The sequence below is a fragment of the Pararhodospirillum oryzae genome, assembly GCF_007992075.1.
GTDB lineage: Bacteria > Pseudomonadota > Alphaproteobacteria > Rhodospirillales > Rhodospirillaceae > Pararhodospirillum > Pararhodospirillum oryzae.
In genome coordinates this window covers 1-42,024 of sequence record NZ_BJZO01000034.1, presented here as the reverse complement: position 1 = coordinate 42,024, position 42,024 = coordinate 1, and the positions used below count along the sequence as shown (strand labels likewise).

At 67.9% G+C, this 42,024-nt stretch carries 33 protein-coding genes; 18 read left to right on the top strand and 15 right to left on the bottom strand.

Features of this window, described 5'->3' with window-relative positions; translation table 11 throughout:
• Window positions 1–191: 191 nt before the first annotated feature.
• The 3 genes from ROR02_RS07555 to ROR02_RS07545 form a co-directional block, all read right to left on the bottom strand.
• The gene (locus ROR02_RS07555; RefSeq protein ID WP_246135453.1) at window positions 192–929 is read right to left on the bottom strand and encodes a class I SAM-dependent methyltransferase; all 738 of its coding nucleotides are present in this window, start codon (window positions 927–929) and stop codon (window positions 192–194) included.
• A gap of 83 nt (window positions 930–1,012) precedes the next feature.
• Window positions 1,013–1,480, bottom strand: a complete 468-nt coding sequence (locus ROR02_RS07550) for a cupin domain-containing protein (RefSeq protein WP_147163409.1) — start codon at window positions 1,478–1,480, stop codon at window positions 1,013–1,015.
• Window positions 1,477–2,604, bottom strand: coding sequence for a RuBisCO large subunit C-terminal-like domain-containing protein (locus ROR02_RS07545; RefSeq protein ID WP_170245014.1), 1,128 nt, complete (start codon window positions 2,602–2,604; stop codon window positions 1,477–1,479). Before ROR02_RS07545 ends, ROR02_RS07550 begins: the two co-directional genes overlap by 4 nt.
• Window positions 2,605–2,746: 142 nt before the next feature.
• On the opposite strand from ROR02_RS07545, the gene glk reads away from it, so the two are divergent.
• Window positions 2,747–3,703, top strand: a complete 957-nt coding sequence (gene glk / locus ROR02_RS07540) for a glucokinase (protein WP_147163407.1) — start codon at window positions 2,747–2,749, stop codon at window positions 3,701–3,703.
• Window positions 3,704–3,745: 42 nt separating this feature from the next.
• Here glk and ROR02_RS07535 read toward each other — a convergent pair whose 3' ends face one another.
• Window positions 3,746–7,129, bottom strand: coding sequence for an AsmA family protein (locus tag ROR02_RS07535; protein ID WP_147163406.1), 3,384 nt, complete (start codon window positions 7,127–7,129; stop codon window positions 3,746–3,748).
• A 101-nt stretch (window positions 7,130–7,230) separates the two neighbouring features.
• The gene (locus ROR02_RS07530; RefSeq protein WP_147163405.1) at window positions 7,231–8,157 is read right to left on the bottom strand and encodes an AEC family transporter; all 927 of its coding nucleotides are present in this window, start codon (window positions 8,155–8,157) and stop codon (window positions 7,231–7,233) included.
• Window positions 8,158–8,326: 169 nt separating this feature from the next.
• Here ROR02_RS07530 and dnaE point away from each other — a divergent pair, with 169 nt between their 5' ends.
• The 3 genes from dnaE to ROR02_RS07515 all read left to right on the top strand — a co-directional run bounded on the left by dnaE (window position 8,327) and on the right by ROR02_RS07515 (window position 13,074).
• On the top strand, window positions 8,327–11,839 hold the full coding sequence (dnaE, locus tag ROR02_RS07525; RefSeq protein WP_147163404.1) for a DNA polymerase III subunit alpha: 3,513 nt from the start codon (window positions 8,327–8,329) through the stop codon (window positions 11,837–11,839).
• A 261-nt stretch (window positions 11,840–12,100) separates the two neighbouring features.
• The gene (locus ROR02_RS07520) at window positions 12,101–12,610 is read left to right on the top strand and encodes a GNAT family N-acetyltransferase (protein ID WP_246135452.1); all 510 of its coding nucleotides are present in this window, start codon (window positions 12,101–12,103) and stop codon (window positions 12,608–12,610) included.
• On the top strand, window positions 12,607–13,074 hold the full coding sequence (locus tag ROR02_RS07515; protein WP_147163403.1) for an Rrf2 family transcriptional regulator: 468 nt from the start codon (window positions 12,607–12,609) through the stop codon (window positions 13,072–13,074). The genes ROR02_RS07520 and ROR02_RS07515 overlap by 4 nt, the downstream gene beginning before the upstream one ends.
• Here ROR02_RS07515 and ROR02_RS07510 read toward each other — a convergent pair.
• The 3 genes from ROR02_RS07510 to ROR02_RS07500 form a co-directional block, all read right to left on the bottom strand.
• Window positions 13,044–13,922 carry a DUF1848 domain-containing protein gene (locus tag ROR02_RS07510; RefSeq protein ID WP_246135451.1) on the bottom strand — a complete coding sequence of 293 codons (879 nt, stop codon included), beginning with the start codon at window positions 13,920–13,922 and terminating at the stop codon, window positions 13,044–13,046. The genes ROR02_RS07515 and ROR02_RS07510 overlap by 31 nt on opposite strands.
• Window positions 13,923–14,026: 104 nt before the next feature.
• A complete protein-coding gene (locus ROR02_RS07505; RefSeq protein ID WP_147163402.1) occupies window positions 14,027–15,001 on the bottom strand; it encodes a glycosyltransferase family 2 protein in 975 nt (324 codons plus the stop codon).
• The gene (locus ROR02_RS07500; protein ID WP_246135450.1) at window positions 14,998–16,470 is read right to left on the bottom strand and encodes a mannose-1-phosphate guanylyltransferase/mannose-6-phosphate isomerase; all 1,473 of its coding nucleotides are present in this window, start codon (window positions 16,468–16,470) and stop codon (window positions 14,998–15,000) included. Before ROR02_RS07500 ends, ROR02_RS07505 begins: the two co-directional genes overlap by 4 nt.
• Window positions 16,471–16,765: 295 nt before the next feature.
• Here ROR02_RS07500 and ROR02_RS07495 point away from each other — a divergent pair, with 295 nt between their 5' ends.
• The 12 genes from ROR02_RS07495 to ROR02_RS07440 all read left to right on the top strand — a co-directional run bounded on the left by ROR02_RS07495 (window position 16,766) and on the right by ROR02_RS07440 (window position 31,424).
• Window positions 16,766–17,791 carry an amino acid ABC transporter substrate-binding protein gene (locus tag ROR02_RS07495; protein ID WP_147163401.1) on the top strand — a complete coding sequence of 342 codons (1,026 nt, stop codon included), beginning with the start codon at window positions 16,766–16,768 and terminating at the stop codon, window positions 17,789–17,791.
• A gap of 158 nt (window positions 17,792–17,949) precedes the next feature.
• Window positions 17,950–19,134 (top strand): amino acid ABC transporter permease, encoded by a 1,185-nt coding sequence (locus tag ROR02_RS07490; protein ID WP_147163400.1) that lies wholly within the window; start codon window positions 17,950–17,952, stop codon window positions 19,132–19,134.
• A gap of 2 nt (window positions 19,135–19,136) precedes the next feature.
• The gene (locus tag ROR02_RS07485) at window positions 19,137–20,234 is read left to right on the top strand and encodes an amino acid ABC transporter permease (protein WP_147163399.1); all 1,098 of its coding nucleotides are present in this window, start codon (window positions 19,137–19,139) and stop codon (window positions 20,232–20,234) included.
• Between the two features lie 113 nt (window positions 20,235–20,347).
• Window positions 20,348–21,058, top strand: a complete 711-nt coding sequence (locus tag ROR02_RS07480; RefSeq protein WP_246135454.1) for an amino acid ABC transporter ATP-binding protein — start codon at window positions 20,348–20,350, stop codon at window positions 21,056–21,058.
• A 216-nt stretch (window positions 21,059–21,274) separates the two neighbouring features.
• Entirely contained in the window at window positions 21,275–22,084 is an 810-nt protein-coding gene (locus tag ROR02_RS07475) for an alpha/beta fold hydrolase (RefSeq protein ID WP_147163397.1), read from the top strand.
• Between the two features lie 59 nt (window positions 22,085–22,143).
• A complete protein-coding gene (rnr, locus tag ROR02_RS07470; RefSeq protein WP_147163396.1) occupies window positions 22,144–24,384 on the top strand; it encodes a ribonuclease R in 2,241 nt (746 codons plus the stop codon).
• Window positions 24,385–24,619: 235 nt separating this feature from the next.
• On the top strand, window positions 24,620–26,353 hold the full coding sequence (locus ROR02_RS07465) for a S41 family peptidase (protein ID WP_246135449.1): 1,734 nt from the start codon (window positions 24,620–24,622) through the stop codon (window positions 26,351–26,353).
• A 110-nt stretch (window positions 26,354–26,463) separates the two neighbouring features.
• Window positions 26,464–26,631 carry a 50S ribosomal protein L33 gene (gene rpmG / locus ROR02_RS07460; protein ID WP_014413271.1) on the top strand — a complete coding sequence of 56 codons (168 nt, stop codon included), beginning with the start codon at window positions 26,464–26,466 and terminating at the stop codon, window positions 26,629–26,631.
• A 484-nt stretch (window positions 26,632–27,115) separates the two neighbouring features.
• Window positions 27,116–28,849: an alkaline phosphatase gene (locus ROR02_RS07455; RefSeq protein ID WP_147163395.1), complete on the top strand. Its 1,734-nt coding sequence runs from the start codon at window positions 27,116–27,118 to the stop codon at window positions 28,847–28,849.
• 136 nt (window positions 28,850–28,985) lie between these two features.
• On the top strand, window positions 28,986–29,435 hold the full coding sequence (locus ROR02_RS07450; RefSeq protein ID WP_147163394.1) for a hypothetical protein: 450 nt from the start codon (window positions 28,986–28,988) through the stop codon (window positions 29,433–29,435).
• 2 nt (window positions 29,436–29,437) lie between these two features.
• Window positions 29,438–30,106 (top strand): ABC transporter ATP-binding protein, encoded by a 669-nt coding sequence (locus ROR02_RS07445; protein ID WP_147163393.1) that lies wholly within the window; start codon window positions 29,438–29,440, stop codon window positions 30,104–30,106.
• A 67-nt stretch (window positions 30,107–30,173) separates the two neighbouring features.
• On the top strand, window positions 30,174–31,424 hold the full coding sequence (locus ROR02_RS07440) for an FtsX-like permease family protein (RefSeq protein WP_147163392.1): 1,251 nt from the start codon (window positions 30,174–30,176) through the stop codon (window positions 31,422–31,424).
• A 173-nt stretch (window positions 31,425–31,597) separates the two neighbouring features.
• Here ROR02_RS07440 and ROR02_RS07435 read toward each other — a convergent pair whose 3' ends face one another.
• Both ROR02_RS07435 and ROR02_RS07430 read right to left on the bottom strand, forming a co-directional pair.
• Window positions 31,598–31,981: a response regulator gene (locus ROR02_RS07435; protein WP_147163391.1), complete on the bottom strand. Its 384-nt coding sequence runs from the start codon at window positions 31,979–31,981 to the stop codon at window positions 31,598–31,600.
• A 276-nt stretch (window positions 31,982–32,257) separates the two neighbouring features.
• The gene (locus ROR02_RS07430) at window positions 32,258–32,911 is read right to left on the bottom strand and encodes a LysE family translocator (protein ID WP_246135448.1); all 654 of its coding nucleotides are present in this window, start codon (window positions 32,909–32,911) and stop codon (window positions 32,258–32,260) included.
• A gap of 292 nt (window positions 32,912–33,203) precedes the next feature.
• On the opposite strand from ROR02_RS07430, the gene ROR02_RS07425 reads away from it, so the two are divergent.
• A complete protein-coding gene (locus ROR02_RS07425) occupies window positions 33,204–34,733 on the top strand; it encodes an acetyl-CoA hydrolase/transferase family protein (RefSeq protein WP_218032777.1) in 1,530 nt (509 codons plus the stop codon).
• 364 nt (window positions 34,734–35,097) lie between these two features.
• Here the strand turns inward: ROR02_RS07425 and proX are convergent, their stop codons facing one another.
• From proX to proV, 3 genes are all read right to left on the bottom strand, one after another.
• Window positions 35,098–36,126, bottom strand: coding sequence for a glycine betaine/L-proline ABC transporter substrate-binding protein ProX (gene proX, locus ROR02_RS07420; RefSeq protein ID WP_147163390.1), 1,029 nt, complete (start codon window positions 36,124–36,126; stop codon window positions 35,098–35,100).
• Between the two features lie 103 nt (window positions 36,127–36,229).
• On the bottom strand, window positions 36,230–37,321 hold the full coding sequence (proW, locus tag ROR02_RS07415) for a glycine betaine/L-proline ABC transporter permease ProW (protein ID WP_147163389.1): 1,092 nt from the start codon (window positions 37,319–37,321) through the stop codon (window positions 36,230–36,232).
• Window positions 37,314–38,522, bottom strand: coding sequence for a glycine betaine/L-proline ABC transporter ATP-binding protein ProV (gene proV, locus ROR02_RS07410; RefSeq protein ID WP_147163388.1), 1,209 nt, complete (start codon window positions 38,520–38,522; stop codon window positions 37,314–37,316). Before proV ends, proW begins: the two co-directional genes overlap by 8 nt.
• Window positions 38,523–38,744: 222 nt before the next feature.
• On the opposite strand from proV, the gene ROR02_RS07405 reads away from it, so the two are divergent.
• On the top strand, window positions 38,745–39,068 hold the full coding sequence (locus tag ROR02_RS07405; RefSeq protein ID WP_147163387.1) for a hypothetical protein: 324 nt from the start codon (window positions 38,745–38,747) through the stop codon (window positions 39,066–39,068).
• Between the two features lie 125 nt (window positions 39,069–39,193).
• Here ROR02_RS07405 and cueR read toward each other — a convergent pair whose 3' ends face one another.
• Entirely contained in the window at window positions 39,194–39,580 is a 387-nt protein-coding gene (gene cueR / locus ROR02_RS07400) for a Cu(I)-responsive transcriptional regulator (RefSeq protein ID WP_147163386.1), read from the bottom strand.
• A gap of 41 nt (window positions 39,581–39,621) precedes the next feature.
• Entirely contained in the window at window positions 39,622–41,901 is a 2,280-nt protein-coding gene (locus ROR02_RS07395; protein ID WP_147163385.1) for a heavy metal translocating P-type ATPase, read from the bottom strand.
• Window positions 41,902–42,024: the final 123 nt, after the last annotated feature.

Below are 42,024 nucleotides of genomic sequence, written 5' to 3'. Positions count from 1 at the left end.
TTGAGGAACCCTCTTCCAAGGGCATTCAGGGCTTCACCCGATCGCCCTGCCATACCCTCTTGGATCGATGGAATGGAAGACGGAAAACGCCGTCCCCCGATCCCCGCCCGACGGAGCCGGACGGGAAACAAGGGGGCCTCCTCGCGCACGGGCAGGATGGTCGGCCCCCTGGCAGGGCACCGGCCCGGGTCCTACGACGCCGTGGGCCGCTGGCCGGCGTGCAAGGCGGCGATCCCGAAGAACAGGTTTTCCCAGGTCACGCCGGTGAAACCGGCCGCTTCCATCAGGCCGGCGAGCCCCTGCTGATCGGGAAAGGCGCGGATGGATTCAACCAGGTAGGAATAGGCCTGGGGCCGGCCCGAGACCAGCGCGCCCAGGCGCGGAATCACATGGGTCGAATAGAAATCGTACAACGGCGCCATCGGCCAGAAGGCCTTGGAAAACTCCAGGCACAAGAAGCGCCCGCCCGGCACCAGCACGCGGCGCACCTCGGAAAGCGCCGCCGCGCGGTCGGTCATGTTGCGCAGGCCAAAGGACACGGTCACGAGGTCGAACGAGGCATCGGGGAACGGCAGCGCCTCGCCGGCGCCCGCCACCCAGCGCACGGGCACCGAGGCCAGCCGCTCGCGGCCCACCGTCATCATGCGTTCCGAGGGGTCGCACACGACCACCGACCAGCCTTGACGGGTGAGCGCCAGGGCGATGTCGCCGGTGCCGCCGGCCAGATCCAGGGCCTGCCCTCCGGCCGGAGCCGGGCCGGCCACCTTGCGGAAATGCGCTTTCCACAAGCGATGCGTGCCGCCGCTCATCAGATCGTTCATCAGGTCGTAGCGGTCGGCCACCAGGTCGAACATGGAGCGCATGCGCGAAAAATGCGCGCGCGGATCGGAACGATCGGATTCCGGCAGGGAAGGAGTAAATTCGGTCACGGCAAGCCCTCGGGGCACAAGGGGGGGGAAAGGGATACCCGACCCGGCCCCCGGCAGCCCGGGAGCCGGGACCGGACGAGCGCTCAGACGGGCCCGCCGTCCAGGAAGGCGGCAACGGCGGGATCGGCGCGCAAGGCGGCCCAGTCCTCGGGACCGGGCAGCGTGGGCCGGTCGCGATCAACATTGACCAGGCACAGGAATCCCAGCGGTTCCGCCCCGGCCCGGAACTGGTGCCAGGTCCAGGGCGGAATGAAGATCAGATCGTGCGGCCCCACCGTCTGGACAATAGGGTGGACGAGGGCCCGGCCCGCCCCGCGCAGAATCATCACCCCGTGGGCGTGCTCGTGACGCTCCAAGGTGGTGTGGCCGCCGGCCTCGACCTCGAAATAGCGCAGCTCGCCCGCCAGCGCGGGATGGTGAAACAACACCTGACGCGACACGGCCTTGAACGGCGCCGAGCCTTCCTCCTTGTAAGGCAGGAACGGGACCCCTTCCCAGCGGAAGGGGTCGGTGGGGGCCCGCCGGGGGGGAAGGTCGGGCGCCTCGCTCATGCCCGTGCCTCCGCGCCGGGCCCCGGAGGCGCCGGCAGGGCGGCCACGGCCTCGACGAAGGCCCGGGTTTCCTCGGTCAGACGCTCGCGGGCCAGCAGCAGGCCGCCCCCGATCAGCAAGACAACGTCGGCGCCATAGCACTCGACCATCTCGGGCACCCGGTCCTGGGTCATGCCCCCGGCCGGCACCGGCAAGGCGCCCTTGATGCCCCCCCAGGGCATGGTCGCGTACCGCGCGATCTCCCGGCAGGTTTCCCGGGTAAATCCAAAGCGTCCGCCGTGGTTGGTGTAGATCACCGCGTCGGCGCCCAGCAGGCGGAACAGCTTGCCATGCAACAGCGCGGGCGCGATGCGCGAGGCGCCGGTCATGGTCGGGTGGGTGAAAAAGGCCGTGGTCGGGTTTTCGCGCACCACCGTGTGGAAATTGGAAAAACCCGCGATCATGGGCGCGATCATGAAGGTGTTGAGGCCTTCCTCGTGGCCCAGGCGGATCTGGGCGCGGATCTGATCAAGATTGCCGTTCAGGCTGGGCAGGTAGCGCGTGGAGGTGCCGGCGCGCGCGTTGGCCTCGCGCACCGCGCGGGCGATGGCGGGCACGCGCTCGGCATAGGGGCTGAAGGCCTGGTCGGCGTGGCCGTGGTCGTCCTTGATGAAGTCGGGACCGGCCTCGGCGAAGCGCCGGGCCAGATCGGCGAGGCGGGGCACCGGCAGCCCCTGGGGCTTGATCGCGGCGCAGGTCAGGGCGCGGCCCGGGGCCTTGCCTTCGCGCAGCCCTTCAATGCCCACGTTAGGGCCCTTGAAGGCGGCAAAGACCTCGTCGGGGAACGTGGCGTCCCACAGGACGGTATCGTCCTGGATCGAGGTATTGCCGTACAACATGTTGATCAGCTGGCCGGCTTCCAGGCCGGTGGTCTCGACCGCGAGGCCGATGTTGACCTCGAAGACCCCATTCCCCAGATCAGTAATGGACTGGACTTGGCCCACGATGTCGCGCAACACGCGCTCGTCATCGATGGCGGCCAGGGGCATTTCAACGCTTTGCTCGACCGCGATGCCCTGGGCCCGGGCCTCGATGGTCGCCGCGCTCGCGGTCACATGATAGGTTGCCGTAATTCTGGATGTCATCCCACGGTCCAATCCCGGAACAAGACTCGAAGGGGGCCAAACTATCCCGGTTTGCGCGGCCCCGGCAACGGATCAGTACGCTTTCCGGCCCCTGGCCCGTTCCCCCTTGCCTCTTATCCCCTGCCCGAAGGAGACCTTGCCCATGACCGGCCTGATCGCCGACATCGGAGGAACCAACGCCCGCTTCGCCCTGACCACCCCCGAGGGGCACTGGCGCGATGAGCGCGTCTTCCGCTGCGCCGACCATGCCGGCCTGGCCGCCGCCGCCCAAGCCTACCTGGACGGCGTGCTGGCCCCGGACGAGGCGCCGCCGACCCGCGCCGCCGCGTGCGTGGCCGCGCCCGTCACCGGCGACGCGGTCACTTTGACGAATTGGCGCGAGTGGTCTTTTTCGATCGAGCAAACCAGGAAAACCCTGGGCCTGGAGGCGTTCACGGTGGTGAATGACTTCGTGGCCAACGCCCTGGCCGTGCCTCGCCTCGGGCCCGGGCATGTGATGGACCTGGGCGGCGGCCCGGGCGATCCGACGGCTCCGATCGGGGTGGTGGGGCCGGGAACCGGGCTGGGGGTGGCCGTGCTGCTGCCCGGCACCGGCCAGGCGATCGCGACCGAGGGGGGCCACGTCACCCTGGCCGCGACCACGCCCCGCGAGGCCGAGGTGGTGGCGGCCTTGCAGGCGCGCTTTGGCCACGCCTCGGCCGAGCGCGCCGCCTCGGGCCCCGGCCTCCTTGCCCTGGCCGAAACCCTGCGCGCCCTGGGGGGACACGATCCCGTGCCCGGCGATACCCCGGCCCGGATCATGGAACGTTCCTTGAACGGCACCTGTCCGGTCTGCGCCGAGGCCAGCGCCTTGTTTTACGCCTTCCTGGGCACGATGTGCGGAAACCTGGTCTTGAGCGCCGGCGCGTGGGGAGGCTTGTGGTTGATGGGGGGCATCCTGCCGCGCAATCCCGAGGCCCTGAAAGCCTCGGTTTTCACCGAACGCTACGCCGCCAAGGGCCGGTTCCGGGCCCAGTTGGAAGCGGTGCCGCGCCGCCTGGTCTTGCACCCCTACCCCGCCTTCGTGGGCCTGACCGGGCTGGTCGCCGCCAGCGCCTGAAGGGTCCGGCCGCCCGCCCCGTCACCTGTCACCCGTCACCTGTCACCCGGGGGGCGGCAGGGTTTCCACCTCGGGGCGCGGACCGGTGGGCGCGGCCCGGGGGGGCTCGGGCTCCCCGGACCACGCTTCGTTTCCTCTGGAGGCCGCCGCCGGCGGGGTCACGGTGGTGGTGCCCACCCGCAAGACCGGGGCGTCGAGGGAGCCGACCAGGGCCACGGGCAGCGGATCGGGCAGGCGCAGGCCCTTGGGGCGGTGGGCGCGGTCCACGCTGACCTGTCCGGCCGCCGCCAGGCGCCAGGTGGCCAGATCGGCGTTCCCCTTCAGGCTGCCCTTGTAGGCGGGGGCGGCCAGGGAAAGGGGATCGAAGGCCAGCACGCCTTGCTTGAGAGTAAACCGGGCGGAAAGATCGGTCCCCCCGTCCGCCCTGCCCCCCAGCGACTGATCGAGCCCCCCCAGCAGCTCGGCCACCCCGGCGAGGGGGGAGCGGGCCAGGGCGCCGGGGGCCAGCACCAGGCCTTTGAGATCAATGGACCCCTTGCCGGTCAACGCCGCGACCAGGGCGCGGGGCGACGCCCCCTCGGCCACCAGATCCACCTGCGCCTCGGCCGTGCCCGCCGCACCGGCAGTGCTTCCGGCACCGGCAGTGCTCCCAGCACCGGCCGTGCCCCCGGCACCGGGGAGAGTGGCAAGGTCAAGGCGCTGGCCGGCCAGGGTCAGGGACCAGGCCGGAATGCCCCGGCTGTCGAGCCGCGCCGAGCCTTCCAGGCGTCCGCCCAGCACACCGGCTTCCAGGCGTGAAACGCCCAGCACCCCGTCTTCCAAGGTGGCGTCCAGGCGGGCGTCTTGCAGGCGCACGGTCTTCCAGGTCAACGAGGCGGCGTTAACCGTCACGCTCGCGTTGAACAGCCCCAGCAGGCGCAGATCGAACGGCGTGGCCGACCACGGGCCTGTGGCCAGGTCCCGGCCGCCGTCCTGCTCCGCCGCGACCGGAAGCACGCTCCCCGGACGCGGCGCGGGTCCCAGGCTCCCCGCCCACCGGACCCCGCCCCCGGGCGCCAGCCCGGCGGCCCGCGTGACGGGCAGGAAGGGATCCAGAACCAGATCGCCCAGATTCAGCGTGGCATTCAAGCGCGGATGCAAGGCAAGCACGCTCAGGCCCATGGTTCCGGTCACGTGCGCCCCCCCCACCGCGACGTCGATATCGTCGAGGGTCAACCCCTTGAGGAAGCCGCCGCGCAGCTGGGCCTGCACCCGCGCCGGGCCCGGGGCGCCGCGCGGACGGTAATCGGGCCGGGCCAGACGCACCAGGGCGATCCAGTCGGGATGCGCGAGATCCAGCCCCAGGTCGAGGTCGGGCCAGCCCCCCGCCAGATTGCCCAGGGCGCCGCTTGCCCCCACATCGACATCGGCCAGCCGCGCCCGCCCCTCCACGCCCAGGTCGTTGAAGGGACCGTCCAGGGTCACGTCCAGGTCCAGCGGCCCCGGCGGCAGGGCAAAGGGCAGGCTGACCCCCAGCACATGAAAGGCCAGGGCCGGATCGGGCACCGCGAGCCGGGTGTTGAAGGCATGGAAAACCGGCCGGGGGCCGAAATCCGACACCCCCCCCTTCAGGCTCACCCGACTGCCGCCCACGCCCCGGGTGAACCCGCCGTCCTCGATGGTCAGGAGCCCTTGCACCAGCGAACCGCGCAGGCCGACCCCTTCCAGTCCCTCGCCGTGGGTGGTCAGGGCATCCACCCTCAAGTCCACGTTGGCGTCCACGCCCTTCAACCCGGCCAGCGCCGCCATCACGTCGCCCAGGGTGGGACCGGCACCGGCCGGACGGTAGGCATCCAGGTTCAGGCTGTCGGCCACGGCGGTCAGCCCCAGGCCCAGACGCGGCCCCGGACGCACCACCAGCGCACCCTTCACCCGGGTGGCGTCGAGGGTGGCGTCCAGGCCGGTCACGCGCATCTGCTGGGGGGATCCGGTCAGGTTGGCGTGGACCACCAGGGCGCGCAGCCGGTCGCCGGGCACGTCGCCGGGCGACACCCGCAGCCATTCCATCAGCGCCCGCACGTTGCTGGCCGACAGCGAACCGGAGATATCGATCCAGGGCATTCCCTCGCGGGCCTGGACAAAGCCGTGCGCCGACAGGTCGGAGGCTCCGGGCAGGCGCACGGAAAGCTGGGAAAGGGTCAGCTCGCCGGCACTGAGAAGAGCATTCAAGCGCAGGTCGCGCAACAGCCCTCCGTCCAGGTTCAAGGCGTCGGCGGTGAGGTCCAAGGTTACATCAAGGCCGCTTGGCAAGGTGAAGGGCGACGAGGGAGGGGGGGCGGAAGAAAAAAGAGAAGAAACAGGGGACTCCGGGGAGGAAACCGGGCGGGGCACCGGCCGCCATGCCTCCAGATCCAGGCGCGGCGCGGCCAGCACGGCCCCGAGCCGGGGCGTGGCGTCCTCCCAGTCCAGATCCAGGCGCCCGGTGATCTCGGACCCGCCCACGCGCACGGTCATGTCCTCAAGGGCCGCCGACCCGTCGCTCAGGGTCAGGCGTCCTTGCGCCGACAAGGCCCCGTCCAGCGCCGGGGGCAACGGCGCCAGCGGCGTGCCCAGCAAGGCCGCCCCGTGGGAGAGAACGGCAGCGGTGTTATCCAGGTCCAAGGACACCCCGCCACGCAGGGACTGGGCCCCGGCGGGCCCGGTCAGCAAGGCGTTGAGCGCCAGCTTCCCGTTGGTGCCCAGCAACCCCAGGTCCACGTTGACCGGAGTCGCGACATCCGGCCCCAGCGCTCCCACCGTGGCTCCGATCGACCACGGCAGCCCCTGGGTGGTGAACGCGCCACGCAGCGCGAACGGCCCGTTCAGGCTGGCGGCGGTCAGGGCGAGATCGATATCCTCCAGGGTTCGGGGCGCGGTCGCGTCGCCGTCCTTGAGGCGCACGCGCCCCCCGATGATGTGCACGTTTTCGAGCGCCACGGCCAGGGCGCCAGCCCCGCTTGCGTATCCCGCCCCGTTGGGCGGAGGCAAGGGTCCCCCGGCCGAGCCCGATCCGCTCCGCCCGGCCTGCACATCCCAGTTGGACCGCCCGTCCGCCAGGCGTTCCACCAGGATGTCGGGATGGATGATCTCGACCGCGCTCGCCACCAGCCGCCCGGACAGCAAGGGCGGCAAGGCGACCCGGATGCGCACCGCCTCCATGGTCATCATGACCGGCTCGGAGCCCAGGGGGTCGTTGGCCAGCCGCACGCGCTGCGCCGCCAGCGCCGGCGAGGGCAGAAGGCGCAGCGACAGGTCGCCGTCGATGGTCAAGGCACGCCCGGTGATGTCCTGGACCTCGGCCGCCAGCCGGTCGCGGTACTGGTTCCAGTCGATGAACGAGGGGAGAATCAGAATCCCCAGAACCAGAAGGACGAGTCCCAGCAGCGTTCCAACCAGCAGTGTGCGCATGCGCCACGTCTCCGGGCTTCTGGACAGGGGCGCTCAGTGTAGACCAGCGCGGTTGCGGTGCAAGACCCGCGCCGGCCCGGGGGCATTGGGGACGGTTGGAATCAGGGCGCGACCAGGGCCACGATCACGGGCAAGGTCAGGGCCGAGGCCAGGGTCTGGGCGGTGATCAGGGCGGCCATGGCCGGGGCGTCGCCGCCCATGCGCCGCGCCAGCACGTAGGACGACGCCGAGCAGGGCAAGGCGGCATACAGCACGGCCACGGCGCGCACCACCGGGTCCAGGCCGGCCACGGCCGCCCCCGCGAACACCAGCGCGGGCGTGATCACCAGCTTGGCCAGGGTGGACGCGGCCACGGCCGGCCCGGCGCCGGCCAGGCCCGCCGCCGACAGGCCGGCTCCGACCGCGAGCAGGCCCAGGGGCAAGGCCGCGCTGCCCAGGATCTGCAAGAAGGGCCCCAGAACCGGAGGCGCGCCCAGGCCGCTCGCGTTCATCAGGCCCCCCACCAGGCAGCCCAGAATCAAGGGGTTGGTGAGGATGCCCCGCAGCAGGGCGCGGCCCCCCCCCTGCCCCGTTCCCCAGCGCACCAGGGCCGCGACCGACAAAAGGTTGACCAAGGGCACGACCACGGCCAGGCACAACGCGGTCAAGGTAATGCCCGGGGCGCCGAACAAAGCCCCGGCACAGGCCAGCCCGATGTAGGTGTTGGGCCGGATGGCGCCCTGGAAGGCGCTGGTGAAGGTGGCATCCGAAACCCCGGCCGCGCGCGCCCCCCCGAAACGCCAGAGCACGAGGCCGGCCGCGACAACGACGACGGCTCCGGCCTCGATGGTCATCAACGCCCCCCACGGCAGGCCCGCGAGGTCGGCTTGGGCCAGGTTGAGGACCAGCAAGGCGGGAAACGTCACCCAATAGGTGAGGTTCTCGGCCGGAATCCAGAAGCTGTCCGGCACCCAGCGCCCCCGGCGCAGCACGAAGCCCAGCACGATGACCAGAAAAACGGGAAGAATGGCGCCCAGGGTGTCGCTCATGCCGGGAATCCGTATGGCAGGGAGGGAGGGAGGGAGGAAGGGAAGGAGGGAGGAAGGGAAGGAGGGAGGCAGGGAGGCAGGGAGGCAGGGAGGCAGGGAAGGAACGGCGGGGACCGCAAGGGTCCCTATTCCGGCTGACGCTGCAAGCGGGCTGTGGCAGGATCAAGGCATGAGCGACCCAGCCCCCTCCCCTTCTTCTTCCGTTGCCGACGCCCCCCCCTTTGGCGGGTTCGTGCACCTGCGCGTGCACACGGCCTTGTCGATGTCCGAAGGCGCGATCCAGGTCAAGGCACTGGTCAAGCTGTGCGCCAAGCACGCCATGCCGGCGGTGGCGATCGCCGATACCGGCAACCTGTTTGGCGGCCTGGAGTTCTCGGTCAGCGCCGCCGACGCGGGCGTGCAGCCGATCATTGGCTGCCAGATCGCGGTGCGCAACGAGGACCCGCGCGAGGGCGGCTTCGGCGCGGCGCGCGAGACCAGGGCTCCCGATCCCGACCAGGTGGTGTTGCTGGCCAAGGACGCCACCGGCCTTGCCCACCTGTACAAGATCGTCTCCAAGGCCTTCCTGGAAACCGATGGCGGCGAGCTTCCGCAAGTCCGCCTGGGCGATATCGAGGCCCTGAACGAAGGCCTGATCTTGCTTACCGGTGGCACCGGCGGGCCCTTGGGCCGCTTGCTGCGCACCGGACGCACGGACGCGGCACGGGCCATGCTGGAACGCCACAAGGCCCATTTCGGCGACCGGGTGTACGTGGAAATCCAGCGCCACGGCGTGCCCGACGAAGACCGTATCGAGCCCCTTCTGATCGACCTCGCCCATGCCCTGGACGTGCCCCTGGTCGCGACCAACGAACCTTATTTCGCCACCCGCGACGAGTTCGAGGCCCACGACGTTCTGATCTGCATGGCGCAAAAAACGGTCCTGGAAGACCCCAAGCGCCGCCACCTGACGCCCGAGCACTATTTCAAGAGCGCCGCCGAGATGCGCGCCCTGTTCGCCGATCTGCCCGAGGCGGTGGACAATACCCTGGTCATCGCCCGGCGCTGCGCGGTGATGATCGAAAAGCGCAAGCCAATCCTGCCCCACTCGCCGGCGGTCAAGGGGCGCAGCGAGGCCGATGCCTTGCGCGCCATGGCCACCGAGGGGCTGGAGCGGCGCTTGTGGAAGGGCGTGTTCACCGAGGGCATGAGCGAGGCCGACCGCGAGGCCCGCGCCAAGCCCTATCGCGAGCGGCTGGCTTACGAGCTGGACATCATCGTTAAAATGGGGTTCCCCGGCTACTTCCTGATCGTGGCCGACTTCATCCAGTGGGGCAAGGAGCACGACATCCCGGTGGGGCCCGGGCGTGGATCGGGCGCGGGCTCGGTGGTCGCGTGGGCGCTGACCATCACCGACCTGGACCCCTTGCGCTTCAGCTTGCTGTTCGAGCGGTTCTTGAACCCCGAACGCGTTTCCATGCCCGACTTCGACGTGGACTTCTGCCAGGACCGCCGCGAAGAGGTCATCCGCTACGTTCAGCGCGAATACGGCGCCGACCGGGTGGCCCAGATCATCACCTTCGGGAAACTGCAAGCACGCGCCGTGCTGCGCTCGGTCGGGCGGGTCTTGCAAATGCCGCTGGGCTACGTGGACCGGATTTGCAAGCTGGTCCCCAACAACCCGGCCAACCCCGTCACGCTTCCCCAGGCGATCGAGGCCGAACCCCAGTTGCAGGCCCTGCGCGACGAGGACCCGGCGGTCGCGCGCCTGCTGTCCATCGGGCTGGCGCTGGAAGGCCTGTACTCCCACGCTTCCACCCACGCCGCCGGCGTGGTCATCGCCGACCGGCCCCTGGACGAGCTGGTGCCGGTTTACCGCGATCCCCATTCCGACATGCCGGTGACCCAGTTCAACATGAAGTGGGTGGAACAGGCCGGGCTGGTGAAGTTCGACTTCCTGGGCCTGAAAACCCTCACCGTGCTGGCCATGGCGGTGCGCCTTCTGGAAAAAGGCGGCGTGCCCATGGATCTGTCGGCCATCCCGCTCGATGACCGGCCCACCTACGCCATGCTCGGCCGGGGCGAAACCAGCGGGGTGTTCCAGCTTGAAAGCACGGGCATGCGCGACGTGCTGCGCGGCCTGAAGCCCGATACCCTGGAAGACATCATCGCCGTGGTGGCCCTATACCGCCCGGGGCCGATGGACAACATTCCCAGCTACATCCGGCGCAAGAACGGCGAGGAGGAGGTGGCCTACCTCCACCCCGACCTGGCGCCGATCCTGAAGGAAACCTATGGCATCCTGATTTATCAGGAACAGGTGATGCAGGCCGCCCAGATCATGGCCGGCTATTCCCTGGGCGGCGCCGACCTGCTGCGCCGGGCCATGGGCAAGAAGATCCAAGCCGAGATGGACCAGCAGCGCGCCATCTTCGTGCAAGGGGCCAGCGCCCGGGGCACGCCCGAGGCCAAGGCCAGCGAGGTCTTCGACCAGATCGCCAAGTTCGCGGGCTATGGCTTCAACAAGTCGCACGCCGCCGCCTATGCCCTGGTCGCCTACCAGACCGCCTACCTGAAGGCCAACTACCCGGTCGAGTTCATGGCCGCGACCATGACCTACGACATGCACAACACCGACAAGCTGGCGGCGTTCAAGGTGGAGCTGCGCCGGCTGGGGATTGCCTTGCTGCCCCCCGACGTCAACGCCTCGGAAGCCCGCTTCGGGGTGGAAAACGGGGCGGTGCGCTATGCCCTGGGGGCCGTGCGCAACGTGGGCGAGGCCGCGATGCAGGCCCTGGTCGACGAGCGGGTGGCGAACGGCCCGTTTCGCGACCTGGCCGACTTCGTGCGCCGGATCGACCCCCGGCTGGTCAACCGCCGGCTCTTGGAAAACCTGATCAAGGCCGGGGCGCTTGATGGCCTGCACCCCGAGCGCGCCACCTTGATGGGCAACGTTGAACGCCTGCTGCGCCACGCCCAGGCGGCGGCCGAGGAACGGGCCTCGTCCCAGTCCAGCCTGTTCGGCGCCGGCCCCGCCCAGGCGCCCCCCCTGGCCCTGGCCGACGTGACCCCGTGGTCGGTCACCGAAACCCTGGCCTTCGAACGCGAAGCCATCGGCTTTTACCTGTCGGCCCATCCGCTCGACGTGTACGGCGACGCCCTGGAGCGCCTGGACGTGGTCCCCCTGGCCCTGCTGGCCGGGCATCTGCGCAACACGGGCTCGGGCGTGGTGCGCCTGGCCGTGACCCCGGGCGCGCGCAAGGAACGCATCGGCAAGTCGGGCAACCGCTATGCCTTCGTGGAACTCTCGGACGCCACCGGCACCTGCGAGGGCATGATGTTCTCGGAAGTGCTGGCCATCTCGCGCGAGGCGCTGGACGCCGGGCGGCCGCTTCTGGTGCGCGCCGACGCCCGCCTGGAAGGCGAGGACGTGCGCTTGCTCCTGCAAGGGGTCGAATCCCTCGACGAGGCGGTGTCGCGCGCGTCGCGGCGCATCAAGGTGTCGCTGGGTTCGGCCGACCCCCTGCCCGCCCTGCGCGAGATCCTGGCCAAGGATGGCCCCGGCAACCGCTCCGTCTTGCTGGTTGCCGACCTGGGGGACAAGGAGGTGGAAATCCGGCTGGCCAACGGGTTTGCCCTGCGCGCCCCCACCCTGGCCGCGCTTCGGGACCTGCGGGGGTTGACCAGCGTGCGCGAAGTATGAGTTCAACGCGAGGCGGCCGGGTCTTTCCGGCATTTTCGCGCCGATTCCCCCATCCCCAAGGCGCGAGGGTGGTTGACCCAGGGGCCCGGAAGCGTGTACCTCACGTCGTCCCGACCCAATCACCCCCCCGCGCACGCGCGCCGGCTGGGGGCGATCGCGCATAGGTCCGGTTCGCGCATCGCGGCCGGGGGCCATTCCCGGGTTGGCCGGTGTCGCGTTCCCTTCCGGAGGACGCATGCGTGACCGTGGAGCAAGGCATTCGTGGAGACATTTGGACATAAGCGGGTTCCGCCCGCCGCTGGCGGCATGGCCGCCATGGGATCCCAACCCCTGGTGATCCGCCCGGCCACCCCGGCCGATATCGAGGCGGTCACCCGCCTGGACGCGGAAATCACCACCGTTTTCAAATCGGACTACTGGCGCGACCTGTTCGACCGCTACGGCGAGGGACAGGTCGGCCGGCACTTCCTGGTGGCCACCACGGGCGAAACGCTGGCGGGGTTCATCATCGGCGAGGTGCGCGCCTGGGAGTTCGGCTCGCCGCCGTGCGGATGGGTTTTCGCCCTGACCGTCGACCCCACCTTGCGCCTGCACGGGGTTGGCACCGCCTTGTTCGAGGCCATTTGCGACCGCTTCCGTGGAGAAGGCGTGACCAAGGTCCGCACCATGGTCTCGAAGGAAGGCGACGCCCGCACCTTGATGCTGTTCTTCCGCAGCCACGGGATGATGGCCGGGCCGTTCATCGAGTTGGAAAAGGACTTGGTGCCATGAAGTTGCAAATGTCCACCCGCTACGCCCTGTACGCGGTGATGGAACTGTCGGCTTGCCCCGATCACCAGGTCTCGGCGGCGGAAATCGCCGAAAAGTACTCGATTTCGTCCAACCACCTGGCCAAGGTCATGCGCACCCTGGGCCGGGCCGGCCTGGTCGAGGCGGTGCGTGGCATGGGCGGCGGCTACCGGCTGGCGGTCGATGCCAAGCGTATTACCCTGCTTGACGTGATCGCCCTGTTCGAACCCATCGGCTCGAAGACCGCCGGCACCCGCGACGCGGGCGACACCACCGCCGAGGGTCAGGCGCTGCGCCGCGTGCTGTGGGAGATCGAGGATCTGGAGCGGGCCACCTTGGAGTCGATCACGCTCAGCACCATGCTGAAGCTGGTGCGCCCCGTGGAAGCGATCCAGGACCCCCCGGCGGATGCCCCCTACCGCCCCTCGCGCGCGGTGGTCGCGTAACAGTACGAACAGCCGTGGGCGCAGGTGTCGTAGCGCCCGATATCGCGGGATTCGGCACAGCCGCATGTTTGCCGATGCGGGCGGGCCCGCGCCACCACGGCGCGCCCCGCCACCTCGGACAGACGGACCACGTCCACGCACGCCGCGGGCGTGGTCCCCGGCACCACCAGATCGGGCTGGGCGCACACCCGCAGCCGCAAGCCGCGTTCCGCCGCCAGGGCGGCCAGCTCGGCAAGCAGGGCCCGCTTTTCGTCGTCGGACGGATCCCACCACGTCAGCCCCTCCACGGCCCCCAGACGCCGGATCGCCTTGCGATAGGGCTGGAACACCGACACCACCACCTCGTCGGTCAGGCCGGCGGCCGCGCGGGCCAGGGCCGCGAAATGGCGCCGGTGCACGGCCGGGGGTGTCAGCGACGAAAACAAGATCGGATCATAGCGCCACACCACCACCTTGGGCCCGAAGCGCGCGCGTAACGCCGCCATCACCGCCAGCGCCTCGCGCGGGCGCGGCACCCTGGGCTCCAGGGGCTTGGGATAGGCGGTCAGGCTGTACTGGACGATGAACGGAATCCCCAGCGCCCTGACCTCGTCCAGGGCGGGCAGGAACGGTTGGGCGTTGCGGGTCCAGAACACGAACCCGCTGACATCCGAAGGGCGCAGCGACACCCGCGCCGGCGCCCCGCCATAGGGGTTGGGCACCTCCACGCTGCCCTCGGCCAGACGCTCCAAAAACCAGCGCCCTTGAGTCGCGGGAATGTCGGTGCGGTAGCTGGCCGACACGATCAGGGGGCGGGACGCCCGGGCCCTGGCGTCGGTCGTGGGAAGATCGGCAAACAGGTCGTCCATCGCATCCCCCTGGGCCTTGCCCCCGATCGTTAACGATCCCGGCAACAAGGCCAAAGGTCAAGGGCCGGACGCCTCGCCTCCGGCCCGTGGGGATGCGTCCGGGCCTACTTGGACGGGCCGCCCCGGATCACCTCCTTGATGGTGTAGTTCGTCTTGCCCTGGCTTTCGAAATAGATGCGCACCAGAAGCTCGGCGACGAGGCCCAGCAGCATGCACATCATGCCGGTGATCACGCACATGGCCGACAGCAGCATCAAGGGCGTGTGGTCCAGATCAATGCCGTGGAACAGCTTGAGCCACAGCCCCAACCCCAGCGACAGGAACGCCGAGATGAACAGCACGAAGCCCAGGCCGCCAAACACGTAGATGGGCTTGGTCTCGAACTGGGTCAGGAACTTGACCACCATCAGGTCCAGCAGCACCTTGAAAATGCGGTTCAAGCCATACTTGGACTTGCCGGCCACCCGGGGATGGTGGCGCACCGGAATCTCGGTGATGCGCGCGCCCTGCCAGCGGGCATAGATGGGCACGAAGCGGTGCATCTCGCCGTACAGGCGATAGCCCGAGAGCACCTCGCGGCGATACGCCTTCAAGGTACAGCCGTAATCGCGCAGGTGAACGCCCGAGACGGTGGAAATCAGCCAGTTGGCCACCGCGCTGGGCAGGTTGCGGGTCAGGGCGTCGTCCTGGCGGTCCTTGCGCCAGCCCGAGACCACGTCGAAGCCCTCGTCCATCTTGGCCAGCAGCACCGGAATGTCGCGCGGATCGTTTTGCAGGTCGCCATCCATGGGGATGATGATCTCGCCGTGCGACTGGTCGATGCCGGCCATCATGGCGGCGGTCTGGCCCACGTTGCGCCGGAAGGTGACCACGGTCAGGGCCGGGTGGCGGGTGGTCGCCTCGGCCAGGCGCCGGGCCGTGGCGTCGGAGCTGCCGTCATCGACCATGATCACCTCGAACGGACGATCAAGATCGGCCAGGGCGTCGAACAGGGCCGTGCACAGCGGCTCGACGTTATCTTCCTCGTTGTAGAGGGGAATAACGATCGACAGCAGGCCAGCCGGAGGGGTGGCGGTCATGAGGTGGCTTCCTTGCGGCCATAGTTGTCCTCGAAACGCACGATGTCGTCCTCGCCCAGGTACGAGCCCGACTGAACCTCGATCAGGCTCAAGGGAAGGATGCCCGGGTTTTCCAGGCGGTGCACCGTGCCTTCGGGAATATAGGTGGACTGGTTTTCGTGCAGCAAAAACACCCGCTCGCCCTGGGTGACCCGCGCCGTGCCCCGCACCACGATCCAGTGCTCGGCGCGGTGGTGGTGCATCTGCAACGAAAGGCACCCCCCCGGCTTGACCACGATGTGTTTCACCTGATGGCGTTCGCCGTGATCAATGCCGCGATAGGTGCCCCAAGGGCGGTAGACGGTGGTGTGCTGGGCGTGCTCGCGCCGGCCCTGGGCCTTCAATTCCTCGGCCAGGGCCTTCACGTCCTGGGCGCGCTCGCGCGGGACCACCATGACCGCGTCGTCGGTGGCCACGACCATGAGATCGTCAACCCCGGTCACGGCAACCAGGGGGCCTTCCGAGCGAATGTAGGAGTTGGTGGTGTTGCGCACCAGCACGTCGCCGCGCACCACATTGCCGGCTTCATCGTGGGGCGCGATGTCCCACAGCGCCGACCAGGCGCCCAGATCGCTCCATCCCACGTCGGTGGCGATGACGGCGGCGCGGTCGGTGTGTTCCATCACCGCGTAGTCGATGGAGTCGCCCGGGATGGCCTCGAAGGCCTCGCGGTCCAGACGGGTGAAATCGTGATCGCGGTCGGCCTTGGCCAGGGCCTCCTGGGCGCCTTCCAGCAAGCGCGGCGCGAAGCGCTTCAACTCGGCCAGGAAGATCTCGGGATCGAACAGGAACAGGCCGCCGTTCCACAGGTGGCCGCCCTGGTCAAGCATCGCCTGGGCCTTGTCGCGGTCGGGCTTTTCGATGAAGCGTTCCACGGCGCAGGCCGGGGGCGCCTCGGACAGTTCACGGCCGACCCGGATGTAGCCATACCCGGTTTCCGGCTTGTCGGGGACCACGCCGAAGGTGACCACCCGCCCGGCACGCGCCGCCGGCACGGCCGCGGCCACGATGTCGCGAAAGCGGCCGGGATAGGTAATGACGTGATCCGAGGGCGCCAGCAGGGCCAGGGCGCCCGGAAAACGCTCGCGGATCAGAAGGGCGGCGATGGCGGCGGCCGGCGCGGTGTTGCGCCCCACGGGCTCCAGCACGATGGCGGCGGGCGGCAGGCCGATGGCACGCGACTGCTCGGCCACGACGAAACGGTGCTCTTCGTTGCACACCACCATGGGCGGATGGAACAAGGGCCCCGACAGGCGCTCCAGCGTTTCTTGCAGCAGGCTGTTTTCACCGGCAAGCGGCAGGAACTGCTTGGGGTAGGCGCCCCGCGACATCGGCCACAGCCGGGTCCCCGCGCCCCCGGACAACACCACAGGGACAACCATGGGACCGGCGAAGGCGCCGGCGGAAACGGGGACAAGGGGATCGGCCATGGTGGACTCCGTTCAGGCGCGGCCGGCCCTCCTTGCCGCACCCGACCGGCACGGCCCCGTGAACCAGGGCCCGTTCGCCGCGCGTAAGACTGCATCGCTTCTAGCGGATTGGCCGCGCCCTCGCAAGCATCCCCGCCCCGCGAGGGGGTTGCCCCGCCGCCTTGGTTTCGAGCAGCGGTTTGCGTCGGAGACATTTTTTTGGCACCCTTGCGGGCGAGTGCGTCCTTTGCAGGCGGAAAGGTCCCTGATAGGGACCCGACACGCCCCTTGCCCCTCACCATTGGGAGACCGTTTGATGCGTAATCTGAAAACCGCCCTGGCCGCCCTGGGCGTGGCTGGTGCCCTCGGCCTGGGGACCGCCCACGCCGGCGATACCTTGAACGCGGTCAAGACCCGCGGGGAACTGGTATGCGGCGTGAACACCGGCCTGCCCGGGTTCTCGATGCCCGATGAAAAAGGACACTGGACCGGCATCGACGTGAGCATCTGCCGGGCGGTCGCGGCCGCCGTGCTGGGCGACGCCACCAAGATCAAGTTCGTGCCCCTGACCGCCAAGGAACGCTTCACCGCGCTTCAGTCCGGCGAAATCGACATGCTGTCGCGCAACGCCACCTGGACCATGAGCCGCGACACCTCGATGGGCATCACCTTCGCCGGCACCACCTATTACGACGGCCAGGGCTTCATGGTGAAGAAAAGCCTGGGCGTGACCAGCGCCAAGCAGCTGGAAGGCGCCTCGGTCTGCGTGCTGGCCGGCACCACCACCGAGCTGAACGTGGCCGATTACTTCCGCGCCCAGGGCATGACCTTCAGCCCCGTGGTCTTCGACAACCCCGACCAGACCTCGCAGGGCTTCGAATCCGGCCGCTGCGACGTGCTGACCTCGGACCAGTCGCAGCTTTACGCCCTGCGCCTCAAGCTGTCCGATCCGGCCTCGGCCGTCGTGCTGCCCGAGATCATCTCGAAGGAGCCCCTGGGGCCGTCGGTGCGCCAGGGTGACGACCAGTGGTTCGCCATCGTGCGCTGGTCCTTGTTCGCCATGCTCAACGCCGAGGAACTGGGCCTGTCCCAGGCCAACGTCGATGACAAGAAAACCACCTCCTCCGACCCCAACGTGCGCCGCCTGATCGGCCTGGATGGCGATTTCGGCAAGCAACTGGGCCTGGATAACGACTGGGCCTATCGCATCGTCAAGCAGGTCGGCAACTACGGCGAGGTCTTCGACAGCACGGTGGGCGCCGGTTCGCCCCTGGGCATCGCGCGCGGCCTGAACGCCCTGTGGAGCCAGGGTGGCCTTCAGTACGCCCCGCCGGTGCGCTAGGCCTGCCCGCGCGCCTTACGTTCCCCGGGGAGACGAGCGCCCGGCCCCTCAAGCGCCGGCCCTCCTCCCCGGGGGCTTTCCCAAGCCCCTGGCTTCCAGGACAGAAGGTGGATGCGCCCGTGACCCCTGTCCCCCCTGGCATTCCAGAGTCCAGTACCGTGTCCTTGAAACCCGCGGCACCCGCCCCCCGGCCCCTGCCCTGGAACGATCCCCGGACACGCTCGATCACCTTCCAGGTTCTCACCGCCGCCTTCCTGGTGTGGTTCTTCTGGACCTTGTTCGACAACACGCTCACCAACATGGCCCATCGCGGCATCGCGACCGGATTTGATTTCCTCGATCGCACCGCCGGCTTTGGCATCTTGATGAGCCTCATCCCCTACGACGACACCATGACCTATGGCCGGACCTTCGTCGTCGGCCTGCTCAATACCTTGCTGGTGTCGGTCCTGGGGATCGTGTTTTCAACCTTGATCGGCTTCGCCGTGGGCATTGCCCGCCTGTCGCGAAACTGGCTGGTTTCCCGCATCGCGCTTGTTTACATCGAAACCATACGCAACATCCCCCTTTTGTTGCAGATTTTCTTCTGGTATTTCGCGGTACTGCGCACCCTGCCCGGCCCCCGGCAAAGCCTGTCGCTTGGTGAAGCGGCCTTTTTGAACAATCGCGGCCTGTACGTGCCCGCCCCCCTGGCCGAACCCGGCTTCGATTGGGTGGGGCTGGCCTTTGTCGGTGCCCTGATCGGCGCGATCGGACTGGCGCGCTGGGCCCGGCGCCGCCAGCAGGCCACCGGGCAACCGTTCCCGACCCTGGCCACCGGGCTGGGCCTGGTGATTGGCCTGCCCCTGCTCGTTTTCCTGGCCTTGGGCGCGCCGCTGGGCTTCGAGACCCCGGCCCTGAGGGGCTTCAACTTCCAAGGCGGACTGCGCCTGATCCCGGAACTGGTGGCGCTGACCCTGGCCTTGTCCCTCTACACCGCCACCTTCATCGCCGAGGTGGTGAGAGGCGGCATTCTGGCGGTCAGCCATGGCCAGACCGAGGCCGCCTCTGCCCTGGGCCTGCGTCCGGGCCTGACCTTGCGCCTGATCGTGCTGCCCCAGGCCATGCGGGTGATCATCCCGCCCCTGACCAGCCAGTACCTGAACCTGATCAAGAATTCCTCGCTGGCCACCGCCATCGGCTATCCCGATCTGGTTGCCGTCTTCATGGGCACCAGCTTGAACCAGACCGGTCAGGCGGTCGAAATCGTCGGCATGACCATGGCCGTCTACCTGTTCATCAGCCTTGCCATCAGCCTGGGCATGAACTGGTACAATTCCGCCATGGCCCTGAAGGAGCGCTAACGATGGCTGTCTTCGAGGCCAAACCGGCCCTGCCCCCCCCGGTGCTGACCCGTGGCCCCGTGGGCTGGGCGCGCCAGAACCTGCTGTCGTCGCCGCTCAACGTGGGGCTCACCCTCGTCGGGGTGGTGCTGATCGTGGCCCTGGTGGTGCCCGCCGTGGACTGGGCGCTGCTCAACGCCACCTTCCGGGGGACCACGGCCGACGCGTGCACCGGCACCGGGGCATGCTGGCCGTTTGTCACCACCCGGCTGGACTTCTTCGTCTACGGGTTCTATCCGCCCCCCGAGCGCTGGCGGGTGAACGTGCTGTTCGCCCTTCTGGCCCTGGTCATCGTGCCGCAACTGCTGCCCCGCTTTCCGGGGCGTCGCGCGCTGGCCGTGTTCGGCTTCCTGGGCCTGCCGGTCCTGGCCGCCGTGTTGCTGCTGGGCGGGATCGCCGGCCTGCCGTTCGTCGAGACCGGCAAGTGGGGCGGCCTGATGCTGACCTTGGTTCTGGCCATGGTTGGCATCCTGGCCGCGTTGCCGGTGGGCGTGGTGCTGGCCCTGGGGCGGCGCTCCAAGATGGTGGTCGTGCGGGTCAGCTGCACCACCTTCATTGAATTCTGGCGCGGCGTGCCTTTGATCTCGGTCTTGTTCATGGCCTCGGTCATGCTGCCCTTGTTCCTGCCCGAGGGCGTGAACTTCGACAAGCTGCTGCGCGCCCTGATCGGCATCATCATGTTCCAGTCGGCCTACATGGCCGAGGTGGTGCGCGGCGGGCTTCAGGCCATTCCGCGCGGCCAGTTCGAGGCCGCCCATGCCCTGGGCCTGGGCTACTGGCGCACCATGGGCCTGATCATCCTGCCCCAAGCCCTGAAGCTGGTCATTCCGGGCATCGTCAACACCTTCATCGCCTTGTTCAAGGACACCACCTTGGTGCTGATCATCGGCCTTCTGGATGTCCTGGGCTCGGTGCAGGCGGCCATCGTGGATCCGGCCTGGAACCGGGTGGCGGTGGAGGGCTACGTTTTCGCGGGCCTGTGTTACTGGGTCTTCTGTTTTGGCATGTCGCGTTACAGCCACGCCCTGGAGCGCAAGCTGCAAACCGGACACAAAAGGTAATCGCCATGGTGAGCGCTCCCGCGACCCCAACCCCGACCCCGTCCGAAGACACCGACGCCTCCCCACGCCTGGGGTCGCGCCGCCTGCAAGACGTGGTCATCGCCATCGAGGCCATGAACAAGTGGTACGGCGCCTTCCATGTGCTGCGCGACATCTCGCTGCAGGTGCACCGGGGCGAACGCATCGTGCTGTGCGGGCCGTCCGGATCGGGGAAATCCACCTTGATCCGCTGCATCAACCGCCTGGAGGAACACCAGAGCGGGCGCATCGTCGTTGATGGCGTGGAGCTGACCAACGACGTGCGCCATGTCGAGCAGATCCGCCGCGAGGTCGGCATGGTCTTCCAGCACTTCAACTTGTTCCCCCACCTGACGGTGCTGGAAAACTGCGTGCTGGCCCCCATCTGGGTGCGCAAGGAACCGCGCCGCGTCGCCGAGGAACGGGCCATGCGCCTGCTGGAGCGGGTCAAGATCCCCGAACAGGCCAGCAAGTATCCGGGCCAGCTCTCGGGTGGCCAGCAGCAGCGGGTGGCCATCGCCCGGTCCTTGTGCATGCAGCCCAAGATCATGTTGTTCGACGAACCGACCAGCGCCCTTGACCCGGAAATGATCAAGGAAGTGCTCGACACCATGATCTCGCTGGCCGAGGAGGGCATGACCATGGTCTGCGTCACCCACGAAATGGGCTTCGCCAAGACCGTGGCCGACCGGGTGATTTTCATGGACCAGGGCCAGATCGTCGAGGAGAACGATCCCCACACCTTCTTCACCAACCCGGTGAACGACCGCACCCGCCTGTTCCTGAGCCAGATCCTGCATCATTAGACCTTGTCCGTTTCACCGGGCGCGGTACACTTTCTCGTTTCGATCCCCCCATGCCGGAGCCGCTGCCGGCCGTCCTAGGGGGGGGGATCGCTCCGGCCCGGCGGGGGCAGCACTGCCGGGCCCGTTTTTCCCTTTCTTTTCGCGCCGGGTTCCTGGCGGCACGCCGTGCCCCGCCCTTGGATTGCACGCCCCCTCCGGCCCAGGGAAGGATCCCCGATGCCAGCCTCGAACACCCCGGCCCCGACCCAGGGTTTCCTTGACGTGGCCGGGCAGCGGCTGGCCTGGACGCGCTGGGGGCCGCCGCCCGAAGCCGGGCCCACCTTGGTGCTGCTGCACGAAGGGCTGGGCTCCGTTTCCCTGTGGCGCGACCTGCCCGAACGCCTGGTCGCCGCCACCGGGCTTGGGGTGTTCGCCTGGTCGCGGGCCGGCTATGGCCAATCCTCGCCCCGGCCGGCGCCCCCCTGGCCGCTCACCTATCTGCACGACGAAGCCCTGCGCTGCCTGCCCCAGGTCCTGGACAAGGCGGTGCCGGGGCCGCATTATCTGATCGGCCACAGCGACGGCGCGTCCATCGCCTTGTTGTATGCCGGCACCGTGCCCGACCCGCGGGTCAGGGGGCTGGTGCTGGTGGCCCCCCACGTGGTGGTCGAGCCGATGTGCGTCGCCGCCATCGCCCACACCGGAACCCTTTATGAAACCACCGACCTGCGCGCGCGCCTGGCCCGCCACCACGGCGCCAAGACCGATGATACCTTCTGGGGCTGGAACGGCGCCTGGCGCGATCCCCTGTTCGCGACCTGGGACCTGCGCATTGCCCTGCGCGGCCTGACCCGGCCGGTTCTGGTGGTCCAGGGCGACGACGACGCCTATGGCACCGCCCTTCAGCCGGCCCTGGTCCGGCGTCACTGCGCGGGGCCGGTGAGCGTTGCCTTCCTGCCGGCGTGCGGCCACGGCCCGCACCGCGACCAACCCGACGCGCTGGTTGCCCTGATCGCGGCCCACGTCGCCCACGGCGAAGCCCGTTAATCCGGGCCCCGCCCCTTTTTCTCCTCCCCCCCTTGCCTGACCGAACGAAGGACTTCCCGTTGACCCACAAGCCCGCCAAGAGTGTTCCCTTTCCCACCCGCGAGCAGGTGCTGGCCTTTATCCGCGAGGCGGGAGGCGCGGTTGGCCGGCGCGAGATCGCGCGCGCCTTTCAGATCACCGGCGCCCAGCGCACCGAGCTGCGCGCCTTGCTCAAGGACCTGGAAAGCGAAGGCGATGTCCAGCGCGGCCGGGGCCGGCGGCTGCGTCCGCCCGGCACCTTGCCCGAGGTCACCGTGCTGACCGTCACCCACCAGGATGCCGACGGCGATTTGTATTGCAAGCCGGTGGTCTGGCCGCACGAAGAACCGCCGCCCCGAATCCTGCTGTGGCCGGCCCGGCGCGACGGGCGGGCGGCGGCCGGGATCGCGCCGGCGGTGGGCGACCGGGTGCTGGCGCGCCTGAGCCAGGCCGGCGAAAACCGCTACGACGCCCGCCCCATCCGGGTGCTGGAACACGGCCCCTCGCGGGTGCTGGGCGTGCTGGCGGAAGGACGCGACGGCCTGCGCTTGCGTCCGACCAGCCGCAAGGAACGCGATGACTACCGCGTGGCCCCGACCGACACCCAGGGCGCCGGACCGGGCGATCTGGTCGAGGTCGAGGTGCTGCCCGGCCGCGCGCTGGGCCTGCGCCGGGCCCGGGTGGTGGATCGGCTGGGCGAGCAGGACGGCCCGCGCTCGATCAGCCTGATCGTGGTGCACACCCACGACATCCCCGTTGATTTCCCGCCCGAGGCCCTGGAGCAGGCCGAGGCCGCGACCGGCGTGGGCCTGGAGGGGCGCGCCGATCTGCGCGACATTCCCTTTGTCACCATCGACGGCGAGGACGCCCGCGATTTCGACGACGCGGTGTTCGCCGACTCCGACCTTGATCCCGACAACCCGGGCGGCTGGACCGTGTGGGTGGCGATCGCCGACGTGGCCCACTACGTGCGCCCGGGCGATCCTTTGGACAAGGCCGCCTTCGAGCGCGGCAATTCGGTGTACTTCCCCGACCGGGTGGTGCCGATGCTGCCCGAGGCCCTTTCGAATGGCTGGTGCTCGCTGCGCCCCAACGAGGACCGGGGATGCTTGGCCGTGCGCCTGACCTTCGCCGCCGACGGCACCTTGCTGGGGCATGCCTTCACGCGCGGGCTGATGCGCTCGGCGGCGCGGCTCACCTACACCCAGGCGCAAGCGGCCCGCGACGGCACCCCCGACGACACCACCGCCCCCCTGATGGACCGGGTGATCACCCCCCTGTTCGAGGCCTACGCCGCCTTGAAGGAAGCCCGCAAGCGGCGTGGCTGCCTGGAACTGGACCTGCCCGAGCGCCAGGTGCTGCTCAACGAGGCCGGACAGGTGCGCTGCGTCGTGCCCCGGCCGCGCTACGATTCGCACCGCCTGATCGAGGAGTTCATGATCGCGGCCAACGTGGCGGCGGCGGAAACCCTGGAGGCGCGACGCCAGCCCTGTTTGTACCGGGTCCACGACCAGCCGGCTCCCGAGAAGCTGCACGCCCTGGCCGAGTTCCTCGATACCTTGTCCTTGCCCTTCCACAAGGGCACGGTGCAGCGCGCGAGCCAGTTCAACGGCCTTCTGGAGCGCGCCCACGGCACGCCCCATGAAATCATGGTCAACGAAATCATCCTGCGCAGCCAGGCCCAGGCGGAATACACCCCCGACAACATCGGCCACTTTGGCCTCGCCCTCAGCCGCTACGCGCACTTTACCTCGCCGATTCGCCGCTACGCCGACCTGATGGTTCACCGGGGCCTGATCGCGGGGCTCGGCCTGGGCCCGGACGGGCGGGCGGCCGGCGGGCCGGATCCCGACCTGGCCGAGATCGGCCGCCACATCACCGCGACCGAGCGGCGCGCGGCCACGGCGGAACGCGACGCGCTCGCCCGCTACACCGCCTCGTTCCTGCAAGGATCGGTGGGCGCGGCGTTCCCGGGCCGGGTCAGCGGCCTCAACCGCGCCGGCCTGTTCGTGACCCTCGACGACAGCGGCGCCGACGGGCTGGTGCCCATGTCCACCCTGCCCGACGACTACTACAGGCACGATGAAGCCGCCCATACCTTGCGCGGCGAGCATTCCGGCCTGACATTTCATCTGGGCATGGCCGTGGTGGTCCGCCTGCGCGACGCCAACCCGATCAGCGGCGGCCTGCTGTTCGAGTTGCTGGAAGGGGGGAGTCGCACCGCCGAACGCCGGAGAGCGCCCCGGGGCGGGCGGCGTGTTCTCCGACGGCCGCGCCGCTAGAGCCCGTCGGTTTCGCATTAAAGGGGGCGGACTTTCCATCCCTTTGATCGGGTTTGTTTTTCGGGAAGGAGGGCCTCCTTTCTTCCCGAACGGACTCTTAACGGACGGCCCTTATCCTGGGGGTCGCGACGCTTGAAACAGGAATTTTGAACCAGGGATGGACAAAGCAGGAAACGCTACCTAAAACACGACCAAGGTCGGTGTGGACAGGGGTCCCCTGACCGGAGATCTTCACATGAATCCGACACGTACCCGGGGCCAGACGGCCCGGCGCGACCCCTCGCGGGGTGGAACGGCACGGCTGTGGATGCTGCTGGGCACCGCCTTGGTGTCGGGCTGCACGGTCATGGCCACGCATTCCCCGGAAACAGCGCCTGTCGCCCCGGCGGAACGGTCCTTGGTCTCCCCGGCGCCCGCTTCGTTCCGACCGGCCCCGGCACCGGCGATGACCCGCGACGCCCCCTCCTCTCCTTTGGAAAACGCGGGGGCTCCCTTTTCCCGCCCGGACGCCACGACCTTGTTTTCCGTCGCGTTCGACGCCATCGCCCAGCGCTACCTGGAGCCCGTCAACCTGGAAAGCCTGGCCGTGGCCGGTCTCAAGGGATTGCGGACCCTGGACGACCACCTGAGCATCCGGCGCACGGGCGCGGTGCTGGAGGTGGGACGCCGCGACACGGTGCTGGGGGTGTTCCGCCTGCCCGCCGCCCAGGACACGGCCAGTTGGGGCCGCCTGGTTGCGAGCGCCCTTGGCCTTCTGCACGATGCCTCGCCCCCTTTGCGCGACCTTGACGGGGAAACCCTGTACAAGGCGGTGTTCGACGCCGCGCTGGCCCATCTGGACCCGTTTTCCCATTACGCCAGCGCCGAGGCGGCAACCTTGAACCGGGGGGCGCGCAACGGATTCGGCGGCCTTGGCCTGCTCTACGACCTGACCGACGGCCAGGCGATTGTCACCCGTGTGTTCGCGGAAACCCCGGCCGCCGAGGCGGGCCTTGCCGCCGGCGACAGAATCCTGGCCATCGACGGACAGACCCTGCGCGGACTCTCCAACGACACCGTGCGCGATCAGCTGCGCGGTCCCAGTGGCAGCCTGGTGACCTTGCTGGTGGCCAGCCCCGGGGTTGCCGCGCCGCGCGCCGTGACCTTGACCCGAACCCTGATCGTGCTGCCCACCGTCGAATGGCGGCTGGAAGGCGACAGCGCCCTGATCACCGTGTCGAGTTTCAACCAGCGCACCACGACCGCCGTGGCCGAGGCGATCAGCGCCGCCCAGGCGAAAAGCCGGGGCGCCCTCAAGGGCGTCATCCTGGACCTTCGGGGCAACCCCGGCGGCTTGCTGGACCAGGCGGTGGCGCTCAGCGATCTGTTCATGGAGCGCGGGCCCATCGTCTCCACCCGGGGCCGTCATCCCGACGCGCGGCAGTTCTATAGCGCGACCCCGGGCGACCTGACCGGGGGCCTGCCGCTGGTGGTCCTGATCGACGGGGAAAGCGCCTCGGCGGCTGAAATCGTCGCCGCCGCCTTGCAAGACAGCGGCCGGGCGGTGGTGGTGGGCACCACCTCCTACGGCAAGGGCACGGTGCAAACGGTGCTGCCGCTGCCCAACGGCGGCGAAATCACGCTGACGTGGTCGCGTTTTCACAGTCCCTCGGGCTATGTCCTGCACGGGCTGGGGGTCATGCCCGTGGCCTGCACGGGGGGCCACGCCGCGCCCCTGACCCCCGAGGCGGTGGTGGCGGGCGTGCGCGCCCATCTGGCGGACACGGCATCGCTGGCCACCGTGTGGCGGGCAACCGACCCGCGCAACGTGACACGGCGCGCGACACTGCGTCAGGCCTGCCCTCCCGCCCCGCATGCCGGGGGCACGCTGGACGACGGGGTGGCCCACGATCTGCTGGCCGATCCGGCGCTGTTTGACCAGGCCTTGCGCGTGACGCCCACGCCCCAGGCCACGGCCGGACGGCCCTGATCGGAAAAAAAGGCGACCGCACTGGCGGCGCTTGACATCTCGCGATGGGCGCGTATCCTCCGCGCTCATTTTTGGTTCAATCCGAGTGACAAGAAACGGGGTTCGGGGCCATGGCCAAACCTGCCACCATCCTGGTGAAGCTGGAAAGCACGGCGGATACCGGCTACTTTTACGTGGTCAAGAAGAATCCGCGCAAGACGACCAACAAGCTGGAGTTCCGCAAGTACGATCCCAAGGTGCGCAAGCACGTTGTGTTCCGCGAAACCAAGCTGAAGTAAGCGCGACAACGAGAGCCGTTTCTTCGCCTCGTTTCGAAGTATCGCTGCTCCGCAAAAAGGCCCCTTGTTCAAGGGGCCTTTTTTATTGCTTCACCGGGCCCCGGGAGCCGGTGTCGCGGCCGGGGCCTTCAAGAAAAAGGCAGTGCGCGCCTGAACGCCCCCGGCCCATGGCTAGACTTCTTCAGGGAAAAGTGAGCACCGTTTTCCCGAAAAGACAAACTCAAACAAAGGGATCCAGAGATTGTCCGCTTCATCGTGAAACGGACGGACTCCAGCCAGAAAACCACGCCCCCATAACAACCCGTACCTTCCAAGATTCATCATTAAAATATTTCATTTTTAAGACAATCCCGGAGCGGTAATTAAATCCGACCCGTCGTTCATTCTTTATATATTTAAGACAGTCCCGGGGTCTTGTTGACCCGTGCCAAGGGATGGTTATAGATCGCCGGTGCTCTTTTCTGCTCTTGGATGGAGACTCCCCATGAAGAGCCTGTGCGCCAGCGTGTTTCTTATTCCCTGCCTTGTCGCGCCAGCCAGCGCGGCCACGATTTTCCCCCTTGACCGGGCCACGATTCTGGCCGGGTCGCCGTTTGACGTGAAAGTGGAGTTCGACGGTCTGGTCAAGGCCGGCGACGCGAAGGTGACCATCGACGGCAAGCCCGCCGATTCGGTGCTGGGCAAGCCCCTGGCGTTCATCGAAAAAGAGGACGGCACCGAAGCCTCGGCCCTCCTTGCGCGCGCCGTCACCCTGGGCGCCCCCGGCCGGCACACCATCACCGCGACCGCCGGCTCCGACACCAAGACCGTGACCTGGGAGGTCTACGCCACCCCGGCCAAGGCCGAAGCCAGGAACGTGATCTTCTTCCTGGGCGATGGCCTGTCGGTCGCGCATCGCACCGCCGCGCGGCTGATGTCGCGGGGCATGACCGAGGGCAAGGCCGACGGCCGCCTGGCCATGGACGACCTGGATCACATGGCGTTCATCGGCACCTCGTCGACCGGTTCCATCGCCACCGACAGCGCCAACACCATGTCGGCCTACATGACCGGCCACAAGACGGCGGTCAACGCGCTGGGCGTTTATGTCGACCGCACCAAGGACAGCATGGACGACCCCCGGGTTGAAACCATGGCCGAGGCCGTGCGCCGGACCACCAAAAAGGCGGTGGGCGTCGTCGTGACCTCGGAACTGGAAGACGCCACCCCGGCCGCCGTCTTCGCCCATACCCGCAAACGCGCCGAGAAGGCCGCGATCGCCGACATGATCATGGCCCTGAAGCCCGACGTTCTGCTGGGCGGCGGGTCGGCCTATTTCCTGCCGCAAGCCGTGCCGGGCTCGAAGCGCAAGGACGACAAGGACCTGATCCAGGATGCCCGCGCCGCCGGCTACACCGTGGCGACCACCAGCACCGAACTGAAGGCCGCCGGGCCGGGCCCGCTGCTGGGCCTGTTCCACACCGGCAACATGGATGTCGCCCTGGACCGCATGCAGTTGAAAAAGGGCACCGTTGCCAAGTTCCCCGATCAGCCGGGCCTGGTTGACATGACCCAGGCCGCGCTGGACCGGCTGTCTCAGAACAAGGACGGCTTCTTCCTGATGGTCGAGGCGTCGTCGATCGACAAAATGTCGCACCCGCTTGACTGGGAACGCGCTGTCTTCGACACCATCGAGTTCGACCAGGCCATTGGCCTTGCCCGCAAGTTCCAGGCGGAACACCCCGACACCCTGATCGTCGTCACCGGCGACCACACCCACGGGGTTTCCATCGTCGGCACCATCGACGACGACAAGCCGGGCCCCGACATGCGCGAAAAGGTTGGCACCTACGCCGCCGCCGGGTTCCCGAACTACACCCACACCAATGGCAGCCCCTATCCCGACCGGGTGGACGTTTCGCGACGCCTTGCCCTCTTCGCCACCAACTACCCGGATTACTACGAAACCTTCCGGCCCAAGATGGATGGCCCGTTCGTGCCGGCGATCCAAAACGAGAACAAGCAGTACGTGGCCAACGAAGCCTACAAGACGGTGCCGGGTGCCGTGTTCCGCGAAGGCAACATCCCGCGCGACGAGGACACGGCGGTCCACGCCGTCGACGACGTGGTCTTGCAGGCCGCCGGTCCGGGTGCCGGTGAGTTCAAGGGCTACATGGAGGAAAGCGACGTCTTCCGCGTCCTTGCCGATGCCATGGCCCTGGCCCCGGCCGCGAAGTAACGCCACGCCTTTCCCGGGGGGCCGGATCCACCGCCCCCCCGGCCTCCGGGCCTTCCGGCCCTCCGGGCTTTCCGCCCCTCCGGGCCCTCCGGCCCCCCGGGCCCTCCGGCCCCCTTCCAGGAAGGATGCCCCCCTCATGACCCTGGTGCGACGCCGGTTTCTGGAAGCCCTGGCCCTGATGCCCGCCGTGCTCCTGGCCGCCCCGGCACGGGCGGGCGCCCTGCCCCTGTCCTTCGACGAGTTGTACAGCGGGGTCAGCCCCCTGGGCCTGATCTTCTCGGACAAGCTCAAGGAAGCCCGGGGCAAGAGCGTGGTCATGCAGGGCTTCATGGCCCCGCCCCTGAAGGCCGAGGCCAAGTTCTTCGTTCTGACCCAGCAACCGATGGCCCTGTGCCCGTTCTGCTCGTCGGATGCCGACTGGCCGGACAATATCGTCGTGGTCTACCTGAACTATCCCCAGACCTTCGTCCAGTCAAACGCTCCCATCCGGGTCACCGGACTCCTGGAAGTCGGATCATGGCGCGACCCGGAAACCGGCTTCCTCAGCCTGGTTCGCCTGGTTGGCGCCTCTTTTCGAACGGTGTGACCATGCCCGCCTTGTCGATTCACAACCTGGAAGTCCGCTACCCCGGCCTGGACCAGCCCGCCCTTGCCCTGGAGGCCTTCGACGTGGCCGCCGGCCAGGCCCTGGTCGTCACCGGGCCGTCGGGCGCGGGAAAAACCACGTTCCTGAACGCCGTGACAGGCCTTGATGGCCGGGGCAAGGGCGTGGTCGCCTGGGACGGGGTGAACCTGATCGGCCTGTCGGAGACCGCCCGCGACGCCTGGCGCGCCCGCCACGTGGGCCTGGTGATGCAGAATTTTCATCTGTTTCCGGGCCTTTCCGTGCTGGAAAACGTGCTGCTGCCCCAGCGCCTCGCCCACCGCCGCCTGCCGGCCGGCCTCAGGGCCGATGCCCTGGCCCTGCTCGATCGGGTGGGCCTTGAACGCCCCCATCAGCGGGCCGGCACCTTGTCGCGCGGCCAGATGCAGCGCACCGCCGTGGCCCGGGCGCTCCTGCGCCGCCCGGGAATCGTGGTTGCCGACGAGCCCACCGCCAGCCTGGACCCCGACGCCGGCAAGGCCGTGGCCGACCTGCTGATCGACCTGTCCACCCCCCTGGGGGCGACCTTGATCGTGGCCAGCCACGATCCCGTTTTCCTGGCCCGCCTTCCCCGGGTGGTCACGATCCGCGCCGGGCGCGTCGGGTCCGCCTGACGCGAGCCCCGAAAAGGCGAAACCGCTTTTCGGATGAAACGCACGATGCTCCGGGAGAGCGCCTTCCATGATCCGCTTCATTCTGGCCGACTTGAACACGCGACGGGTTGGCGCCTTGCTCTTGGTGTTGATCATCGCGCTTGCCACCGCGCTTGGCGTGGTCGTTACCGTGCAGGAACGGGCCTTGCGCCTGGGCAGCGCCCGCGCCGCGTCCGCCTTCGATCTGGTGGTCGGGGCGCCGGGTAGCGAAACCCAGCTGGTCCTCAGTTCGGTTTTTCTGCAACCGGCCGCCCTGCCCCTGCTGCCCGGCTCGGTCCTGGCCGATCTGTCGCGCGACCCACGCGTGACCTTCGCCGCCCCCATCGGTTTTGGCGACTTTTTCGGATCGTCCCCCATCGTGGGCACGACCAGCGCCCTGGTCCACGCCCTGGGCGGGCTGTCCGACGGCGCCGGCCTCGCCCATCTTGACGAAGCCATCGTCGGCGCCCGGGTCGCCCTGGCGCCGGGGGATACCCTTCACCCCATGCATGGCCACGTCGAGGAAGGCGGGCACGAACACGCCCATGTCGCCTACCGGGTCGTGGGACGGCTGGTTGAAACCGGCACGCCCTGGGATCGCGCCATTCTGGTGCCGATTCAGGCGGTCTGGCACATCCATGGCCATCACGCCGGCCACGAGGAACCGGAAACCGGGAACGAACACGCCGACGAACACACCGACGGGGACCCGGACGAGGCGCTGGCGGGACCGGTCGATGAAAACGCGGTGCGCCAGCCCGACGCGCCAGGCGTCCCCGCCATCCTGATCAAGCCGGCCAGCATCGCCGCTGCCTATGCCCTGCGTCAGGACTACCGGACCAGCCACACCCTCGCCGTTTTCCCGGGCGAGGTCCTGACCCGGCTGTACGGAACCCTGGGCGATGCCCGGCGGGTCCTGGCCACGGTGGCCGCCGGGGCGCAGGCCCTGGTGGGCGCGGCCATCTTGCTGGTGGTCATGGCCGAGGTCGTGCAACGCCGCCGCCAGATCGGCGCGCTACGCGCCTTCGGGGCGCCGCGCGCCGTCCTTTTCACCCTGGTCTGGCTGGAATCGTTCGTGCTGCTGGGGCTGGGGGTTCTGACCGGCCTGGGCGTGGGCCTGGGCGCAAGCGTGGTGCTGTCATCGGTGCTGGCCGGCGAAACCGGCGTGTCCTTGCCCGTGACCCTGACGGGCACCGACGCCGCCCAGGGGGCCTTGCTGCTCGGGCTGGGGGCCCTGGCGGCCCTCGTGCCTGCCTTCTCGGCCTATCGCCAGTCCCCGGCCGAGGCCCTGCGCGACTGATTCTCCGTTCGGAGGGCGCCGCCCGCCCCCATCCAAAGGCGGAGCCCTCCGGACGGCACGGGGAAAGAAAAACCCGGAATGCATCAGAAAAAAGCGGGCGCCGTTTTCGCCGAAAAGACGGCCTCGACCGGAGGCAGCCACGGTGCGCCCGCGTCCATCCGGAACGCCGGCCCCTACGGGGCCACCGGACCGGCGTTCAGGAAACGGGCCACGGTTTGCAGGAAGCTGGCCACGGAAATCGGTTTGGCGATATAGCCCTCGCACCCCCCTTCGCGGATTTTCTCCTCGTCGCCCTTCATCGCGAAGGCCGTGACCGCGATCACGGGAATGGCTTTCAGGTCCTCGTCGTCCTTGAGCATGCGCGTGATTTCCAGGCCGGAAACCTCGGGCAACTGGATGTCCATCAAGATCAGATCGGGTCTGCGCTCGCGAACAAGGCCCACGACCTCGCGGCCATCCTTGGTCTGGATGGTCTCGTACCCATTTGCCTCCAGGAGGTCATTGAACAACTTCATGTTCAAATCATTGTCTTCGACAATCAGAATTTTCTTTGCCATGTCCGAGCATCTGCTCCCAAAGACTATTCATGCGCAAGGGGACCGGGGTCGAGTCGCGTGGCGGACCGGCTTTCCTGCCCGGCCTGCGGATAGTCCCCCGCCTGACAGGGCCCGGCCGTCGCATGCCGCGGCCGGATCGCCCCCCGATTACAAACCCGACGTGCGTCCCGGGGATGGTGCTGCATCGGGCAACCGTCTGTCAAACATGGTGTTGGCGAAACCCGGGTCGAGAGGATTTTGCAAAAAAAGCAGTCTGTTTCCCTTTCCCGCCGGTCCTCAAGCCCCCGCGATCAAGGGCTCGATCAACAAGCGCCCGCCCACGCCCAGGAAGGTCACCCCCGCCAGCCGGTCCAACCATACCCCCAGCCCCGGGGCACGCGCCAGTCGTGCCCCGACCTGCCCCGAGAAATATCCCAGCGCGCAAAACAGCACCGCCGCCTGTGCCGCGAAAATCAGGCCCAACGCCAGGGTCTGCCCGGCCACCATGCCGCGCTCGATCACCACGAACTGGGGCAGGAAGGCCAGGAAGAACAAAATGACCTTGGGGTTGATCGCATTGGCCAGGACTCCGCGCCCGAAAAGGCGGGCCAGCGATTCCCCGGCCGGCCGGACCGGCCCGTCCGCCGCCTGAATCCCCCGGGCGCCCTTCAGCACCTGAATCCCAAGCCAGATCAGATACAGGCCCCCCAGCATCCGCAGGGCCGAAAAGGCAACGGGCGAGGCGGCAATCAGGGCACTGATGCCAAGCGCCGCCAGAACGGCATGACTGATCGACCCCAGGGCGCAGCCCAGCCCAAAGATCATGCCCCGGATGCGCCCCTGGGCCAGCCCCAGGGTGAGAACCATCAGATTGTCGGGCCCCGGCGCCACGGTAACCAGTATCGCGGCTCCCAAAAAGGCGCTGGTTTGAGGTAAATCGAGAAGCATCATTATCGCACCTTTTTTCCTTTATTAAGCCGGAAAGATGACCCCGGGAGCTCGGTCGCCACGCGCCCCGCGAGGAAGGTTCTTCCATTACCGCGCGTCGTGCGCAAGGGGTGCGGTGCACAAATCATTTCTGCCTTGACGTCCTTGTTTCCGCAGCGTCATTGAGGGGTTGCTTCCCAGGTCCGGGACGTTCAAAACCCGCAAGATCGCGCACCCCGTCTGCGCGCGCGTCTTGCGGCGGGGGGCGGTTTGCATCGGACACGGCGGTCATGACGAGTCATCGGAGGAGACAGACTTGATTAACCATAAGCGAATCGGCTGCGAGAAGCTGCGGGCCAAGGTGATGAGCGCCGAGGAGGCGGTTTCGACCTTCATCGCGTCGGGCAACACCATCGGCATGAGTGGCTTCACGGGCTCGGGCTACCCCAAGGCCGTTCCGCTCGCCCTGGCCGCCAAGATTGAAGCCGAACATGCCGCCGGCAATCCGTTTCGCGTGAGCGTGTGGACCGGCGCGTCCACCGGCCCCGAACTGGACGGCGCCCTGGCCCGCGCCAATGGCGTTGAATTCCGCCTGCCTTACAACTCGGATCCCATCGCCCGCGACAAGATCAATCGCGGCGAAATGAATTACTTCGACATGCACCTGAGCCAGGTGGCGCCGGTGGCGTGGCAGGGCTTCCTGGGGCCGCTCGATGTCGCCGTGATCGAAATCGTGGGCATCCACGAAGATGGCAGCCTGATCCCGTCGTCGTCGGTGGGCAACAACAAGACGTGGCTCGACCGCGCGAGCCGGATCATTCTGGAAGTCAACAGCTGGCAGAACCCGGCCCTTGAGGGCATGCACGACATTTACTACGGCACCGCGCTTCCCCCCAACCGGGTGCCGATTCCCCTGATTCGCGCCGACGACCGCATCGGCCAGACCACCTTCCGCTGCGATCCCGAGAAGGTGGTGGCGGTGATCGAAACCGACTCGCCCGATCGCAACCTGCCCTTCACGCCCCCCGACGAGGTCGCCAAGCGCATCGCCAACCACCTGCTGGATTTCTTTGCCCATGAGGTGAAGAGGGGCCGCCTGCCCGAAAACCTGCTGCCCTTGCAGTCGGGCGTGGGCAACATCGCCAACGCGGTGCTGTCGGGCCTGCTCGACGGGCCGTTCGAGAACATGACCGCCTACACCGAGGTCATCCAGGACGGCATGCTCGACCTGCTTGATTGCGGCAAGCTGCGCATGGCCTCGGCCACCGCGTTCTCGCTCAGCCCCGACGCGGCGGTGGCCTTGAATGCCAACATGGAGCGCTACCGCGACAAGATGATCCTGCGCCCGCAGGAAATCAGCAACCACCCCGAGGTGATCCGCCGCCTGGGCTGCCTTGCGATGAACGGCCTCATCGAAGCCGACATCTACGGCAACGTGAACTCGACCCACGTCATGGGCTCGCGCATTCAAAACGGCATCGGTGGCTCGGGCGACTTCGCGCGCAACGCCTACGTGTCGATCTTCGTCACCCCGTCCACGGCCAAGGGTGGCAAGATCTCGGCCATCGTGCCCCAGGTCAGCCACGTCGACCACATCAACCAGGATGTCCAGGTGATCGTGACCGAACACGGCCTTGCCGACCTGCGCGGTCTGTCGCCCAAGCAGAAGGCGGCCGTGATCATCGAAAACTGCGCCCACCCGGACTTCCGCCCGGCCCTGGCCGACTACTTCCGTCGCGCCAAGGAACACTCCTACGGCCTGCACTCCCCCTCGCTGCTTGACGAAGCCCTCTCCTGGCACCAGCGCTTCGTCAAGACCGGCACCATGCACGACACCGGCGCCTGAGGCACCCCCCAGGCACCCCAGGGCAGGCGGGGGCATCCCCCCTGCCCGAACGGGCCAGGCCGGTGGTGTGAGGAAGGGCTTCGCCAGTGGCGTTGATTGAAAGGGGGCTCCCTTTGGAGCCCCGGTGATTGAAAGGGGGCACCCTTTGGGGGCCCCGGTGATTGAAAGGGGGCACCCTTTGGGGCCCCGGTGGGGGCCCCGGCCCCCAATCCCGGCCGGGGAGGCCTGGCCTCCCCGGACCTCTGTTCAAGGAAAGCGCCCGCCCCTCTTCCGGGGCGAGGCTTACGGGCGAGCCGGACCCTGAGGGCGCCCAGGCGGGAGGAGCGAACCGCCCCCCTGCGGGATTATTACGCGGCGTGCGGGATTATTGCGCGGCGGCGGCGCGGGCCTTGGCCAGCCAGCCGTTCCAGGTGTCGCGGTGGGCGGCGATCCAGGCATCCGCGTGGCGGGCGATGTCCTTTTCGCTGTTCTCGCCATCGCGCATGCGCAGGTTTTCGGCGCTGATGTCGTTGGCCGACACTTGCATGATCGAAAACAAGGTGGCGGCGTCGGGGTGAGCCTCGGCGAAGGCGCGGTTGGCTATGATGCGCTGATCGTTGGCCTGGAACCCGTAGTTGGAACCATCGGGAAGCGCCGTGTTCACGTCCTTGCGCGCGCCGGGCAAGGACGAAAACGGCACGTTCAGCCAGGTCACGTCCTTGCCCGGCACCAGCACGCCCGACACCCAGTAGGGCGTCCAGGTGTAATAGAAAATCGGCTCGCCTTGCTTGTAGCGGGTGATGGTGTCGGCGATCAGGGCCGAGTAGGAGCCCTGGTTATGGGTGATGGTGTCGCGCAGGCCGTAAACACCCAGGTGATGTTCGATCACCTTTTCGCAGCCCCAGCCCGGGGTGCAGCCGGCCAGGTCGGCCTTGCCGTCGCCGTCGTGGTCGAACAGGGCGGCGATCTTGGGATCCTTGAACTGACCCAGGTTGGTGATGTTGTATTTTTCGGCCGTCTTCTTGTCGATCAGATACCCTTGCAAGGCGCCCGGAGAATACACACCCTGACGGAAGATCTTGGCATCGCCGCCCGCCGCGTTGAAGAAATCGATGTGCAGCGGGTCCCAATGGTCGGCAAGGAAGGTGCCGTCCCCGTTGGCGATGGCGACGTGGGCAGCCGCGTATTCCAGTTCCTTGATCGGCTCGACGGTGTAGCCCAGTTCCTCCAGGGCCTTGCTGACCAGCAGGGTCTGGAAGGTTTCCTCGGCGATCGACGACTTCAGGGGGATGACCGTCACCCCGGCTCCTGGCTTGGTGGCGTCGGCCAGGGCGGGCCCGGCGCCCAAGGCGGCGCACAGGCCCAGAACAGCGGCCAGACGTCCCCGCAGGCGGGGGAAAACAGCTTGCGTCATTGTGGATTGGCTCCCTTGGTTCATGCGCCGGGGCCTCCTCGGGAGGGAGCCACCGGCGCCTGGCGTGCCCCGGGGCCGGGGCACGGGCGTGAGCAAAGCAGGATTAGCGCGGGGTCCCGGAGGCGCCCGAGGTCGGGGCGGCCGGGGTCTTGCGGGTCAGGCGCGCGATCAGGGCTGCGGGCCCCCGGGTGCGCCAGCCGGCGCCCCGGCGTCGGGGGCCGGCATCGCCCATGGCCTGGGTCAGGCGGTCGAGCACGATGGCGAGCAGCACAATGCCCACGCCCCCCACGGTGGCGAGCCCCATGTCCAGGCGGCCAATGCCGCGCAACACCATCTGGCCCAGGCCGCCCACCGCGATCATGGAGGCGATGACCACCATGGACAGGGCCAGCATCAAGGTCTGGTTGACCCCGGCCATGAGGGTGGGCAGGGCCAGGGGGAGCTGGACCTTGAACAGCACCTGGCTTTCCGAGGCGCCGAAGCTGCGCGCGGCTTCAACCAGATCGCCCGGCACCTGCCGGATGCCCAGGGCGGTCAGGCGCACCAGGGGCGGCAGGGCAAAGATCGTGGTCACCACCACGCCCGGCACGTTGCCGATGCCAAACAGCATGACGATCGGCACCAGATACACGAAGGCCGGGGTGGTCTGCATGGCATCGAGCATGGGGCGGGTGATGGCGGCGGCGCGGTCGTTGCGCCCCAGCCACAAGCCCAGCGGCAGCCCCAGGATCAGGCAGAACACCACCGAGGTGAACACCAGGGCCAGGGTGGTCATGGCCTGATCCCAGGCCCCGATCAGGCCTATGAACAGCAAGGACAGCATGCTGCCCACGGCCAGCCGCCGCCCGGCCACCTGCCAGGCGACGAGGCCGATCAGAACCATCAAAACCGGGGCGGGCACCGCCTGCAAGGTGCTTTCGATCGTGCCCAGAACCCCGTCCACCGGCCAGCGAATGGCCTGGAAAACGGGACGCAGATGCAAAACCAGCCACGCCAGCGCGTCTTCGACCCAGTGATCAAGAGGAATGACCGAATCGGTGAAGGGGTGCCAGGGATCGAAGGCGGGGTCGGGGGCCGGCGCGGACGCGGCCCCCAGCCAGTCGGTATCCGGGGGCGGGGCGGCGGGATCGGGCGTCGCGGGGGTGGCCGGAGCGCCCCACGGATTGGCGGCGGGCGAAGGGGGTTGCTCAGTCATGGGCGGGGGTTCCTTCTCCGGCCAGGGCTTGCAGCAGCAAGGCCCGTGACACAACCCCCATGTAGCGGCCGTCGTCATCCACGACCGGCAGACCACATGGTGCCTGGGCCACGGGTGAAATGATGTCGGCAATGCTGGTGCTGGCCGGCAAAGGCGTGACATCGGACAGGAAGGCCCGGTGCAGTTCGGGCTTGGGCGTGCGGGCCTCGACTTCCAGCGAAGCCACCGAAACCACGCCGTGGAAGCGGCGCCGGCCATCGACCACATAGGCAAAGTCGCGATCGGCCTTGCCTATGCGGGCGATGGCGGCGCGCACGGTGCCGTCGCGTTCCACCAAGGTCACCTGCTGCTTGACCGCCACGTCGCCGGCGGTCAGCACGGCGGAAATGTTCACGCCCCGGAAGAAGGAGCGCACGTAGTCGTCAGCCGGCTGGGTGAGGATTTCGTCAGGGGTGCCCACCTGGACCACGCGGCCGCCTTCCATGATGGCGATGCGATCGCCCAGGCGCATGGCCTCGTCCAGATCGTGGGACACGAAAAGGATGGTGCGTTTCTGCTCGGCCTGAAGGGTGAGCAGTTCATCTTGCATTTCGGCGCGGATCAGCGGGTCAAGGGCGCTGAAGGCCTCGTCCATGAGCAAGATGGCGGGATCGTTGGCCAGGGCGCGGGCGAGGCCCACCCTCTGGCGCATGCCGCCCGACAGTTCGTCGGGCCAGGACTGGGCCCAGCACGCCAGCCCGACCTGTTCCAGGGCGGCCTGGGCCCGGCTTTCGCGCTCGGCGCGGGGGATGCCCGAGAGTTCCAAGCCGAAGGCCGTGTTCTCGAGCACGTTCAGGTGCGGCATCAGGGCGAAGGACTGAAAAACCATGCCCATGGAGCGCCGGCGCAACTCGCGCAGATCACGGGCCGACAGGCGGGCGATATCCACGCCGTCAATGATGATTTCGCCCGCCGAGGGTTCAATCAACCGGTTGATCAAGCGGATCAGGGTCGATTTCCCCGATCCCGACAACCCCATGATGACGAAAATCTCGCCTTCCTGCACCGTGAAGGAGGCATCCGACACGCCCAGGGTCATGCCGGTGCGGGTGTGGATTTCCTCCTTGTCGACGCCCTGGCGGTGCAACGAGATCACCGCGTCGGGATCGTCGCCGAAGACCTTGAACAGGTTGCGCACGACAATCTTGTCGTTCCCAGACAAGAGACCTCCTCTATCTGAGTTTTCTAATCATAATTTTGCGATTCCCAATCATATTGGAGAACATCAACCAATGTCAACCCATGACGCCCAAACATCAAGAGATGAAGCCTGATAGAACAAGATTGAATTACTAATGAAGTTGACTGGAAGCTACATTGTGATATCAATTGACCGATTATTTATTTTTTGGAGATCAATCGTTATATTAATCAGGCATCGCGGTTGCCTCTTTTTGCGCCATCCGTCTCTCGCGAAGAAACCGGCGAGGCTGTGCTTGTCATCTCGCCCCCGGAATCCCCTCGAAAGAGCCAGGACAAGCACAAAAGCGGTATCCTGATCCCGGACGACGCGACAAAGGTCACCGCCAAAGGACTAAACCGCTCGCACTTTGTGCAAACGGTTCATCGCTTCCTAGAAAAGAGGGGAATTGATACCTTGGTTAATCAAATAATTTTCCAAATTTTATATAAAAAATCGATCGATCAATCAATACAACTATTGATTTTAAATAATTTACCCTTCAAGAAACACAGTAAACTTCTGTGATACCCCGGCGACGATTTTAAAAGACCCAAAAATTCACCAAGACAGCGTGCTCCCGCCTTCTGCCCGGGGCGCGGCCCTCCTCGGAAAAGGACGTTTCCAGGGGGTCGCGCCCGCCTTCCCGGACCCTACCCCTGACCAAGATCCTCCAGGATCGGACAGTCCGGGCGGTGGTCTCCGGCGCAGCACTCGATGAGATGGGCCAGCGTGGAGCGCAAGGAGCGCAGGTGCTCGATCTTTTCGTCGATCCGGGCCAGGTGGTCCTCGGCGATGCGCTTGACCCGGACGCTTTCCCGCCCCGCGTCCTCGTACAAGGACAGGAGGGCGCGGCAATCCTCGATGGTGAAGCCAAGGGCCCGGGCGCGCGCGAGAAAGGCCAGCTTGTGCACATCGGTTTCCCGGAAATGCCGATAGCCGTTCTCGTCGCGCGGCGGCCGCAGCAGGCCGATGTCCTCGTAATAGCGGATGGTCTTGGCCGGAAGATTCAACCGGCGCGCCACGGCTCCAATGTTCATCTGCCCCTTCCTTCTCTCCCGGAAGCCCTCGTCCGTGCCGCTCAAGCCTTGGACGGCTCGACCGTTTCATCCATCAAGGCGGCCACCCGGCGCAGCCGAAGGGCATTGGTCAAAACGAAAACCGACGACAAGGCCATGGCTCCCGCCGCCAGAAGGGGCGACAGCAAAAGGCCAAAGGCCGGATAGAGAACGCCGGCGGCCACCGGAATCAGCGCAACATTGTATCCGAATGCCCAAAACAGGTTCTGGCGGATGTTGCGCATGGTCCGGCGGGAAACCTCGAAGGCATTCACCACGCCGCGCAAATCCCCGGACATGAGAACCACATCGGCGGATTCGATGGCAACGTCGGTCCCGCTGCCGATGGCGATGCCCACATCCGCACGGGCCAGGGCGGGCGCGTCGTTGATGCCGTCGCCCACGAAGGCCAGCGTGCGGCCGCCCGCGCGCAAACGCTCCAGGGCCGCCACCTTGCCTTCGGGCAAGACGCCCGCGATCACGTCGTCAATGCCGGTTTGCGCGGCGATGGCCCTGGCGGTTTCCTGCTTGTCGCCGGTGATCATGACCACCCGCAAGCCCTGGGCATGCAAGGCCGCGATGGCGGCTCGGCTGGCGGGCTTCACCGGATCGGCCACGCCGATGACGGCGGCAACCCGCCCTTCGACCGCCGCGTACAGCGCGGTCCGCCCCCGCCGGGCAAGATCGGCTTCCACGGCGGCCAGTGGGCCGGGATCGATCCCTTCCTTTTCCAGGAAGCGGCCGGCGCCCACGAGAACGTCGCGGCCGTCCACCCGCGCCCGCACGCCGTGACCGGTCACGGACACGAACCCGGACACATCGGGCCGGCGGGCCCCCTCGTCCCGGGCGGCGCGGATCAGGGCGGCGGCGATCGGGTGTTCGGAGCGTTCCTCCAGGGCCGCGACCCAAGACAACACCTCGGCGCGTTCGAAGCCATCGGCCACGACGAGGTCGGTCAGGGCGGGCCGCCCCTCGGTCACGGTGCCGGTCTTGTCGAGCGCCACGACACCCACGGAGGCCAACGCCTGCAGGGCATCCCCCTTGCGAAACAACACCCCCATCCCGGCGGCGCGCCCGGTCCCCACCATGAGGGACGTTGGCGTGGCCAGGCCCATGGCGCAGGGGCACGCGATGATGAGCACCGAGACGCCCGCCACCAGGGCATGCGTCAGGGAAGGACTGGGCCCGAACAGCAGCCAGATCAGGACCGTCACCGCCGCGACCGTCATCACCGCCGGCACGAACCACAGCGTGATGGCGTCCACCACCCGCTGGATGGGCAGCCTGGCCCCCTGCGCCTCCTCCACCATGCGGATGATCCGGGACAAGGTCGTGTCGGCCCCCACCCGGGTCACGCGGAAGCGGAACCCGCCGGCGCCGTTCACGGTTCCCCCCGTGACCGCGTCGCCCGCGCCCTTGGTCACCGGGAGCGGCTCTCCGGTGATCATGCTTTCGTCGACGAGGCTTGTTCCTTCAAGGACCTCGCCATCGACGGCGACCCGTTCGCCCGGACGGACCTCGACCACGTCGCCCACGCCCAGCGACTCAAGCGGGACTTCGATCGCCTGCCCCTCGCGGATCACGCGCGCGGTGTTGGCGCGCAGACCAAGGAGCTTTTCAATCGCCGCCCCCGTCCGGCCCTTGGCCCGCGCTTCCATGAAACGCCCGATCAGGATCAAGACGACGATCACCGCCGCCGCCTCGAAATACACCGCGCGCACGGCCTCGGGCAGAAGGGCGGGAAGGAAGGTGGCGACGACGGAATAGGCATAGGCCGCGCCGGTCCCAACCGCGACCAGGCTGTTCATGTCGGGCGCCCCCTTGAGCAGCGCCGGGATTCCCTTGCGGTAGAACGACCGTCCGGGACCAAGCAGAACCAGGGTGGTCAGAACGAACTGGATCACCCAGCTGGTGCGCTCGCCCACGGTCCGACCGATGAACTCGTGCACAGCCGGACTGACGTGCGAGCCCATTGCCATCAGGAAAACCGGCAGCGCCAGCGCCGCCGCGAGCGCCACTTTCCGGGCGAGGTCCCGCGCTTCTTCTTCCTTGCGCGCGGCCCGGTCCACGCTGGCGCCCCCTTGCGCGACCCGGGCCGGATAACCGGCGTTGGAAACGGCGGCGGCCAGGGCCTCGGGCGAGATCACCCCGTCCAGGAAGGTCACGGTGGCCGTTTCGGCGGCCAGGTTCACGGCCACGTCCACCACCCCGGGAAGCGAGGCCAGGGCCCGTTCAACACGCCCCACGCACGAGGCGCAGGACATGCCTTCGATCGAAAGAAGAATGCGGGTTGACGCGGTCATGGTCGCCTCCGGTTTCCGGGTTCGACCTCCTACCTGGGGCTTCCAGCCACTGGAAGGTCAAGCCCCCGACGCGCCCCATCCAGGACACCATCAATCGGGTGAAGCCTTGGGTGAAGCCTTGGA

Bases quoted from the DNA above. Each gene is read 5' to 3' on its own strand.
- ROR02_RS07515 (WP_147163403.1), top strand. From the start codon at position 12,607: ATGAAGTTGCAAATGTCCACCCGCTACGCCCTGTACGCGGTGATGGAA.
- ROR02_RS07505 (WP_147163402.1), bottom strand. From the start codon at position 15,001: ATGACCGCCACCCCTCCGGCTGGCCTGCTGTCGATCGTTATTCCCCTC.
- ROR02_RS07535 (WP_147163406.1), bottom strand. From the start codon at position 7,129: ATGCGCACACTGCTGGTTGGAACGCTGCTGGGACTCGTCCTTCTGGTT.
- ROR02_RS07480 (WP_246135454.1), top strand. From the start codon at position 20,348: ATGAACAAGTGGTACGGCGCCTTCCATGTGCTGCGCGACATCTCGCTG.
- ROR02_RS07495 (WP_147163401.1), top strand. From the start codon at position 16,766: ATGCGTAATCTGAAAACCGCCCTGGCCGCCCTGGGCGTGGCTGGTGCC.
- dnaE (WP_147163404.1), top strand. From the start codon at position 8,327: ATGAGCGACCCAGCCCCCTCCCCTTCTTCTTCCGTTGCCGACGCCCCC.
- cueR (WP_147163386.1), bottom strand. From the start codon at position 39,580: ATGAACATTGGAGCCGTGGCGCGCCGGTTGAATCTTCCGGCCAAGACC.
- ROR02_RS07450 (WP_147163394.1), top strand. From the start codon at position 28,986: ATGACCCTGGTGCGACGCCGGTTTCTGGAAGCCCTGGCCCTGATGCCC.
- ROR02_RS07445 (WP_147163393.1), top strand. From the start codon at position 29,438: ATGCCCGCCTTGTCGATTCACAACCTGGAAGTCCGCTACCCCGGCCTG.
- rpmG (WP_014413271.1), top strand. From the start codon at position 26,464: ATGGCCAAACCTGCCACCATCCTGGTGAAGCTGGAAAGCACGGCGGAT.
- ROR02_RS07455 (WP_147163395.1), top strand. From the start codon at position 27,116: ATGAAGAGCCTGTGCGCCAGCGTGTTTCTTATTCCCTGCCTTGTCGCG.
- ROR02_RS07465 (WP_246135449.1), top strand. From the start codon at position 24,620: ATGAATCCGACACGTACCCGGGGCCAGACGGCCCGGCGCGACCCCTCG.
- ROR02_RS07435 (WP_147163391.1), bottom strand. From the start codon at position 31,981: ATGGCAAAGAAAATTCTGATTGTCGAAGACAATGATTTGAACATGAAG.
- proW (WP_147163389.1), bottom strand. From the start codon at position 37,321: ATGACTGAGCAACCCCCTTCGCCCGCCGCCAATCCGTGGGGCGCTCCG.
- ROR02_RS07500 (WP_246135450.1), bottom strand. From the start codon at position 16,470: ATGGCCGATCCCCTTGTCCCCGTTTCCGCCGGCGCCTTCGCCGGTCCC.
- ROR02_RS07530 (WP_147163405.1), bottom strand. From the start codon at position 8,157: ATGAGCGACACCCTGGGCGCCATTCTTCCCGTTTTTCTGGTCATCGTG.
- ROR02_RS07550 (WP_147163409.1), bottom strand. From the start codon at position 1,480: ATGAGCGAGGCGCCCGACCTTCCCCCCCGGCGGGCCCCCACCGACCCC.
- ROR02_RS07510 (WP_246135451.1), bottom strand. From the start codon at position 13,922: ATGGACGACCTGTTTGCCGATCTTCCCACGACCGACGCCAGGGCCCGG.
- ROR02_RS07395 (WP_147163385.1), bottom strand. From the start codon at position 41,901: ATGACCGCGTCAACCCGCATTCTTCTTTCGATCGAAGGCATGTCCTGC.
- proX (WP_147163390.1), bottom strand. From the start codon at position 36,126: ATGACGCAAGCTGTTTTCCCCCGCCTGCGGGGACGTCTGGCCGCTGTT.
- ROR02_RS07430 (WP_246135448.1), bottom strand. From the start codon at position 32,911: ATGATGCTTCTCGATTTACCTCAAACCAGCGCCTTTTTGGGAGCCGCG.
- ROR02_RS07440 (WP_147163392.1), top strand. From the start codon at position 30,174: ATGATCCGCTTCATTCTGGCCGACTTGAACACGCGACGGGTTGGCGCC.
- ROR02_RS07485 (WP_147163399.1), top strand. From the start codon at position 19,137: ATGGCTGTCTTCGAGGCCAAACCGGCCCTGCCCCCCCCGGTGCTGACC.
- ROR02_RS07475 (WP_147163397.1), top strand. From the start codon at position 21,275: ATGCCAGCCTCGAACACCCCGGCCCCGACCCAGGGTTTCCTTGACGTG.
- glk (WP_147163407.1), top strand. From the start codon at position 2,747: ATGACCGGCCTGATCGCCGACATCGGAGGAACCAACGCCCGCTTCGCC.
- ROR02_RS07545 (WP_170245014.1), bottom strand. From the start codon at position 2,604: ATGACATCCAGAATTACGGCAACCTATCATGTGACCGCGAGCGCGGCG.